Source organism: Caulobacter sp. GW822-FHT07D08, assembly GCF_058798735.1.
In genome coordinates this window covers 166,285-222,612 of sequence record NZ_JBXAKU010000004.1, presented here as the reverse complement: position 1 = coordinate 222,612, position 56,328 = coordinate 166,285, and the positions used below count along the sequence as shown (strand labels likewise).

At 68.0% G+C, this 56,328-nt stretch carries 50 protein-coding genes, 1 pseudogene and 1 riboswitch (2 of these 52 cut by a window edge); of the genes and pseudogenes, 15 read left to right on the top strand and 36 right to left on the bottom strand.

Features of this window, described 5'->3' with window-relative positions; genetic code table 11:
* The 8 genes from cobT to AC1RJ9_RS09850 form a co-directional block, all read right to left on the bottom strand.
* Positions 1-377, bottom strand: partial view of a nicotinate-nucleotide--dimethylbenzimidazole phosphoribosyltransferase gene (cobT, locus tag AC1RJ9_RS09885; protein WP_492838434.1) — the beginning only. Its footprint begins 649 nt before the window's first position; only the first 377 of its 1,026 coding nucleotides appear in the window; it begins with the start codon at positions 375-377; its stop codon lies beyond the left edge, outside the window.
* Positions 374-1,834: a cobyric acid synthase gene (locus AC1RJ9_RS09880; RefSeq protein ID WP_492838435.1), complete on the bottom strand. Its 1,461-nt coding sequence runs from the start codon at positions 1,832-1,834 to the stop codon at positions 374-376. Before AC1RJ9_RS09880 ends, cobT begins: the two co-directional genes overlap by 4 nt.
* Positions 1,822-2,793: an adenosylcobinamide-phosphate synthase CbiB gene (gene cbiB / locus AC1RJ9_RS09875; RefSeq protein ID WP_492838436.1), complete on the bottom strand. Its 972-nt coding sequence runs from the start codon at positions 2,791-2,793 to the stop codon at positions 1,822-1,824. The genes AC1RJ9_RS09880 and cbiB overlap by 13 nt, the downstream gene beginning before the upstream one ends.
* Positions 2,783-3,553 carry an ABC transporter ATP-binding protein gene (locus tag AC1RJ9_RS09870; protein ID WP_492838437.1) on the bottom strand — a complete coding sequence of 257 codons (771 nt, stop codon included), beginning with the start codon at positions 3,551-3,553 and terminating at the stop codon, positions 2,783-2,785. The genes cbiB and AC1RJ9_RS09870 overlap by 11 nt, the downstream gene beginning before the upstream one ends.
* Positions 3,550-4,548, bottom strand: coding sequence for a FecCD family ABC transporter permease (locus tag AC1RJ9_RS09865; RefSeq protein WP_492838439.1), 999 nt, complete (start codon positions 4,546-4,548; stop codon positions 3,550-3,552). The genes AC1RJ9_RS09870 and AC1RJ9_RS09865 overlap by 4 nt, the downstream gene beginning before the upstream one ends.
* Positions 4,545-5,381 (bottom strand): ABC transporter substrate-binding protein, encoded by an 837-nt coding sequence (locus tag AC1RJ9_RS09860; RefSeq protein WP_492838440.1) that lies wholly within the window; start codon positions 5,379-5,381, stop codon positions 4,545-4,547. Before AC1RJ9_RS09860 ends, AC1RJ9_RS09865 begins: the two co-directional genes overlap by 4 nt.
* On the bottom strand, positions 5,378-6,235 hold the full coding sequence (locus tag AC1RJ9_RS09855; protein WP_492838441.1) for an aminotransferase class I/II-fold pyridoxal phosphate-dependent enzyme: 858 nt from the start codon (positions 6,233-6,235) through the stop codon (positions 5,378-5,380). Before AC1RJ9_RS09855 ends, AC1RJ9_RS09860 begins: the two co-directional genes overlap by 4 nt.
* A 160-nt stretch (positions 6,236-6,395) precedes the next feature.
* Positions 6,396-8,348, bottom strand: coding sequence for a TonB-dependent receptor plug domain-containing protein (locus AC1RJ9_RS09850; RefSeq protein ID WP_492838442.1), 1,953 nt, complete (start codon positions 8,346-8,348; stop codon positions 6,396-6,398).
* 148 nt (positions 8,349-8,496) lie between these two features.
* Positions 8,497-8,686: riboswitch (cobalamin riboswitch) on the bottom strand.
* 36 nt (positions 8,687-8,722) lie between these two features.
* Between AC1RJ9_RS09850 and cobU the strand changes: the two genes are divergently transcribed.
* The 3 genes from cobU to mazG all read left to right on the top strand — a co-directional run bounded on the left by cobU (position 8,723) and on the right by mazG (position 12,201).
* Positions 8,723-9,253 (top strand): bifunctional adenosylcobinamide kinase/adenosylcobinamide-phosphate guanylyltransferase, encoded by a 531-nt coding sequence (gene cobU, locus AC1RJ9_RS09845; protein ID WP_492838443.1) that lies wholly within the window; start codon positions 8,723-8,725, stop codon positions 9,251-9,253.
* Between the two features lie 745 nt (positions 9,254-9,998).
* Positions 9,999-11,396: an MFS transporter gene (locus tag AC1RJ9_RS09840; protein WP_492838445.1), complete on the top strand. Its 1,398-nt coding sequence runs from the start codon at positions 9,999-10,001 to the stop codon at positions 11,394-11,396.
* Entirely contained in the window at positions 11,353-12,201 is an 849-nt protein-coding gene (gene mazG, locus AC1RJ9_RS09835) for a nucleoside triphosphate pyrophosphohydrolase (protein ID WP_492838446.1), read from the top strand. Before AC1RJ9_RS09840 ends, mazG begins: the two co-directional genes overlap by 44 nt.
* 21 nt (positions 12,202-12,222) lie before the next feature.
* On the opposite strand, the gene hflX is transcribed toward mazG, so the two are convergent.
* From hflX to dusB, 8 genes are all read right to left on the bottom strand, one after another.
* Entirely contained in the window at positions 12,223-13,560 is a 1,338-nt protein-coding gene (gene hflX, locus AC1RJ9_RS09830; RefSeq protein WP_492838447.1) for a GTPase HflX, read from the bottom strand.
* Positions 13,561-13,572: 12 nt separating this feature from the next.
* Positions 13,573-13,821, bottom strand: coding sequence for an RNA chaperone Hfq (gene hfq, locus AC1RJ9_RS09825; protein WP_013079113.1), 249 nt, complete (start codon positions 13,819-13,821; stop codon positions 13,573-13,575).
* 156 nt (positions 13,822-13,977) lie between these two features.
* The gene (locus AC1RJ9_RS09820; protein WP_492838448.1) at positions 13,978-14,841 is read right to left on the bottom strand and encodes a D-amino-acid transaminase; all 864 of its coding nucleotides are present in this window, start codon (positions 14,839-14,841) and stop codon (positions 13,978-13,980) included.
* The gene (gene ntrX, locus AC1RJ9_RS09815) at positions 14,842-16,230 is read right to left on the bottom strand and encodes a nitrogen assimilation response regulator NtrX (protein ID WP_492838449.1); all 1,389 of its coding nucleotides are present in this window, start codon (positions 16,228-16,230) and stop codon (positions 14,842-14,844) included.
* The gene (locus tag AC1RJ9_RS09810) at positions 16,227-18,485 is read right to left on the bottom strand and encodes a sensor histidine kinase NtrY-like (protein ID WP_492838450.1); all 2,259 of its coding nucleotides are present in this window, start codon (positions 18,483-18,485) and stop codon (positions 16,227-16,229) included. The genes ntrX and AC1RJ9_RS09810 overlap by 4 nt, the downstream gene beginning before the upstream one ends.
* 64 nt (positions 18,486-18,549) lie before the next feature.
* Positions 18,550-19,971 carry a sigma 54-interacting transcriptional regulator gene (locus AC1RJ9_RS09805; RefSeq protein ID WP_492838451.1) on the bottom strand — a complete coding sequence of 474 codons (1,422 nt, stop codon included), beginning with the start codon at positions 19,969-19,971 and terminating at the stop codon, positions 18,550-18,552.
* Positions 19,972-19,973: 2 nt separating this feature from the next.
* Positions 19,974-21,104 (bottom strand): two-component system sensor histidine kinase NtrB, encoded by a 1,131-nt coding sequence (locus tag AC1RJ9_RS09800; RefSeq protein WP_492838452.1) that lies wholly within the window; start codon positions 21,102-21,104, stop codon positions 19,974-19,976.
* Entirely contained in the window at positions 21,101-22,108 is a 1,008-nt protein-coding gene (dusB, locus tag AC1RJ9_RS09795; protein WP_492838453.1) for a tRNA dihydrouridine synthase DusB, read from the bottom strand. The genes AC1RJ9_RS09800 and dusB overlap by 4 nt, the downstream gene beginning before the upstream one ends.
* A gap of 99 nt (positions 22,109-22,207) precedes the next feature.
* Here dusB and AC1RJ9_RS09790 point away from each other — a divergent pair, with 99 nt between their 5' ends.
* From AC1RJ9_RS09790 to AC1RJ9_RS09780, 3 genes are read left to right on the top strand one after another with little or no spacing between them, the layout of a single operon-like run.
* Positions 22,208-23,356, top strand: coding sequence for a bifunctional 2-C-methyl-D-erythritol 4-phosphate cytidylyltransferase/2-C-methyl-D-erythritol 2,4-cyclodiphosphate synthase (locus AC1RJ9_RS09790; protein WP_492838454.1), 1,149 nt, complete (start codon positions 22,208-22,210; stop codon positions 23,354-23,356).
* Positions 23,357-23,393: 37 nt separating this feature from the next.
* Positions 23,394-23,885 (top strand): CinA family protein, encoded by a 492-nt coding sequence (locus AC1RJ9_RS09785; RefSeq protein WP_492838455.1) that lies wholly within the window; start codon positions 23,394-23,396, stop codon positions 23,883-23,885.
* A complete protein-coding gene (locus tag AC1RJ9_RS09780; protein WP_492838456.1) occupies positions 23,885-25,000 on the top strand; it encodes an FUSC family protein in 1,116 nt (371 codons plus the stop codon). The genes AC1RJ9_RS09785 and AC1RJ9_RS09780 overlap by 1 nt, the downstream gene beginning before the upstream one ends.
* A 1-nt stretch (position 25,001) precedes the next feature.
* On the opposite strand, the gene AC1RJ9_RS09775 is transcribed toward AC1RJ9_RS09780, so the two are convergent.
* The gene (locus AC1RJ9_RS09775; RefSeq protein WP_492838457.1) at positions 25,002-25,463 is read right to left on the bottom strand and encodes a type II toxin-antitoxin system RatA family toxin; all 462 of its coding nucleotides are present in this window, start codon (positions 25,461-25,463) and stop codon (positions 25,002-25,004) included.
* 5 nt (positions 25,464-25,468) lie between these two features.
* Positions 25,469-26,446, bottom strand: a complete 978-nt coding sequence (gene lipA / locus AC1RJ9_RS09770) for a lipoyl synthase (RefSeq protein WP_492838458.1) — start codon at positions 26,444-26,446, stop codon at positions 25,469-25,471.
* A 116-nt stretch (positions 26,447-26,562) separates the two neighbouring features.
* Between lipA and AC1RJ9_RS09765 the strand changes: the two genes are divergently transcribed.
* A complete protein-coding gene (locus AC1RJ9_RS09765) occupies positions 26,563-27,570 on the top strand; it encodes an alpha/beta fold hydrolase (RefSeq protein ID WP_492838459.1) in 1,008 nt (335 codons plus the stop codon).
* A 104-nt stretch (positions 27,571-27,674) separates the two neighbouring features.
* Positions 27,675-29,228, top strand: a complete 1,554-nt coding sequence (locus AC1RJ9_RS09760) for an AMP-binding protein (protein ID WP_492838460.1) — start codon at positions 27,675-27,677, stop codon at positions 29,226-29,228.
* Between the two features lie 67 nt (positions 29,229-29,295).
* Here AC1RJ9_RS09760 and AC1RJ9_RS09755 read toward each other — a convergent pair whose 3' ends face one another.
* From AC1RJ9_RS09755 to secG, 12 genes are all read right to left on the bottom strand, one after another.
* Entirely contained in the window at positions 29,296-30,750 is a 1,455-nt protein-coding gene (locus tag AC1RJ9_RS09755; protein ID WP_492838461.1) for a DUF6880 family protein, read from the bottom strand.
* A 20-nt stretch (positions 30,751-30,770) separates the two neighbouring features.
* Complete coding sequence (gene lpdA, locus AC1RJ9_RS09750; RefSeq protein ID WP_492838462.1) at positions 30,771-32,171, bottom strand: dihydrolipoyl dehydrogenase; 1,401 nt, start codon at positions 32,169-32,171, stop codon at positions 30,771-30,773.
* An 83-nt stretch (positions 32,172-32,254) separates the two neighbouring features.
* Positions 32,255-32,731 (bottom strand): glutathione peroxidase, encoded by a 477-nt coding sequence (locus AC1RJ9_RS09745; protein WP_492838463.1) that lies wholly within the window; start codon positions 32,729-32,731, stop codon positions 32,255-32,257.
* Between the two features lie 24 nt (positions 32,732-32,755).
* Positions 32,756-34,036 (bottom strand): pyruvate dehydrogenase complex dihydrolipoamide acetyltransferase, encoded by a 1,281-nt coding sequence (locus AC1RJ9_RS09740; protein WP_492838464.1) that lies wholly within the window; start codon positions 34,034-34,036, stop codon positions 32,756-32,758.
* Between the two features lie 143 nt (positions 34,037-34,179).
* Complete coding sequence (locus tag AC1RJ9_RS09735) at positions 34,180-35,550, bottom strand: pyruvate dehydrogenase complex E1 component subunit beta (protein WP_492838465.1); 1,371 nt, start codon at positions 35,548-35,550, stop codon at positions 34,180-34,182.
* Positions 35,547-36,578 (bottom strand): pyruvate dehydrogenase (acetyl-transferring) E1 component subunit alpha, encoded by a 1,032-nt coding sequence (gene pdhA, locus AC1RJ9_RS09730; RefSeq protein WP_492838467.1) that lies wholly within the window; start codon positions 36,576-36,578, stop codon positions 35,547-35,549. Before pdhA ends, AC1RJ9_RS09735 begins: the two co-directional genes overlap by 4 nt.
* A 166-nt stretch (positions 36,579-36,744) precedes the next feature.
* On the bottom strand, positions 36,745-37,047 hold the full coding sequence (locus AC1RJ9_RS09725; RefSeq protein ID WP_047405705.1) for an FtsB family cell division protein: 303 nt from the start codon (positions 37,045-37,047) through the stop codon (positions 36,745-36,747).
* A gap of 360 nt (positions 37,048-37,407) precedes the next feature.
* Positions 37,408-38,688 carry a phosphopyruvate hydratase gene (eno, locus tag AC1RJ9_RS09720; protein WP_492838469.1) on the bottom strand — a complete coding sequence of 427 codons (1,281 nt, stop codon included), beginning with the start codon at positions 38,686-38,688 and terminating at the stop codon, positions 37,408-37,410.
* A gap of 114 nt (positions 38,689-38,802) precedes the next feature.
* The gene (locus tag AC1RJ9_RS09715) at positions 38,803-39,810 is read right to left on the bottom strand and encodes an aspartyl protease family protein (RefSeq protein ID WP_492853362.1); all 1,008 of its coding nucleotides are present in this window, start codon (positions 39,808-39,810) and stop codon (positions 38,803-38,805) included.
* A 121-nt stretch (positions 39,811-39,931) separates the two neighbouring features.
* Positions 39,932-40,114 carry a 50S ribosomal protein L32 gene (gene rpmF / locus AC1RJ9_RS09710; RefSeq protein ID WP_010919589.1) on the bottom strand — a complete coding sequence of 61 codons (183 nt, stop codon included), beginning with the start codon at positions 40,112-40,114 and terminating at the stop codon, positions 39,932-39,934.
* A 115-nt stretch (positions 40,115-40,229) separates the two neighbouring features.
* A complete protein-coding gene (gene pyrG, locus AC1RJ9_RS09705) occupies positions 40,230-41,882 on the bottom strand; it encodes a CTP synthase (RefSeq protein WP_492838472.1) in 1,653 nt (550 codons plus the stop codon).
* Positions 41,883-41,995: 113 nt separating this feature from the next.
* Positions 41,996-42,535, bottom strand: a complete 540-nt coding sequence (gene secG / locus AC1RJ9_RS09700; RefSeq protein ID WP_492838473.1) for a preprotein translocase subunit SecG — start codon at positions 42,533-42,535, stop codon at positions 41,996-41,998.
* Between the two features lie 141 nt (positions 42,536-42,676).
* Here secG and AC1RJ9_RS09695 point away from each other — a divergent pair, with 141 nt between their 5' ends.
* Positions 42,677-43,192: a GNAT family N-acetyltransferase gene (locus tag AC1RJ9_RS09695; RefSeq protein WP_492838474.1), complete on the top strand. Its 516-nt coding sequence runs from the start codon at positions 42,677-42,679 to the stop codon at positions 43,190-43,192.
* 234 nt (positions 43,193-43,426) lie between these two features.
* Here the strand turns inward: AC1RJ9_RS09695 and AC1RJ9_RS09690 are convergent.
* The 3 genes and pseudogenes from AC1RJ9_RS09690 to AC1RJ9_RS09680 form a co-directional block, all read right to left on the bottom strand.
* Positions 43,427-43,504 (bottom strand): annotated as a pseudogene (locus AC1RJ9_RS09690) (hypothetical protein); the annotation flags it as partial.
* Positions 43,505-43,877: 373 nt separating this feature from the next.
* The gene (gene mfd / locus AC1RJ9_RS09685; RefSeq protein ID WP_492838475.1) at positions 43,878-47,345 is read right to left on the bottom strand and encodes a transcription-repair coupling factor; all 3,468 of its coding nucleotides are present in this window, start codon (positions 47,343-47,345) and stop codon (positions 43,878-43,880) included.
* A 4-nt stretch (positions 47,346-47,349) separates the two neighbouring features.
* Positions 47,350-47,643 carry an FAD assembly factor SdhE gene (locus AC1RJ9_RS09680; RefSeq protein ID WP_492838709.1) on the bottom strand — a complete coding sequence of 98 codons (294 nt, stop codon included), beginning with the start codon at positions 47,641-47,643 and terminating at the stop codon, positions 47,350-47,352.
* Between the two features lie 203 nt (positions 47,644-47,846).
* Here AC1RJ9_RS09680 and AC1RJ9_RS09675 point away from each other — a divergent pair, with 203 nt between their 5' ends.
* On the top strand, positions 47,847-49,481 hold the full coding sequence (locus AC1RJ9_RS09675) for a DEAD/DEAH box helicase (protein ID WP_492838476.1): 1,635 nt from the start codon (positions 47,847-47,849) through the stop codon (positions 49,479-49,481).
* A 182-nt stretch (positions 49,482-49,663) separates the two neighbouring features.
* Positions 49,664-49,945 (top strand): hypothetical protein, encoded by a 282-nt coding sequence (locus tag AC1RJ9_RS09670; protein ID WP_492838477.1) that lies wholly within the window; start codon positions 49,664-49,666, stop codon positions 49,943-49,945.
* A gap of 13 nt (positions 49,946-49,958) precedes the next feature.
* Here the strand turns inward: AC1RJ9_RS09670 and AC1RJ9_RS09665 are convergent, their stop codons facing one another.
* Both AC1RJ9_RS09665 and AC1RJ9_RS09660 read right to left on the bottom strand, forming a co-directional pair.
* Positions 49,959-51,110, bottom strand: a complete 1,152-nt coding sequence (locus AC1RJ9_RS09665) for a glycosyltransferase family 61 protein (protein ID WP_492838478.1) — start codon at positions 51,108-51,110, stop codon at positions 49,959-49,961.
* Positions 51,111-51,157: 47 nt separating this feature from the next.
* On the bottom strand, positions 51,158-52,615 hold the full coding sequence (locus AC1RJ9_RS09660) for a coniferyl aldehyde dehydrogenase (RefSeq protein WP_492838479.1): 1,458 nt from the start codon (positions 52,613-52,615) through the stop codon (positions 51,158-51,160).
* Between the two features lie 193 nt (positions 52,616-52,808).
* Here AC1RJ9_RS09660 and AC1RJ9_RS09655 point away from each other — a divergent pair, with 193 nt between their 5' ends.
* From AC1RJ9_RS09655 to AC1RJ9_RS09640, 4 genes are all read left to right on the top strand, one after another.
* On the top strand, positions 52,809-53,870 hold the full coding sequence (locus tag AC1RJ9_RS09655; protein WP_492838480.1) for a GGDEF domain-containing protein: 1,062 nt from the start codon (positions 52,809-52,811) through the stop codon (positions 53,868-53,870).
* A 134-nt stretch (positions 53,871-54,004) separates the two neighbouring features.
* Positions 54,005-54,808, top strand: a complete 804-nt coding sequence (locus tag AC1RJ9_RS09650) for an enoyl-CoA hydratase/isomerase (RefSeq protein WP_492838481.1) — start codon at positions 54,005-54,007, stop codon at positions 54,806-54,808.
* Between the two features lie 69 nt (positions 54,809-54,877).
* Complete coding sequence (locus tag AC1RJ9_RS09645) at positions 54,878-55,402, top strand: RNA polymerase sigma factor (RefSeq protein WP_492838482.1); 525 nt, start codon at positions 54,878-54,880, stop codon at positions 55,400-55,402.
* Complete coding sequence (locus AC1RJ9_RS09640; RefSeq protein ID WP_492838484.1) at positions 55,395-55,955, top strand: hypothetical protein; 561 nt, start codon at positions 55,395-55,397, stop codon at positions 55,953-55,955. Before AC1RJ9_RS09645 ends, AC1RJ9_RS09640 begins: the two co-directional genes overlap by 8 nt.
* Here AC1RJ9_RS09640 and AC1RJ9_RS09635 read toward each other — a convergent pair.
* Positions 55,938-56,328, bottom strand: partial view of an ACT domain-containing protein gene (locus AC1RJ9_RS09635; protein WP_492838485.1) — the 3' portion only. The gene runs 8 nt beyond the window's last position; 391 of the gene's 399 nt are visible here — the last part of the coding sequence; its start codon lies off the right edge, out of view; the stop codon is at positions 55,938-55,940. The genes AC1RJ9_RS09640 and AC1RJ9_RS09635 overlap by 18 nt on opposite strands.

Genomic DNA, 56,328 nt, shown 5'->3' with positions numbered 1-56,328 from the left:
CGCCGCACCTTCTCGGCCAACAGGCTTGCATGGGTTGGAAGTTCGGCGTCGACCCCGGCGTCCACGACGCGCAGCTCGGCGCCGACCGCGCGGGCGAAGGCGTTGGCGCTGGCCTTGCCGGCCAGGAAGGTCGCGACCATGGCCTGGGTGACGCTGGACGGATAGGCCGACACCCCTTCGGCGGTCAGCCCGTGATCGCCGGCGAAGACCAGCAGGAGCGCCTTGTCCAAGGCGCGCTCGCCGGCGATCAAGGCCAGCCGAACGGCCAGGTCCTCGATCCGCCCCAGCGCGCCCGGCGGCTTGGCCTTGCCGTCGATCAGGGCGCGTAGCCGCCCCATCTGGGCATGGTCGACGGCGGTGACGAGCGGCAAAATCATCGGAAATTCTCCAGGCCGGCGATGGCGGCGAGGGCGGAAATGTCGAAGGCTTGCTCCAGCGCGGCGGCGATCTCGTCCAGCGCCTGGTCGACGCGGACGGCCTGGTCGATCGCATCGGACACCGCGCCCAGCTCGGCCAGCAGGGCCGCCCGCGCCTCGCCTTGGTCGAACAGGCCGTGGACATAGGCGCCGCGCACCTGACCGCTGGTCGAAACCGCGCCGTCCGTGACGCCGTCGTCGAAGGTCAGCATCGGCGAGAGCGCGCCCGTGGTGCGGCCGACATGCATCTCGTAGCCCTCGAAGCGCGCGCCGCCGGTCAGTCGGCCCGCGACCGGCCGCAGGGTCTTGTCGCCGGTCATCACCGTCTCGACGTCGAGCAGGCCCAGACCCTCGACCGAGTCCGGCGGGCCCTCGACGCCGTCCGGATCCGACACCCGCCGGCCCAGCATCTGGTAGCCGCCGCAGACGCCCAGCACCCGGCCGCCGCGCCGGACGTGGGCGGCCAGATCGACGTCCCAGCCCTGGGCGCGCAGGAAAGCCAGATCGGCCAGGGTCGCCTTGGTCCCCGGCAGGATCACCAGGTCGGCGTCGCCCGGAAGCGGCGCACCTGGCGGGATGAAGGCGAACTCGACTTCGGGCTCGGTGCGCAGGGCGTCGAACTCGTCGAAATTGGCGATCCGCGACAGCATCGGCACAACGATCCGCACCTTGCGGCCGTCAGCGGTCGCGGCGCGGTCGAGCACCACGGCGTCCTCGGCCGGCAGGCGCCGCGCCGCCGCCAGCCAGGGCGCCATGCCGAGGTCGGTCCAGCCCGTGCGGCGGACGATCTCGGTTCGGCCGTCCTGGAACAGGCTGGGATCGCCCCGGAACTTGTTGATCAGAAAGCCGCGGATCATGGCGCGGTCGGCGTCGTCCAGCACCACGTGGGCCCCGACCAGGGCGGCGATGACGTGGCCGCGATCGATGTCGCCGACCAACACGACGGGCACGTCGGCCGCGATCGCGAAGCCCATATTGGCGATGTCGCCGGCTCGCAGGTTGATCTCGGCGGGACTGCCGGCGCCTTCGACGATGACGAGGTCGCTCCGCGCCTGCAGCGTGCGGAAACTCTCCAGCACCGTGTCCAGCAGCGCGCCCTTGCGCTCCTGATAGCCGCGCGCCTTCCAGGTCCCGGCCATCTTGCCGCGCACGATCAGCTGGGCGCCGACGTCGCTCTGGGGCTTCAGCAACACCGGGTTCATATCGACCGTCGGGGCGACGCGGCAGGCGATGGCCTGCAGGGCCTGGGCGCGGCCGATCTCGCCGCCGTCGGCGGTCACGGCGGCGTTGTTGGACATGTTCTGCGGCTTGAACGGCCGCACCCTCAGGCCGCGATTGGCGAACAGGCGGCACAGGCCGGCGACCAGCACCGACTTGCCGACATCCGAGCCGCAGCCCTGGATCATCAAAGCGGCCATGCGAATCCTCCCCAGACGAACCCGGCGACCGCCAGCATCAACCAGAGCAGCCCGCAGGCGAGAAGATAGATCCGCAGGGCGCGGGTCAGATCCGCGGGTGTCGCCGCCCTGCCCTCGCCCAGAACCGGACGCTGGGACAGCGCGCCGTCGTACCAGGCCGGACCGCCCAGGCGTAAGCCTAGGGCTCCGGCCATCGCCGCCTCGGGCCAGCCGGCGTTGGGCGAGGCGTGCTTGCCGGCGTCGCGCAGCATGATCCGCCAGCCGCCCCCCTTCAAAGCAAACATGCCGGCGAGGGCGATCACCCCGCCCGCCAGGCGCGCCGGGATCAGGTTCATCAGATCGTCGAAGCGCGCCGAGGCCCAGCCGAACGCGCGCCAGCGCGGCTCGCGGTGGCCGATCAGGCTGTCGGCCGTGTTGACGGCCTTGTAGACGAACAGGCCCGGCAGGCCGGCGACCACGAACCAGAACAGCGGCGCGACGATGCCGTCGCAGAAGCTCTCGGCCAGGCTCTCGATGGCGGCGGTGGCGATGTCGCTCTCACTCAGTCGGGCGACGTCGCGGCCGACGATGTGGCCGACCATGATCCGGGCGCTATCCAGGTCGCCCGCCGCCAAGGGCTTGGCGACGGCGCGGACATGGTCGAACAGGCTGCGCTGGGCCAGGCCCACGGTCCCGACCAGCACGATCGCCACCGGTCCGCCGAGGTCCGCGACTATCCAGCCGGCCAAGGCGCTGGCTCCGACGATGAGCGCCAGGGTCACCATGCCCAGCAGGCGGCGCGTGATCTCGCCGAACCCCGACAGGTTGAGGCCCGCCTCCAGCGCGGAGATCAGCCCGCCGATCCAGACGACCGGATGCGGCGCGCGCCGGTGCAGAGCGTCTGGATAGCCGACCGCGGCCTCCACGACCGCCGCCGCCAGCACGATCCAGGGACCGTTGGACGAGAGTCTAGCCGGCACGGCCCAGCACCTCGATCAGCGGCCCGCCCTCGCCCCCGTGAAGGCGGACGACGACGCCATAGACGGCTGACAGGGTTTCCTGCGTCAGGGCCGTGTCGGGCGCGCCGTCGACGACCAGGCGGCCTTCGCTCAGCACGAGCACCCGGTCGGCGAAACGCGCGGCCAGATTCAGGTCGTGCAGGGTGATGATCACGCCCTTGCCCTGGTCGTGCGCCAGGCGGCGGAACAGGGCCAGGGCGTCCAGGGCGTGGCCGGGGTCGAGGCCCGTCAGCGGCTCGTCGGCCAGCAGCCAGTCGGTCTGGCCGGCCAGACCGCGTGCGATCAAGGCGCGGGCCCGCTCGCCGCCCGACAGCCGGGTGACGGCGCGGTCGACGAAGGTTTCCAGGCTGGCGGCGGCGATGGCGGCGTCGACCGCCGCGCGGTCCTCGGCGCTGGGACCGAAGGCCCCGAGATGCGGCGTGCGCCCCAGGCCCACGAAGGCGCGGACGTCGACGTCCCAGGCGATCTCGGGCGTCTGGGCCAGGAAGGCGATGCGGCCCGCGCGCTGGCGGCCGGGCATGGCCGCGATCGCCGCGCCGTCCAGGGTGACCGAGCCGCCGTCTGGGCGCAGCAGGCCGGCCAGGCACGCCAGCAAGGTCGACTTGCCCGCCCCGTTGGGACCGACAATGGCGATCAGTCCGCCCTTGGCGAAGTCGGCCGAGACGCCGTCCAGCACCACATGTCCGCCCAGGGCCAGGGTCACGTTCCGGGCGGAGATCATGCCAGCCTCCGGCGCATCGAGATCAACATGGCCAGGAAGAACGGCCCGCCCAGCATGGCCATGGCGACGCTCAGCTTGACCTCGCTGGCGGCCGGGGTCATGCGCACCAGGATGTCGGCGGCCAGGGTCAAGGCCGCGCCGCCCAGGAACGATGGCAAAAGCACCGCGCTCGGCCTGGAGCCCAGCAACGGCCGCAGCAGGTGCGGGGTGATCAGGCCCACGAAGCTGATGACGCCGGTCACCGCCACGCTGGACCCGACCGCCAGGGCGACGCCGATGGCCACCAGCAGGCGCGTGCGCGACAGGTCGACGCCCAGCGAGCGCGCGCCCTGCTCGCCCAGGGTCAAGGCGTCCAGGGAGCGGCCCAGGGTCAGCAGTAAGGCGCCGCCGGCGACGATGCCCGGCGCGGCGATCCGCACCTCGTCGACGCTGCGGTCGGCCAGCGAGCCCAGCGTCCAGTTGATGATCTCGTTCACCGCCCACGGATTCGGCGCGAGGTTCATCGCCAGGGCGATGCCGGCCCCGCAGACCGTCTGGATCACGAAGCCCGCCAGGATAAAGGTGACGATGCTGGAGGTGACGCCCGCCAGGCCCAGCAGGGCCGCGACGCCCAGGCCCGCCCCGACCATGGCGGCGGCAGGCAGGATCCAGATCGCCTCGCCCGCCGCGCCCAGATAGAGGGTCAGCACCGCCCCCAGCGCCGCCGACGCCGAGACGCCCAGGGCGCCGGGATCGGCCAGCGGGTTGCGGGTATAGCCCTGCAGCGCGGCGCCGGAGAGGCCCAGCGCTCCGCCGACCAGGATGGCCAGGATGGTGCGCGGCAGGCGCAGGCCGAAGACGATGGCCCAGCGCGGGTCGGCGCCGCCCGAGGTCCAGGCGCTCCACGGCGCCCAGACGCGTCCGGCGCACAGGCTGACGCCGAACAGCACGACCAGCAGCGCCAGCAGGACGCCGCAGATCGCCCATGGCGCCATAGGGGGAGATCGGGGCCTCATGCGCCCTCCTTCAAAGCTTGGGCTCGCGCCCGGGCCATGGCCGCGGCGGTCTCGATCAGGGCCGGGCCGCCGCAATAGAGAAGCTTCTCGGGTAATCGCACTTGGCGCATTCGCCCGGACACGGCCCTCAGGGCTGGATGGGTCATGATGCGATCGGCCCAGCTGCGCGCGCCGGGGGCGGAGACGCCGACCAGCAGCACTTCGGGCGGATCGGCCAGCAGGCGCTCCAGCCCGACATTACCCCAGGTCGTCAGGCCGAAGCGGCGGGCGACATTATCGAAGCCGGCGTGGTCCATCATCTCGTCGACCAGGGTGCCCGGACCGGCCGCGAAGCCGTTGGGCTGATAGATCAAGGCCGTCAGCCGTCGCGCGCCGGGCGCGGGCTTGGCGGCCGCGATCGCCGCCTCGACGCGGGCGACCAGGGCCTCGCCGCGGTCCGGACGGCCGATCAGCCTGGCCACCTCGCGAACCTGGCCCAGGCTCTCGTCGATCGACCTGGGGACCTTGAAGCGCTGGACCGGCACGTGCAGGCGCTTGAGCGCGTTGCGCGTCGCCAGGGCCGAGTGCTGGCTGGCCAGGACCAGATCGGGCATCAGGTCGATGACCTCCTCGGCGCTCTCCCAGGTGTAGGGCAGCGTCCGGGCCTGGGCCGCGACGGTAGAGGCCTGCGCGTCGCGGGCATAGTGGCTGAGCGCGGCGATCTGGCTCCGGTCGGCCAGGTGGACCAGCATGGCGTCCAGACAGCTGTTCAGCGACACGATGCGCCTTGGGAGCGGCGGCGGACCGCCCGCCGTCATCGCCAGGGCGCCGGCCACGACCTCGCGGCGGTTCATGACGTCACCGCGCGAAGTGCGTGCTCAAAGCGTTTGAATTCATTGCGAGAAGGCAGGCCAATCCGAAGTCGATCCGGCCGATCGGCGAAGGGCCGCGTCAGCACGCCCTCAGCGCAGAGCCGTTTGAACAGGCCACACGCGTCCGGCGCTTCGACCCAACGGAAGAGATCGCAGCCGCCGAGAGGCTTGAGGCCCGCCCTGGCCAAAACCGCGTCGACCGCGCCGGCCTGGGTCGCCAGCCAAACCCGAGTCCGTGCCCGCCAGGCGTCGTCGGCATAGGCCTCCAGCCCCATGGCCAGGGCGTCCGCCCCGACCGGCCAGTCGCCCAGGAGCACGCGAAATTCCCGCGCGAAGATCTTGTTTCCAATCAGAAAACCCAATCGAACCCCAGGCAACCCATAGAACTTGCCGAACGAGCGCAGGGTCACCAGCCGGTCGATCTCCAGGTCGGCGATGCTGAGCTCCGGCGCGACCTCACCGAAGGATTCGTCGACGACCGTCCAACGGCCGGCGTCCGACCGTTCCACCGCCAGGGCGGCCAGGGCGCCGCGCTCAATCCGCCGGCCATCGGGATTGTTCGGATTGACCAGCGCCAGCACGTCGGCGCTCAAGGCGCGGAGATCGTCCAGCGAGGCGATGAGGTTCGGCGTCGACCCCGCCCAGCTTTCGGCATGGCCGCCATAGATCGGCGCCAGCAGCGCGACCTCGCCGCCGCCGATCAGACCGGGCAGCAGCCGCAGCGCCGCCTCCGCTCCGGAGGTGGCGACCACGCGGCCAGGGTCAGCGACGCCGAACGCGCGCGCGGCGACCGCCTCCAGTTCGGCCAGCTCAAGCGGATCCGGCAGCCGGCGCAAGGCGTCGGCCGGCGCCCGCTGGCCGGACCACGGCTCGGGATTGATCCCGGTCGACAGGTCCAGCCAGGGACGCGGCGCGTCCGGAAAAGCGGCCATCGCCTCGCGGAGACGGCCGCCGTGCCGGAAGGCGCCGATGGTGGAAATCGACGCCGACATCAGCCTAGAACCGCGCGCGCAGGCCCACGAAGGCCCCACGTCCCGGCGTCCCGTAGTTCAGGATGGTCTGGTAGTCCTTGTCGAACGCGTTCTCGACCCGGCCGAAGACCTCGAGGGTCTCGTTGATCGGATAGGCCGCGCGCAGGTCGACCAGGGTGTAGTCCTTCACCACCTGGGTGTTGGCGTCGTTATTGTAGGTCTTGCCCACATAGCGCACCGCCACCGTCGTGGTCAGACCCACCGGCCAGCTATAGGCCGCCGACAGGTTGCCCATGTTCTTCGGGCGACGAGTCAGTTGCTTGCCCTTGTTGGCGCCCGAGCCGGACTCGGCTTCGGTATAGGTATAGTTAGCGGTGATGGTCAGGGCCGAGACCGGCTTGACCTCGCCGATCAGTTCCACCCCTTGCGCCTTGGTCTTCTGGACGTTGTCGTAGTAGCCGAAGCGGAACGCGCCGTTCGGATTGCACAGCGCCGTGGTCGAGCCCGAGGCGCACGAGAAGAAGCGGATCTCGTTGTCGGCCTCGCGATGGAACCAGGTGGCCGAGGCGCGGGCCTTGCCGCCGAAGAAGCGCTGCTCGATCCCGGCGTCCCAGCTGTCGAACTTCTCCGGCGACAGGGTCGAATTGCCGTACTCGCTGTAGAGCTCGTAGAGGCCCGGGGCGCGGAAGCCCTGGCCGAAGCTGGCGCGGACGACGGTGTCGCCCTCGTTCAGCGCCCAGGCGGCCGCGACCTGGCCCAGGGTGTGCGAACCATAGGTGTCGTGGTCCTCGTAGCGCAGGCCGCCGGTCAGGGTCAGGCCCTTCACCGGCTCGACCTGCAGCTGGCCGTAGAGGCTGTCGACGCCGACGCGGCCGGTGCTGAATGCGGGGTTCGGCTTGAGGACCGTCGGCGAGCGTGTGCGCATACGGGCCTTCTCGGTCTCGGCGCCGAAGGTGGCCGTCCAGATGTCCGAGATCGCGAACACACCCTGGTATTCGAAGCGCTTGTTCTTGCCGGCGGCGTCGAAGGTTAGTGGCGCGGCCGGGCGGGCCGGGTTGATGTTCTCGCGGTCGGTGTCGGTATAGGCGTAGCCGAGGCGGTTGTTCCAGCGACCGTCCAGCAGGGCGAAGTTCAGGCCCGTATAGACGACCAGTTCCTCGGTGCGGCCGAACTCGGCGCTGTCGACGTTGAAGCCGTCGAAGTCGTTCTTGCCCTTCGAATAGACCGACCGGACCTCGGCCGAGACGTTTTCGGCCAGCGCCACACGGACACGGCCCGACAGGCCGGTGTTCTGATAGCCGTCCTTCTCCTTGCCGAGCTTGTAGGTCGAGAAGCCGTCGGTGGTGTAGTAGCCGCCAGCCAGACGCCAGGTGATCTTGTCCGAAGCGCCGCCGACGCCGGCCCGCAGGTAGCCGGTCTTGCGTGCGCCGCCTTCGGCCTCGATCGAGCTGGTGAACGGAACGGTAGGATCGGCGGTGACGATATTGACCACGCCGCCGACGGCCTGGCTGCCCCACAGGGTCGACTGGGCGCCGCGCAGCACCTCGATACGCGCGATGTCGCCGATCAGCAGGTTGCCGCTGTTGAAGCCGCCCTGGGTCGAGGACGGGTCATTCAGCTTGACGCCGTCGATCAGCACCACGGTGTGCTGGGTCTCGGCGCCGCGGATGTTGAGGCTGGTGGCCGTGCCCGGCCCGCCGTTGCGGGTGAAGCTGACGCCCGGCGTCTGGGCCAGCAGCTCCGTCACCGAAATGGCCTGGCTGGCCTCGATAGCGGCCTGCGTCAGGACGGTGACCGACGCGCCGACCTTCTCGATCGGCTGGGCGGTGCGGGTGGCGGTGACGATCAGCTCGGCGACGCCGTTGGCGCCGACAGCGCCTGCGACATCGGCCTCGGGGGCCTTCTGCTCTTCCGCCATGGCCGAACCGGCGACAAGGAGGGTTGCGAGCGCGGTGGAGCTCAAAAACGTTCGGATCATGTTTCAATCTTCCCAGTTGAACGACCCGCACGGCTGACCGCGACGCACCCGCAAGCTGGAAAGCCACACGTACGCCCCGGACCGTCGCGCGGCCCTTTGACTGTCGTTTCGCGGGAGATCCCGTTCGTTCGGCGCACCCCGGCCGAGCGATGAACGACTGCGCCGGGCAGGTCTCCTGGCTCACGGGTCATCGCTCTTGGCGTCGCCTTCCCAGGGTCCGGAGACCCCAGTGGCATGTGACGCTAGAACTCGCCGCTTACAGTTGCGGGGGCAGCCGAGGTCTTGAACCTCGTTCCCTTTTAATCCTCTTTCGAGGAGCCTAGTGCGGGGGCAGCCCTATAGACTGCGCCGCTTACGGTCAATGTGGAGCTTCCATGACGTCGATCCTGGTGCTGGGCGGGGCCCGTTCCGGCAAGAGCGCCTTCGCCCAAAAAGCGGCGGAGCAAGCGGCGGAAATCGCCGCTGGAGCGGTGCGTCCGGTGCTGATCGCCACCGGCCAGGCCTTCGACGACGAGATGACCGAGCGCATCGCCCGCCACCAGGCCGACCGGGGCGAATCATGGACCACGGTGGAGGCGCCGCTGGCCCTGGCCGAGGCGATCACCGCCCTCCCCGCCGACGCCGTGGCGGTCGTCGACTGCCTGACCCTGTGGCTGTCGAACCTGATGCTGGACGAGCGCGACATCGCGACGGAGGCGACCGCTCTGGTCGAAGCCGTCGCCGCCTGCCCCGCCCGCCTCTGGCTGGTCAGCAACGAGGTCGGCCTGGGACTGGTGCCCGAGACACCGCTAGGCCGGCGGTTTCGAGACGAGGCCGGACGGCTGCACCAGCGGCTCGCGCAGGCGGTCGACGAGGTCTATTTCGTGGCGGCCGGGTTGCCGTTGAAGCTGAAGCCGCGGGGGTGAAATCCCGTCGGAGCGCGAGCGTTTTTCCTTCTCCCCTTGCGGGAGAAGGTGGCGCGCAGCGCCGGATGAGGGGGTGATAAGCCTGTCGGATTAGCTTTACGGCGCGAGCGGTTAGCCCTGCGTGCCCCTCATCCGACCGCCTTCGGCGGCTACCTTCTCCCTCAAGGGGAGAAGGGTGACTCACGAGCGTTCGCCGCTCTCCATCCCCGGCCTCAAAACCTGCCGTACTCTCTCTTCACCTCGTCGCGAGGAAAGGGCGCATGGCCAGCGACCGTTGCGGCGACGGGGGGTGATCGAGCGGGGGCAGGTCCGAGGGGGATACTCGGACGGTCCGGGGATCTGGTTCGCTGACCAGACCCGCCCGCCGTCGGCGTGGTCGAAGGCAAAGGGGCGTGTCAGGCTGTAAGCCCGTCCTCTTCGATCATCGGAGCTTGCTGGAAACAGCGAGGTCCGGGTTCCGTTAAGGCCTGAACAGGGCCACCTGACGGGACGCTGGCGGATAACGATCGCGCGGGGCGTCAGACTTCGTCGAAACGGTACACACAACACACACACTCCGGACGCTGTCCGGCGCTCCGCGTCCCTTTCCACACCTTCAGCGGCCAGCCGCGTGAGGCGGCGGAGCCGTGCATTGTCAAAGGAAGAGGCTGGCGCTCGGCGAACAATGCTCGCACACTCATTCAAACGGTCGTTCAGCGACCTTGAGTGTCCGAGCGCGATCAACAGCGCGGGGAGGAGTACAGAAATGTCCGAGCGCCAATCTTCTTGGACCCTGGCCCGATTTGCGGCCCCCGCCATCCCGATCTCGGCGATGGGCCTGCCGCTCGTCGTGTACCTGCCCGAATATTACATCAACTCCCTGGGCCTCTCCCTGGGAACCGTGGGGGCCGCCTTCCTGATCGTGAAGCTGGTCGACATGCTGCTCGACCCGATCCTGGGCGGCGTCATGGACGGGACCCGGTCGCGTTTCGGACGTTTCCGGCCCTGGTTGGTTATCGGCACCCCCATCGTCGCGCTGGGCACCTTCGCCCTGTTCATGGCCCAGCCGGGCGTGGGACCGATCTATCTGTGGTTCTGGCTGGCCGTGCTCTATGTCGGCTATTCGATGGTGGTCCTGTCCCAGACGGCCTGGGGCGCGGTCCTGTCCAGCGACTACCAGCAGCGCTCGCGGGTCTATGGCTGGTGGCAGGGCGCCAATGTCGTGGGCATGATCCTGGTCCTGTGCCTGCCGCCGATCGTGACCGGCGTGTTCAAGGGCGATCACCTCGACAGCGTCCGCGCGATGGGCTGGTTCATCGTCCTGCTGGCGCCGCTCACCGTCCTGCTGGCCGTGACCACCGTCGGCGAACCGCCGGCGGCGCCCAAACGTGGCAAGACCGGCCTCAAGCAGTACGCCAAGTTGCTGACCCGCCCCTCGGTCCAACGTCTGCTGCTCGCCGACCTGCTGATGGGCCTAGCGCCCGGCATCGCCGGCACGCTGTTCCTGTTCTTCTTCGAGCGCATGAAGCACTTCGACAAGACCCAGGCCGGGGTGTTGCTCCTGATCTACTTCATCGCCGCCCTGGCGGGCGCGCCGATCTGGCCCATGCTCGCCAAGCGGGTCGGCAAGCACCGCGCCCTGGTCGTGGCCTCGGTTGTCTACGCGGTCGTGCAATTGACCGCCGTCATCACGCCGCCCGGAAACCTCGTGCTCGGCATGATCGTGCTGGTCCTGGCCGGCCTGCCCTACTCCGCCGCGCCGCTGCTGGTGCGGGCCATGATGGCCGACATCGGCGACGAGGAGCGCCTGGAGAGCGGCGTCGACAAGACTGGCCTGCTCTATGCGATCGTGACCGGCACGGTGAAGCTGGGCTACGCCCTGGCCGTGGGTGTGTTCATCATCCTGGGTGCGCTGGGCTTCGACCCGAAGACGCCCACCGCCGCCGGCGACGCGGCGCTGGTCGCGTTGTACGCTTTCGCGCCGGCCGCGCTCGGACTGGTGGTCGCCGCCGTCATGTTGCGCTATCCGCTGGATGCGACCCGGGTCGCCGAGATTCAGCGCCAGCTCGGGGCGCGGGATGCGGCGGAGCGGGACGCCCCCACAGCGGAGCCGCCACCGAATGTCCTCCCTCAGCAAATCCCCGCCCCTGGCCCCGCCGAATGAAGGCTCTCAAGGTGAAGATGGGCACCCCATCTTCCGCCTGATCGAGATCATGGCCAAGCTGCGCGATCCGGACGGCGGCTGCCCCTGGGATCTGGAGCAGACCTTCGCGACGATCGCGCCCTACACGGTCGAGGAGGCCTACGAGGTCGCCGACGCCATCGAGCGCAATGACCTGCCGGAGCTGCGCGACGAACTGGGCGACCTGCTGCTGCAGGTGGTGTTCCATTCGCGGATGGCCGAGGAACAGGGCGCGTTCGACCTGAAGGACGTGGCGGCCGCCATCTCCGACAAGATGATCCGCCGGCATCCGCACGTGTTCGGCGACCACGCCTATGAAGACCTCTCGGCCCAGGTCGCTGGCTGGGAAGAGCTGAAGGCCCAGGAGCGCAAGGCCAAGGCCAAGACCGGGGTGCTGGACGACGTGCCGGCTGGGCTCCCCGCTCTCACCCGCGCCGTCAAGCTGACTAAGCGCGCCGCTCGGGTCGGCTTCGACTGGCCCTCGGCCCGCGAGGTGCTGGACAAGCTGCGCGAGGAGACCGCCGAGATCGAGGTCGAGATCGAGGCCGGCGACATGGCCAAGGCCCGCGAGGAACTGGGCGACATCCTGTTCGTCTGCGCCAACCTGGCCCGCAAGCTGGACGTCGACCCCGAGGACGCCCTGCGCGCCACCAACGCCAAGTTCGCCCGCCGCTTCGCCTTCGTCGAGACGGGGCTGGCCGAGCGTGGCAAGACGCCCGACCAGTCCGATCTGGCGGAAATGGACGCCCTGTGGAACGACGCCAAGGCGGCGGAGAAGAAGGGTTAGGCGACCTTCTAGTCGCGCTTTCTAGTCGACCGTACCCACGAGGGCGCCGGGGTACTGTCGCTCGAACCGCCCCAGCGCCTGGCTGTCGAGCCGGGTGACGATGGTGACGTCGCCGTCCGGACCGTCGTAGCGGTTCAGCACCCGGCCGTTGCGGTAGATCCAGGCGATGGCCTGACCATCCTGGGCCTTCAGCTGGATCTCGACCGGCGGCGAGTCGTCGATCAGGCCGCTGATCCGGCGCAGCAGAGCCTCGCAGCCCTCGCCGGTAACGGCCGAGACCGCCGAGGCCTCCTTGCGACGGGCATGGCCCTCGACGACCTCGCGATCCTCCTCGGACAGCAGGTCGATCTTGTTCCAGACCTCGACGACGGTCTTGCCCTCGTCGAACGTCACGCCCAGTTCGGCCAGCACGCTCTGGACGTCGCGGGCCTGGGCCTCGCTGTCGGGATTGGCCACGTCGCGGACGTGCAGAACCACGTCAGCCTCCTGCACCTCCTCGAGGGTGGCGCGGAAGGCCTCGACCAACTCGTGCGGCAGGTCGGAGATGAAGCCGACGGTGTCGGACATGATCGCCGGCCGCCCGTCGGGCAGCTTCACGGTGCGCAGGGTCGGGTCCAGCGTCGCGAACAGCATGTCCTTGGCCAGGACTTCCGCTTCGGTCAGGCGGTTGAACAGCGTGGACTTGCCGGCGTTGGTGTAACCGACCAGGGCGACGGTCGGGTACGAGACTTTCTTGCGGGCGCTGCGGTGCAGGGTCCGCGTCCGGCGCACCTCCTCCAGCTCCTTCTTGAGCTTGAGGATGTTGTCGCGGATCAGGCGGCGGTCCAGTTCGATCTGGGTTTCGCCAGGACCGCCGGTATTGCCGGTGCCGCCGCGCTGGCGCTCAAGGTGGGTCCAGGTGCGGACGAGGCGCGAGCGTTCGTATTCGAGCCTGGCCAGCTCGACCTGCAGGCGGCCTTCCCGGGTCCGGGCCCGGCGGGCGAAGATCTCTAGGATCAGCCCGGTGCGGTCCACGACCTTCACCCCCAGCGCCTTCTCGAGATTGCGCTGTTGGATGGGCGTGAGCTGATCGTCGAAGACGGCGACGTCGATGTGCTCGACCTCGCAGATCGCCGCGAACTCCTCGACCTTGCCCTTGCCGAACAAGGTGGCGGGCGTGACGGCGCGCAGTGGCGCGATCATCGTCTCGACGACTTCGAGATCGAGCGCGGTGGCGAGACCGACGGCTTCCTCGAGCCGGGCATTGGGATCCCGGGCCTCGAGGGCCGCCTGGCCGCGAAGTTGCCGCGCCGGATGGATGACGAGCGCCTTCAGGATCGGCGCGGCGTGGTCAATCGACCTGGATGTGGATTTGGACAAGCGTCTCTAAATTCAGTCGTCGGAGTCGGCGCTGGGCTCGTAGAGCTGAACAGGCTGAGCCGGCATGATGGTGGAAATGGCGTGCTTGTAGACCAGTTGCGACTGACCGTCGCGACGCAACAGGACGCAGAAATTGTCGAACCAGCTGACCACGCCCTGCAGCTTCACGCCGTTGACGAGGAAAATGGTGAGCGGCGTCTTCGACTTGCGCACGCTGTTCAGGAAGGTGTCCTGAAGGTTTTGCTTCTTCTCGGCAGACATCGGGGGTTCCCCTCTCGTTGTTATCGGAGGGCAACACGCCCCCCACACAAACAAGGCCATGCTAGAGGATTTTTCGCTGAAAGCGACAAGCGCGCAGGGAAAATTTCCGCAAGGCCGTACGCCATCAAAACGTTTGGATCGAATATTGCTCCGATCTCAGACGGATTTCCGGCGTGCTCGCTCCATATAGGAACGCCGCAGGCCGATCGCCACAGGACCCGGTTGTCCATCGCCCAGCTTGACGCCGTCGATCTGGGTGATCGGGGTGACCAGCGAGCCGGCGCCGGTGATGAACGCTTCCTTGGCGGCTTGGGCCTCGGCGATGGTGAACGGCTTCTCGCTGAAGGGAAGGCCGGTTTCGCGGATCACTTCCAGCAGGGTCGAACGGGTTACGCCGCGCAGGATGTTGGCGTTGGTGTCGCGGGTCCGCAGGGCGCCCTCGGCGTCGATGATCCAGGCGTTGGACGATGCGCCCTCGGTCACCAGGCCCATGTCGTCGACGAACCAGGCCTCCAGCGCGCCGCGCTCACGCGCCGCCTGCTTGGCCAGGACGTTGGGCAGCAGACCGATCGACTTGATGTCGCAGCGGGCCCAGCGGTTCTCGGGGACGGAGATCACCGAAGCGCCCTTGGCGGCCTTGGCCTCGGTAGCCGCGCGATCCAGCGACTTGGCGGTGACGACGATCGCCGGCGGCACGGCCGGGTTCGGGAAGGCATGGTCGCGCTTGGCGACGCCGCGGGTGATCTGCAGATAGCAGAGCCCCTCCTTGACCTTGTTGCGACGCACGGCCTCGCGCAGGACCATGGTCAGCGCCGCCTGGCTCATGGGATGGGCGATGCGCAGCGCGTCGAGGCTGCGCCACAGGCGGGCGAAGTGCCCCTCGGCGTCGGCCAGCTTGCCGTTGAACACGGCCCAGACCTCGTACACGCCGTCGGCCAGCTGATAGCCGCGATCCTCGATATGCACGGCGGCCTCGCCGTGACGCACGAAGCGGCCGTTCACATAGGCGAAACGCGACATCTACTCTTCCTCTTCCGCCCGGGCGCCGGCCACGCCCAGGGACTTGAGCTTCCTGTGCAGCGCCGAGCGCTCCATGCCGATGAAATTGGCGGTGCGCGAGATGTTGCCGCCAAACCGCAGGATCTGAGCGTTCAGGTACTCGCGCTCGAACAGCTCGCGGGCCTCGCGCAGCGGCAGGGCGATGATCCGCTCGGCGCCGATCGCTCCGGCGTTGCCAGCGCTGGGCTGATCGGCCCCCGCCAGCATCTCGGCGGTGATCACCTCGCCGGGCTCGCCCGAGGCCAGGATCAGCATGCGCTCCACGTTGTTGCGCAACTGGCGGACATTGCCGGGCCAGGTCTGCACTTGCAGCGTGGCCAGGGCGTCCTCGCCCAACTTGCGGCGCGCCAGGCCGGTGGCCTCGCTGATCTTGTCGACGAAATAGGCGATCAGTTCGGGGATGTCCTCGCGGCGCTCGGCCAGGCCCGGCACGCGCACCGGCACCACGTTCAGGCGGTGGAACAGATCCTCGCGGAAACGACCGCTGGTGATCTCGTCGCGCAGGTCCCGCGAGCTGGACGAGATCACCCGCACGTCGACCTGGACGTCGTTGTCGCCACCGACCCGGCGGAAGCGCTGCTCGACCAGCACGCGCAGGATGCGACCTTGCGTCTCGCGCGGCATGTCGGCGACTTCGTCGAGATAGAGCGTGCCGTTATGAGCGCGTTCGAACACGCCGATCTTGCGCGGGCGACCGCCCTCGCCTTCCTCGCCGAACAGCTCGACATCGAGCCGCTCGGGGGCCATGCCCGCGGCGCTGACGGCGACGAACTCCTGCTTGGCGCGGGCGCTGGCGCCGTGGATCAGGCGCGCCACCAGTTCCTTGCCCGAACCTGGCGGGCCGGAGACCAGGATGCGGCTATTGGCCGGCGCGACCTTGAGGATCAGTTGGCGCAGGGCCTGGGCCGGCGCCGACTTGCCGATCAGGCCGTCCGGCGTCAGGGTCTGGGTCCGCAGCCGGCGGTTCTCGCGGCGCAGGCCCGCCGCCTCCAGCGCCCGCTCGACGATCATCAGCAGCCGGTCGGACTTGAACGGCTTTTCCAGAAACTCGTAGGCGCCGCGCTTGATGGCGCTGACCGCGGTCTCGATATTGCCGTGCCCCGAGATCATGATCACCGGAAGGTCGGCGTCCAACCCCTTGACCATGTCCAGCAGCTCCAGGCCGTCCATGCCGCCGCCCTGCATCCAGATATCCAGCACCAACAGCGCGGGCTTGCGGGCCCGGATCGCGGCCAGGGCCTGGTCGGAATCAGCGGCCGTACGCACGGCATAGCCTTCATCCTCGAGGATGCCGGCCACCAACTCGCGGATATCGGCTTCGTCATCGACCACAAGAACGTCGGCGCTCATATCATCTCCTCGGCGCCACTCCGGTCCGCATAATTGGGGGCCGTGGCGTGCAGTCGTACGGTCGTCGGGAATTTCAGGATCACGCGGGCTCCGGGAAGCTCGCGGGCGTCGGTCAGGGCCAGGCCGCCGCCGTGGTCCTCCATGATCCGCTTGACGATGGCCAGGCCCAGGCCCGTCCCCTTCTCGCGGGTGGTCACATAGGGTTCGGTGAGGCGATCGCGGTCCTTGGCGGGCAGGCCGACGCCGTTGTCCTCGATCGTCACGCACAGCTCGTCGGCGTCCGAGCTGAGGATCGCGGTGATCCGGCCCTTCAGGTCGGGATCGGCCAGCCGGCGCGCGCCGACCGCCTCGCCGGCGTTCTTCAGGATATTGGTCAGAACCTGGCCGATCATCCGTTCGTCGCAGGTGATCCAGACATCCTCGCCGCCCGGCTCCTGCAGCTTGACCTCGATCTCGGCGTCCTGGAACCGCTGCGCGAAGACGGCCTGACGCAGCAACTCGGTCAGGTTGGCCGGCTCGAAGCGCGGCGCCGGCATCCGGGCGAAGGCCGAGAACTCGTCAACCATCCGGCCGATATCGCCGACCTGGCGGATGATCGTCTCGGTGCAACGGTCGAAGGTCTCCAGGTCGCTGGCGATCTCCTTGCGATACTTGCGCCTCAGGCGCTCGGCCGACAGCTGGATCGGGGTCAGCGGGTTCTTGATCTCGTGGGCGATGCGGCGCGCCACATCCTTCCAGGCGGCGTTGCGCTGGGCGGCCATCAGGCGCGTGATGTCGTCGAAGGTCAGAACGAGCCCCTCGGCCACGTGGCCGGCGGCGCGCACTCGCAGGCGGCGGGTCTCGCCCTCGCGCTGAATATCGACCTCGACGTCGGTGTCGGGGCGGCTTTCCTGCAGCGCCTGCATCACCGTCTCGAACTCGGGCGCCAGTTGAATGAGGTCGGTACCAAGGGCACCCTCCGGCAAGCCGAGCAAGGTCACGGCGCGACGGTTCACCGCTGAGACCTTGCCGTGCTCGTCCAGGCTGACGACGCCGGCGCTGACGCCCGACAGCACCGTTTCGATGAACAGGCGGCGGCTCTCGGCGTCGAGGCTGGCGGCCTTCAGCGCGGCCTGTTGCAACTGCAGCTCGCTGGTCATCATGTTGAAGGCGTTGGACAGCGCCCGGATCTCCTCGGGGCCGGTGTCGGCCTCAACCCGGGCGTCGAGGTCGCCGCCCGAGACGCGGCCCGCCGCCTCGACCAGGCCCGCCACCGGGCCGGCGATCGAGTTGGCGGCGGCGATCCCCACCCAGATGGCGGCCACCAGGACCAGCAGCGCCGTCTCCAGATAACTGAGGCCGAAGATCGCCTGGATCCGGCCGCGGCTGCGTTCGGCGTCGCGGTACGAGACCAGGGCGTCCTGGGTCTCGATCAGGTGGGTCAGGATGCCCTTTTCGATCGGCCGGACGACATAGAGATAGGCGTCCGGGAAGCCGTTCAGCTTGTAGAGCGCTCGGAAAAGATCGGTCGAGACGAAGCGCTGGGCGGTAACCTCGCCGCTGTCGGTGGCCTGGTAGCTGGACGGTGGCGGCGCCAGGAATGGCGGCGCGTCGCGCAGTTCGGCCCGAGCCAGGACGCGGCCGTCACGGTCGAGGATGTAGGCGGCCGCGAAGCCGTTGTTCCTGGTCTCGTCCGACAGGAAGTGCCCGAACGCCACCGGCGAATGGGCCAAGGCCGGCGCGGCCTCGTTCAGGTTGGCCGCCATCGGGCCGATGTGCTCGGAGATATAGTTCTTCTGCTGCTCGACATACGAGATGGCGACCTTGGCCGAGTTGCCGACCACGGTTTGGACTCGCTGGCTGAACCAGCCATCCACACCGCGGTTGACCAGCACCCCGAAGAACAGCGCCACGATCACCGCCGGGGCCACCGCCGCCAACGAGAACAGGCCGACGAAGCGCAGGTGCAGACGGGCGCCGGCGTCGCTGGCCCGGGCGTCGATCAGGTCGTAGAGGCGCAGACCCACCACGGTGGCCACGCCCAGGATCAGCACCAGGTTGAAGCCCAGCACCACCAGGATGACCGTCGAGGCCGTGCTGATCGAATCGGTCTTGGGCGGCGACGAGGCCAGGGCGACGCTGGCGACGGTCAGGATCACCGCCAAGGCGTAGGCCCCGCCGGTCAGGTAGCGCGACCGCAGAAGCTCTCGCCACCAGGCCCGGCTGAACCGGGTCGGCGGGGCTTCCGATCCCGTCGCGTAAGCCACTGAAGACATCGGCGGGGAGTTTAGGAGCGTGTGTCCTAAATTCAACAGCTATGTGCCGAGAAAGCTTCAGCGCCTATCTGCGACCGCGCGTCATCTCCACGCCCAGGTCCTGAATCTTCTTGCGCAGGGTGTTGCGGTTCAGGCCTAGGATCTCGGCGGCCCGCACCTGGTTGCCACGCGTGGCCGACAGGGTCAGCTGGATCAGAGGACGCTCCACCTCCTCCAGGATCCGGTCGTACAGGCCGGGCGGCGGCACGCCGTCGGGCTGGTCGGCGAAGTGCGAGGCCAGATGGCGCTCGACCAGCATGGACAGGGTGAGCGGCCCCTCCTCCGAGCGGACGGCCGGGGTGTGATCCTGCAGCTCGCGGTCGACGATGCGGGCGGTGATCAGTTCCTCGGCATAGAGGGCGCACATCCGGCGCATCAGGTTCTCAAGTTCACGGACGTTGCCCGGCCACGGATGGGTCTTCAGGCGATCCAGCGCGCTCTGGTCGATGGTCTTGGACGGCAGGCCCTCGCGGGCGGCGCGAAGCAGGAAGGTGCGGGCCAGGTCCGGGATGTCTTCCACGCGATCGCGCAGCGGCGGCAGGCGCACCGGCGCGACATTCAGGCGGAAGAACAGATCCTCGCGGAACAGGCCCTGCTGGATCAGGCCGCGCAGGTCCCGGTTGGTGGCGGCGATGATCCGCACGTTGGGACGACGACCGGTCTTGGGATTGATCACCGGCTCCGTGCCGTCGATCACGCGCAGCAGGCGGGTCTGGGCGTCCAACGGCATGTCGCCGATCTCGTCCAGGAACAGGGTGCCGCCATCAGCCTCTATCAGGCGCCCGTTGTCGCCCTCCCCCCGTCCGAACAGCTCGGTTTCGACCCGCTCCCGCGGCACGGCGGCCAGGTTGATGACCACGAACTTGCCGTCGCGGCGGCGACCCAGCTCGTGCAGAGCGCGGGCGACCAGCTCCTTGCCGGTGCCGCTTTCGCCCAGGATCAGGACCGTCAGGTCGGCTCCGACCAGCCGGGCGATGGTGCGATAGACCTCCTGCATCGGCGCCGAGCGGCCGATCAGCGGCAGGCGCTCATCGCGCATGGCGCGGGCCTGGGCCTTGGAAGCCTCGGCGTCGGCCGGCCGCGACAGGGCCCGGCGCGCCGCGGCGGTGATGTCGTCGAGGTCGAAGGGTTTGGAGACATATTCGAACGCCCCGGCGTCGGCGGCGTTGACCGCCGTCAGCAGGGTGTTCTGCGCGCTCATCACGATGATCGGCAGCTTGGGCCGCTCCTTGCGGATGCGCGGCAGCACATCGAACACGTTCTCGTCCGGCATCATCACGTCGGTGACGACCAGGTCGCCCTCCCCGTCCGTGACCCACTTGAGCAGGGTGGTGGCGTTGCCCGTGGCGCGGACCTGATAGCCGAGGCGGGTGAAGGCCTGGCTGAGCACCAGACGCACCGAGCTGTCGTCGTCGGCGATCAGAATCTTCTTGCTCGCGGCGTTCATGCTCAGGCGTCTCCGAAGGCAGTTTCAGTGTTCGAGATTTCTGGGGCGACCGGCAGCAGCACGCGGAAGACGGTGCGGCCAGGCTCGGACTCGAAATCGATCAGACCGCCGTGGGCGGTGACGAGCTTGGTGACCAGGGCCAGGCCCAGGCCCGTGCCATTGGCCTTGGTGGTCACGAAGGGCTGGAACAGGTGGTCGCGCAGGCTGGCCGGCACGCCCGGTCCGTTGTCGATCACCTTCACCTCGATCGGCGCGCCGCTGGCGGTCTTGCCGTCGGCGCCGCGTACGCGGACGCCGGGGCGCCAGGCGGTGTGGATCGAGATCTGGCCGCGATCGTCACCCCGCATGTGGGCGGCCTCGGCCGCGTTCTTGGTCAGGTTCAGAAAGACCTGGATCAGGTGATCCTCATCGCCCCACACAGGCGGCAGCGACGGGTCATAGCTTTCCTTCAGCGTCAGGCCGTCGGCCACGCCGTTGGCGACCAGCGCCCGGACACGGTCCAGCACCTGGTGGATGTTGACCGGCTCGCGCGGCGTCGGCGCGGCTTCGGAGAAAGCCTCCATGCGGTCGACCAGACGGCGGATGCGATCTGTCTCATCGACGATCAACTGGGCCAGCGGCTGGTCGACGGCGCTGGCGCCGGTCTTCAGCAACTGGGCGGCGCCGCGAATACCGGCCAGCGGGTTCTTGATCTCGTGAGCCAGCATCTTGCCCAGGCCCACGACCGAGCGCAGGCCGGCCGCATCGGCGGCCTTGTCGACACCCAGGACGCCCTTGACGTGCAGGGTCAGCAGCACCGAACCATCGCCCAGCGGGACGGCGGCGCCGTCGGCCTCGAACGGCGGCTGGCCGAACAGGTTGACCTCGACGCCGTGCTCGCGGACCAGCGCGCCTTCGAAGATCGCACGGTCCAACAGCGAGACCAGCACCGAACCCGGCGGCAGGGCGGCGCGGAAGCGGCCGCGCGCCAACAGCGACAGGCCGTGTCCGAACAGAGCCTCGGCGGCCTCGTTGACCGCCACCAGCCCGCCGTCGCGGTCCACCACCAGGGCGGGCTCGGGGCTGAGATCGAAGGCGGCGGCCTTAAGGGCCTCGGGCGTGAGGCCACCCAATACGCGGGCGTGGTCGGTCATGCGGCTAATCTCCCGCCCGCCAGCCAGAGGTCGCGCAAGGCGACCTCAACGGCGGCGGGGTCTTCCAAGCGGCACAGGGTCGCGCGAGCGGCCCGGCGCGCCTCGGCCGTTTCCGGCCAGGGCGCGGCCTCGATGTACGAGGCCAGGTGCTTGCGAAACATCTTCAAGCCCAGTTTCTCGCCGTAGAACTCGAGGCTGCGGCGGAAATGAGTGAGGGCGATGGCCAGGCGCTCTTCGGCTTCCGGCTCGGCGAAGCCCCTGCCTTCGAGCGCGGCCTCGATCGCGCAGGCTATCCAGGGGCGGCCATAGACACCCCGGCCGATCATCACGCCATCGGCGCCGGATTGTTCAAGCGCCATGCGGGCGCTGTCGCCGTCGATGATGTCGCCATTGACCAGCACCGGCACCGAGACGGCCTTCTTGACCGCCGCGACGGCGGTCCAGTCGGCGACGCCCTTGTAGAATTGGTTGCGGGTGCGGCCGTGAACCGTGATCGCCTTGGCCCCGGCGGCTTCGGCCCGGCGGGCGATATCGGGTGCGTTCAGGCAATCGACGTCCCAACCCAGGCGCATCTTCACCGTCACGGGAACGTCGACGGCGTTGACGGCGGCGGCGACCAGAGCTTCGGCAAGGTCAGGCTCGCGCATCAGGGCCGAGCCGCAGGCGACGCCCTTGGTGACTTCCTTGGCCGGACAACCGAAGTTCAGATCGATGATCTCGGCCCCGGCCTCCTGCGCCATGCGGGCGCCCTGGGCCATGAAGGCGATGTCGCGGCCGACCAATTGGATCACGGTCAGCGGCAGGCCGTCGCCGACCGCCGCGCGGCGCACGACATCCGGCCGCCCCCGCGCGAGCTCCGCGCTGGCCACCATCTCCGTCGCCACGTAAGGCGCGCCGAGCGCCGTGGCCGTTTCTCTAAAAGGCAGATCCGAAACCCCGGTCATGGGCGCGATCCACACCCGACCGGGAACTTCGACCCCGCCGACCTCGAGCGTGTTGCTCATTTTATGATCATCCCCGCAGCATTCTTTTTAGGCACATTGTGCAGCGCAGTAAAGCCCAGATCGACTAGACTTCGGCGGCCACCGGACTAAACAGCCGCCATGACCTTTTCCGCCGTGATCGTCGCCGCTGGTTCGGGAAGCCGAGCCGGTCCGGGCCAGGCCAAGCAGTGGCGTCCCGTGGCGGGTAAAGCCGTTCTGCGCTGGTCGGTCGAGGCCTTCCTGGCGGCCGGGGCTGCCGAAATCGTCATCGTAACGACCGAAGACGGCGAAAACGCGCTCCCCGAGGTGCTGGATGGTCTCCCTGGCTGGCGTGTGGCCCGTGGCGGCGCGACGCGGGCGCTGTCGGTGCGGTCGGGCCTCGCGGCGCTCTCCGATCGTCCCGACGACGAGGCGGTCCTGATCCACGACGCCGCCCGTCCCTTCCTGACCGGCGCGATCATCGACGGCGTGCTGAAGGCGCTCGAGAGCGCCGACGCCGTCCTGCCCGCCCTGCCCGTCGCCGACACGCTCAAGCGCGGCGAGCCCGGCCAGAACCTGATGACGATCTCGCGCGAGCACCTCTGGCGCGCCCAGACGCCGCAGGCCGCGCGCCGCGACACTCTGCTCGCCGCCTATGCCGCCTGGGCCGGGGACGAGCCGACCGACGACGCCCAGGTGGTGGAAGCCGCGGGGGGCCGCGTGGCTATCGCGCCGGGCGGCCCGCTTCTGATGAAACTCACCTATCTCGAGGACTTCGCCATGGCTGAACGGCTCGCCGGCGCGGCGCGCATCACTCGAGTCGGCCAGGGCTTCGACGCCCACCGCTGGGGTCCGGGCGAAGAGGTCTGGCTGTGCGGCGTGGCCATCAAGCACGACGAGACGCTGATCGGACATTCGGACGCCGACGCCGGCCTGCACGCCCTGACAGACGCGATCCTGGGCGCGATCGGCGAAGGCGACATCGGCGACCACTTCCCACCGACCGACCCGAAGTGGAAGGGCGCGGCCTCGGATCAGTTCCTCAGGCGCGCCGCCGAGCTGGTCGCGGCCAAGGGCGGGGTGGTCATCAATGTCGACGTGACCCTGATCTGCGAGCGCCCCAAGATCAAACCGCATCGGTTGGCCATGCGTGAGAAGCTGGCCGAGATCCTCGACCTCCCGCTCGACCGGGTCAGCGTGAAGGCGACCACGACCGAGAAGATGGGCTTCACGGGTCGTGGCGAGGGTCTGGCCGCGTCCGCCGTCGTGGCGGTCGAGACGCCGGCCTGAACGGTCTAAACTAAGGCCCACGAATCCGGAGACGCCGATGTTCCCGCTGGAAATCGAGACCCTGGCCCGGCTGCTGATCGACGAGGCGCGCGCCAAGTCGCTTCGCCTCGTGGCGGCCGAGAGTTGCACCGGCGGGCTGGTGGCCGGGGCGATCTGCTCGATCTCCGGCGCGTCCGACGTTTTCGAGCGAGGGTTCGTGACGTACACCAACCGCGCCAAGTCGGAGATGCTGGGCGTCCCCGGAGACCTGATCGCCGACCACGGCGCGGTGTCCGAACCGGTGGCGCGTATGATGGCCGAGGGCGCGCTGCGCGAGAGCAATGGCCATGTCGCTGTATCGATCACCGGCATCGCCGGTCCTGGCGGCGGCACGCCGATGAAGCCGGTTGGCACGGTCCACTTCGCCGTGGCTCGCGCCAATCGCTCGGTGGTCCATAGGCGCGAGCACTTCGCCGGCGAGACCCGCGAGGCCGTGCAACTGGCGGCGGTGCGGACCGCGCTGGAAATGCTCCGCGAGGCGGTGGCCTAGTGCCCGAGACCGCGCCCAGCGACTGGCGGCGCTTCGCGGGCGCTGGCTTCTCGCAGAAGGCGTTGAAGGCCGCGGCGGCCCGCAAGACCGAGATCCGCCACGCGATCCGAGTGTCGGCCGCGGTCGGCGCGGCCTTCGCCCTGGCCACCCTGCTGCGCCTGCCGCAAGGGTATTGGGCGGTGTTCACCGCCGTGATCGTGGTGCAGTCAAGCCTGGGCGCGACCATCACCGCCTCGATGGAGCGCTTCATGGGCACGGTCGTCGGCGCCCTGGCCGGCGCCGTGGCCGCCTATTTCCATGCCAAGTGGCCGGAGTTCGGCGGCGTGATCCTTTGCGTGACGGTGGCGCTGCTGTCGTTCGTGGTCTCGGCGCGGCCGGCGCTGAAGGTCGCGCCGGTCACCGCCGTGATCATGCTGATCGGCCAGACGACTCATATGGACCCGCTGATCGCCGCCAGCCTGCGGGTCGCCGAGATCACGGTAGGCAGCCTGATGGGCGTCGCCGCCACCCTGCTGATCTTCCCGGCCCGCGCCCACGCCTCGGTGGTGACCAGCGTCCAGAAGATCGCCGGCCTGCAGGCGCACATCCTCGACAGCTATATTCTCATGCTGCGCGGCGCGCCGGGACCAACTGATTATCTCAAGGCCCAGGACGACCTGCGCGCGGCGCTGGCCAAGCTGCAGACGTCGATGACCGAGGCCGATCGCGAGAACGCCAGCAAGCTCAGCGAGCGATCGGTGTCAGACGCCCTTCCACGCACGCTCTGGCGGCTGCGCAACGACACGGTGATGGTCGGCCGCACCTTGCGCGAGCCCTTGCCGGCCGAGGGGCTGGCGCCGGCCGCCGCCGACATGCTGGAGGCCAGCGCCAAGTTCCTGCGCGGCGCGGCCGACCTGCTGGCCGGCGGTCCGCGTCCGGACCGCGTGGCCTTCGCCGAAGTCCACCAGACCTTCCAGGCCTGCGTCGAGGGTTTGCGCCAGAAGGGTCTCACCCGCGGGCTCGAGTTCGACGACGCCGCGCGGGTGTTCGGCCTGGTCTTCGCGATCGAGAACCTGTTCGGCAACCTCGGTGACTTCGAGGAGCGGATCGAGGAAGCCGTGGCCAAGAAGGACTAGGCTAGGAACGATCGGGCTTTGCGCCGTATATCTGCCTCGCCCGATCCTCGAAGCAGGCGATCAGCTTGTTGGCGGCCTTGTCGATATTGGCGGCCAGCATGGCGTCCAGCAGCGCCGCCTTGAAGGCGAAGTCGATCACGAACTCGACGCGGGTCGCGTCGCCCTCGGGCGCGAAGCGCCAGCCATTGATCAGGCGCTTGAAGGGGCCGTAGAGCAGGCTGACGTCGATGCTCAGCGCGTCGCGATCGCGGCGGACGCGGGTGGCGAACTTCTCGCGCAGGAACGAGAAGCCGACCTGGGCCTCGGCGTCGACCGTGCTGACGGGGCCGTCGACGCGGCCGTTCCAGGTGCGCATGCCGGTGATCCACGGCACGAACTTCGGATAGGCCTCGACGTCGCCAACCAGTTCGAACAGCTGCTCGGGCGCGTACGGAAGCACCCGCGTGACCACGTGACGATGCACGGCTTTTACGCGGTGCGGGCGTCGAGCGCGCGACGAGCGGCCTGTAGCTTGGCGAAGTCGTCGCCCGCGTGGTGCGACGAGCGGGTCAACGGGCTGGACGACACCATCAGGAAGCCCTTGGCCCGGGCGATCGCCTCATAGGCCTTGAACTCTTCCGGCGTCACGAACCGGTCGATGGCCGCGTGCTTGCGGGTGGGCTGCAGGTACTGGCCGATGGTGATGAAGTCGACGCCGGCCGAGCGCATGTCGTCCATGACCTGCATGACCTCCTCCTTGGTTTCGCCCAGACCGACCATCAGGCCGGACTTGGTGAACTGGGAGGGATCGCGCTGCTTCACGCGGTCCAGCAGGCGCAGCGAGTTGTAGTAGCGAGCGCCGGGGCGGATCTTCAGGTAAAGCCGCGGCACGGTCTCGAGGTTGTGGTTGAAGACGTCCGGCCTGGAGTCGATCACCACGTTCTCGGCGTTGTCCTTGCGCAGGAAGTCCGGCGTCAGGATCTCGATGGTGGTGCTCGGCGCGGCCGCGCGAATGGCGGTGACCACTTCCGCGAAGTGGCGAGCGCCGCCGTCCAGCAGGTCATCGCGGTCCACCGAGGTGATGACCACGTGCTTGAGGCCCATCTTGGCGACGGCCTCGGCCACGCGGCGCGGCTCGTCGGGATCCAGCTGGGTCGGCAAGCCGGTGGTGACGTTGCAGAAGGCGCAGGCGCGCGTGCAGATCTCGCCCATGATCATCATGGTCGCGTGCTTCTGGCTCCAGCACTCGCCGATGTTCGGACAGGCCGCTTCCTCGCAGACCGTGGTCAGCTTGTGCTCGCGCACGATGCCCTTGGTCTCGTTGTATTGACCCGTGCCGGGCGCTCGGACTCGCAGCCACTCGGGCTTGCGAAGCACCGGCGTGTCCGGGCGGTTCTGCTTTTCGGGGTGGCGCGCCGCCCGGTCATCCGAGCCGCGAGCCTTGAGGGTGTCGATCACCGTGGCCATGGCGCCTAAATCGGTCTTCTTGGCTCGCGGATCAAGCGCTTGATCTTGCTTAAGTCAGCAACGCGCGAAATGACTGTGCCGGTATGCGTCGCCGCCTCCTCGCTATCGCCCTAGCCTTGACCGTTTCCGCCTGCGGCGACGGCGGCTCGCGCGCGCCGTTCGCCGAGAGCCGGACGCCGCCGTCACTGAGCGCGCAGTTCTACCCGCCCCAGGGCTGGGCCTGGGGCTACGTCCGCAGCGGCGAGGGCCTGGTGCAGCGCTACGGCGTCACCGCGCCGCCGGTCGCCCCCAAGGCGACGATCCTGATTCTGACCGGCTATGGCGAGAGCGCCGAGAAGTGGTTCGAGACCGTCACGGACCTGACGGCGCAAGGCTTTTCGGTGTGGGTGCTGGAGCGTCAGGGCCAGGGCGGATCCGAGCGCGAGACACCCTGGCGCGACCTCGGCCATGTCGACAGCTTCGATCCCGACGTCGACGCCGTACGCGCCCTGGTGAAAGGCGTGATCCGGCCTGGACCCGACATGCCGCTTGTGGTGCTGGGCCATTCCGAGGGCGGGCTCGTGGCCCTGCGCGCCGCTCAGCAAGGCCTGGCCATGGACGGCCTCGTCCTCTCTTCCCCCGCCTTCGGCCTGACCGCCCTGCCCCGGTCGCGCTCGGACTTCGCCAGGTTCACGCCCGCGATGCGGTTCCTGCGTCTCGGCTGGATCAAGACCCCGGACCAGCCCGGCTGGCGGCGGGACGCGCCAGATGACGGCCTTACCCACGACCCGGTTCGCGGCAAGGTGCAGGCGGCCTGGATGCTGGCCAATCCCGATCTTCGCATGGGCGGTCGCAGCCTGGGTTGGTTCGCGGCGTTCTTCGACGCCTCCGAAGCCGCCGCCCACGACATCCGTAGAACGAACGTTCCAACGCTGATGCTGACCGCCGACCACGACAAGGCCGTTTCCGCCACGCCCCAGACCCGGCTTTGCGCGGCGATGGCCACCTGTCAGGAGACCCGTTACCCGATGTCGGGACATGACCTGCACATGGAATCGGACGCGGTTCGCCAAGCCTGGCTGGCCGCGATCGTAGATTTTGCCCGAACCCGGACAGCCGCCAAGGCCCTGCCTCGCAAGGGGTGACCCTCACGGTTTGTGACTCTTTCTTGCAAAGCTGGACCTTCCCCGGCAGACTCGACGTTTAAGAACGAGAGCGCGCTTTCGCTCTTCGGGGAGGTTTCGCCGGGATGCCGGTAGCTTACGATGCGCAAGCTGGCCACAAGGCCATCTTCGACGCCCTCATTGACGCCCGCGACAAGTATGGCGCCAAGAAGCCGATCCTGGAGGACCAGGACCGCAATCCTCTGTCCTACACGGATCTGATCCGCGCCAGCTTCGCACTGGGCCGCAAGATCGCCGCCATGACGAAGCCGGGGGAGAACGTCGGCATTCTATTGCCGTCGGGCTCGGGTTCGGTTGTGACCTTCTTCGCCCTGCACGCCTTCGGCCGCGTGCCGACCATGCTGAACTTCACGGCGGGTCTGCGGAACATCAAGGCCGCCTGCAAGCTGGCCAAGACCAAGCGCGTGCTGACCGCCCACAAGTTCATCGAACTGGGTAAGCTGCACGACATCGTCGACGCGATCGGCGAGCACGCCGAGGTCACCTATCTGGAAGACGTGCGCGGGACGATCGGCTTCGGCGACAAGCTGTTCGCCGCCGCCGCGGGCCTCTTCCCACGGCGGTTCCGCGCCCCGGCCAAGCCGTCGGACAAGGGCGTCGTGCTGTTCACCTCGGGCAGCTTTGGCGCGCCGCGCGGCGTGGTGCTGACCCAGGCCAACCTGGTGTCGAACGCCCAGCAGATCGCCGCCCACATCGCGCTGGATCCGGCCTGGGTGTTCTTCAATCCGCTGCCGGTCTTCCATTGCTTCGGTCTGACCGCTGGAGTGATCCTGCCGCTGATGACCGGCATGAAGGCGTTCCAGTACCCCTCGCCGCTGCACACCAAGCAGATCCCGCCGCTGATGAAGGACGTCGGAGCCTCGGTGCTTCTGGCGACGGACACCTTCGTCAACCAGTACGCCCGCTCCGCCGAACCCGACGAGATGTCGGGCCTGAAATTCATCGTCTGTGGCGCCGAGAAGGTTCGCGACGAGACGCATAACCTCATCGCCGAAAAGTTCGGCGGCGTGCCGGTGCTGGAAGGCTATGGCGCGACCGAGGCGTCGCCGGTGATCGCGGTCAACAAGCCCGACGATAATCGCCGGGGCACCGTCGGCGGCCTGCTGCCCGGCCAGGAGTGGAAGATCGAGCCCGTCGAAGGCATCCCTGAGGGCGGCAAACTGCTGGTGCGCGGCCCGAACATCATGGCGGGCTATCTTCGCGAGGATGGCGGCGTCGACGCGCCCCAAGGCGGCTGGCATGACACGGGCGACGTGGTCACCATGACCGACGACCTGTGGATCACGATCAAGGGCCGCGTGAAACGCTTCGCCAAGATCGGCGGCGAGATGGTCTCGCTGACAGCCGCCGAGGACCTGGCCTCGGCCGTGTGGCCCGACGGCCGTCACGCCGTGATCTCGATGCCCGACAAGAAGAAGGGCGAGAAACTGATCCTGGTCACCGACCGTCCCGACGCCGCCGTGGCCTCGCTGGTCGCCCACGCCCAGACGATCGGCGCGCCCGAACTGGCCGTGCCGCGCAAGATTCTCAAGGTGCAGGAAGTGCCGGTGCTGGGCAGCGGCAAGACCGACTATGTCGCCATCCAGCGGATGGCGGAAACCGACGCGCGCGCCGCCTAGGCCGAAATCCGGCGAAGCTGATCAAGCTTCGCCGTAATGTTCCTGTCCTAAGGTCTTTCGGCGCTGCCTAGAACACGCTTCCAAGGGCTTCGAGCTCCGCCCGAAAGCCCTGCTTGCGGCCATGCATGGCGCGCAGGTCGGCTACGAAGGCCTGGTGGTCGGGATATTCGCCGTAGTCGCCGATCATGACCGACAGCGACTCCGCTTCCAGCAGCTGACGGGCCGCCTCTGCGTAGCGCGCCGCGACGCCGTAGGTCAGCACGTACTGGATCGAGGCGCGCAGCAGCAGCGTCGCGGCCATCGGATAGGCTCCCTCCAGGCGGCGCGCGGCTTCGGCCATCAGGGTGTCGTCGGCGCCGCTGATCTCGCCGGCGCGGGCCAGCACCAGGCGTGAGGCGGCCATCAGGTCCGGCCAGGAGACCAGGAACGCCAGCGCCCTGTCGAACTGCGGGAAACGCTTGGCGACAGCCTTGGCCTGGTCCTCGGCCTCGACGTCGTCGAAGTCCGGTAGGCCCTTCAGGTAGGTCCGCAGGCGCGGGATCGACAGCGTGCGCTCGAACTCCGACCATCGGCGTTTCTGGGCCTCCTCGTGGTGACCGGTGGCCTCCAGGGCGTCGAGCATCGCCTCTTCCCAGGCGTCGCGCTCCTCCAGAGAGCTCTGGTGACGGCCGCGCTGGTCACTGGGCGCGCCGGCATGCAGGGTCGCCAAGGCGTCCTCGGCGCGCCCGGCCTCCAGCAAGCGGCGCGCGATCTCGGCCGAGACCAGGGGGGTACGGCGCAGCTCGGGCGCGAAGGTGGCCTCGAAAGCGTCGACGTCACCGCTGGCGTCGGCCAAGCGGCGCAGGGCGTCCCTGTAGATCCCGCTGCGAGCGTCGCGGATGGTGCGCGCGGCCAGCAGCTTTTCCAATGTCTCGCGGAGGCGGGCCTGTCCCTTCTCGCCAAGCAAGGGTCCCAACGCGTTCACCACGGGTCCGAACTGGGCGTAGTCGTCGCGACGCAGCAGGTTGGCGATCCGGTCGGCGAGGACAATCGGATCCGGCATGGCCCCGGCGGCGATCGCGCCGACCCCGTCGCGAGCGGCCAGGAACACGTCGCCGATGGGGCCCTCGGCCTGGCTGAGGCGATCCAGGGTCGGCGTCGCCAGGTCCAGCAGGTCCAGCATCAGATCGAGCGCGGCGGTGGCGTCGTCCTGCGCCAACCGCTCGATCATCCCGCGATGTAGGTCGAGGTCCCTGGCGAAGGCCGCGCGCTTGCGCCAGTGGATGCGCGCCTGGGACTTACCCACCGTGACCAGACGCTTGGAGATCTCCAGCGCCAGCCCTTCGCTGCTCGCTTCCGCGAACAGCTCCAGCCGCAGCACGCGCTTGACGTGGCTGTCGCTGGACAGGTCGAGCAGGATGGCGGCCAGGCGCTCGGGACCGAGGTCGACCAGATTGGCCTCGGAAAGGGTCGTCTTCGATCCCTTCCGAGCCTTGGCCGGCTTCACCTTGTCATCCGTCGTCGTCGCGGCCTTGCGCGCCATCCAGTGTCCTCAAGCGAGGCCTAGATGTGCAGGACTCGGCCGTAGGCGTCCAGAGCGGCTTCGTGCATGGCTTCCGACATGGTCGGGTGAGCGTAGACGATGCCGTGCAGGTCTTCTTCGGTGGCTTCCAGGGTGATGGCGGTGACGAAGCCCTGGATCATTTCCGTGACTTCGTGGCCGATCATGTGGGCGCCGATCAGCGCGCCGGTCTTGGCGTCGAACACGGTCTTCACGAAGCCTTCGGTCTCGCCCGCGGCCACGGCCTTGCCATTGACCTTGAACGGGAAGCGACCGGCCTTGACCTCGATGCCCGCCGCCTTGGCGCCGGCCTCGGTGTAGCCGACCGAAGCGACCTGCGGGTTGGCGTAGGTGCAGCCGGGGATCGGCGAGTGGACGTTCGGGGTCTTGTAGCCGGCGATCGCCTCCGCGGCGTGGATGCCTTCGTGACTGGCCTTGTGGGCCAGCCAGGGCGCGCCGGCGATGTCACCGATGGCGTAGAGGCCCGGCACGTTGGTCTTGCCGTGCTTGTCGGTCACGGCGTGACCACGATCCAGGTTCAGGCCGACGACGTCCAGGCCTTCGCTGTTCGGCGCGATGCCGACGGCGACGATGCACTTCTCGGCGGTCAGTTGCTCGATCTTGCCGCCAACGTCAACGGTGACCGAGACGCCGTCCTTGGTCTTCTCGACCTTGCTGACCTTAGCGCCGATGCGGAACTTGATGCCGCGCTTCTCGAACGCCTTCTGGGCGGCCTTGGAGACCTCGGCGTCCTCGACCGGCATGATGCGGTCCAGGGCCTCGACGACGGTCACCTCGGCGCCGAGGGCGCGGTAGAAGCTGGCGAACTCGATGCCGATGGCGCCCGAGCCGATCACGACCAGCGACTTGGGCATGGTCTTGGGCGCCAGGGCGTCGCGATAGGTCCAGATCTTGTCGCCGTCCGAGACCGCGCCGATCGCCGGGATCTCGCGGGCGCGCGCGCCGCTGGCCAGGATGACGTTCTTGGCCTGGACCGTACGGCTGCCGCCGGCCTTCAGGGCGATGACGAGCTTGGGTGCGGGATCACCCTTCTCCAGCTTGGCCTCGCCCTCGATGACCTCGATCTTGTGCTTCTTCATCAGGAAGGCGATGCCGCCCGACATGGTCTTGGCCACGCCGCGCGAACGCTCGATGATCTTGGTGAAGTCGAAGGCCGGCTTCTCGACCGACAGGCCGTAGCTGTCCAGGTGCGACAGCTGTTCGAAGATCTCACCCGACTTCAGCAGGGCCTTGGTGGGGATGCAGCCCCAGTTCAGGCAGATGCCGCCCAGGTTCTCACGCTCGACGATGGCCGTCTTCAGACCCAATTGGCTGGCGCGGATCGCGGCCACATAGCCGCCAGGACCGGCGCCGATGACGACGACATCGAATTCCGTGGACATGTTCATCTAACCCTAGCTTGGACGTCGTCCGTGGGAAGCCGGACGGCCTAGATCGATCGGCCCGCGAGCCGATCCGGGAGAAACTAAAGCAGCGCCTCGACCGCGGCCTTGAGGTCTTCGGGCTTCACGGTCGGCGCGAAACGTTCGACGACCTCGCCGTCCTTGCCGATCAGGAACTTGGTGAAGTTCCACTTGATCGCCTCGGTGCCGAGCAGGCCTTTCTGCTCCTTCTTGAGGAAGCGGTAGAGGGGGTGGGCGTCGGCGCCGTTGACCTCGATCTTGCTCATCACCGGGAAGGTCACGTCGTAGGTCAGCGAGCAGAAGTTCGCGATTTCCTCGGCGTTCCCCGGCTCCTGAGCGCCGAACTGGTTGCAGGGGAAGGCAAGGACTGTGAAGCCGCGATCCTTGTAGGCCTTGTAGAGCGTCTCGAGGCCCTCGTACTGAGGCGTGAACCCGCACTTGCTGGCGGTGTTCACGATCAGCAGCACCTGGCCGCGATAGTCGGCCAGGCTCACATCCTGGCCGTCCAGCGTCTTGGCCGAATAGTCGTAGACCGACATGCTCGCCTCCAGCCCTGAACCAGATCAAACGATCAGGGTCAGCGGCTCTTCGATCAGCGGCTTGAAGGCCGCCAGGAACTTGGCGCCGATGGCCCCGTCGACCACGCGGTGATCGCAGGTGAGGGTCACGGTCATCACGGTGGCCACGGCCAGTTGGCCGTCCTTGACCACCGGACGCTGCTCGCCGGCCCCGACGCTCATGATCGCGCCCTGCGGCTCGTTGATGATCGAGGCGAACGCCTTGATGCCGAACATGCCGAGGTTGCTGACCGAGAAGGTGCCGCCCTGGAATTCCTCGGGCTTCAGCTTCTTGGACTTGGCGCGAGCGGCCAGATCCTTCACCTCGGCCGAGATCTGGGCCAGGCCTTTGGTCTCGGCGGCGCGGACGATCGGGGTGATCAGGCCGCCGTCGATGGCCACGGCCACGGCGATGTCGGCATGCTTGTGCATGGCGATGCCTTCTGGCGTGTAGGAGGCGTTGGCCTCCGGCACGCGCTTCAGGGCCACGGCCACGGCCTTGATGATGATGTCGTTGACCGACACCTTCACGCCCTGGTCGCTCAGCAGGCTGTTGATCTTGGCGCGCGCGGCCAGCAGGGCGTCGATCTCCAGATCGATCGTCAGCGGGAAGTGCGGCACGTCGCGGAAGCTGTCCGTCAGGCGGCGCGCGATCGTCTTGCGCATGCCGTCCAGCGGAATGAGGTCGTAGGAGCCGGCGGGGATGCCCATCTGCTCCAGCGACTGGACCTTGCGCGGCTCGGCGGCCGGAGCGGCGGCGGGCGCCGAAGCTGGCGCGGCCTTGGCGGCCGGAGCGCCCGACTTGGCGGCTTCCACGTCGGTCTTGACCACGCGGCCGTGCGGGCCGGTGCCCTTGATGCCCTTCAGGTCCAGGCCGGCGGCCGAAGCCAGGCGGCGGGCCAGCGGCGAGGCGAAGACACGCGAACCGTCGGCGGCGACGGGCGCCGGCGCGGCGGGAGCCGGGGCCGCTGCGGGCGCGGCGGCAGGCGTCGGAGCGGCGGCCGCCTTGGGCGCTTCAGCCTTCGGAGCCGGCGCGGGGCTTTCGCCCTCGCCCGCCAGCTTGGCGATCAGGGCGTTGACCTTGACGTTCTCGGTCCCGGCGTCGACCAGGATGGCTTCGACGACGCCTTCATCGACGGCTTCGACTTCCATCGTCGCCTTGTCGGTCTCGATCTCGGCGATCACGTCGCCGGCCTTGACGGTGTCGCCGACCTTGACGTGCCACTTGGCGAGGGTTCCCTCCTCCATGGTGGGCGACAGGGCGGGCATCAGGATGTCGATCGACATTGAGCTTTTTCCTCAATCGTTCGGGACTGTGTCGGCCCATGGTGTGCTGGGTCGCCGTCCGCGATACCCCGCTTGAAACGGGATGAATTCATTGGCCGAGACGATGCGGCCCCTGCCCGTCTGGAGCAAGGGCCGCGCCGGTCTTAGCGGTAGCTGACCGCCTTGGCCGCCTTGACGATCTTGTCGACCGAAGGCAGCGACAGGGCTTCCAGGTTGGCCGCGTACGGGAGCGGTACGTCTTCCTGGTGAACCCGCAGCGGCGGGGCGTCCAGGTAGTCGAAGCCGAACTCCGTGATGCGGGCGACGATCTCGGCGCCGACGCCCATCGGGCCCCAGCCTTCCTCGACCGTGACCAGACGGTTGGTCTTCTTGACGCTTTCCAGGACGGTGGCGTGGTCCATCGGACGGATCGTGCGCAGGTCGACGACCTCAGCCGAGATGCCTTCCTTCTCCAGCTCCTCGGCCGCCTTCAAGGCAAAGCCCACCATGCGGCTGTAGGCGACCAGGGTGACGTCCGAGCCTTCACGGCGGACCTTGGCCTTGCCGATCGGCACGACCCAGTCCTCGACGTCCGGGATGTCGAACTCATGGCCGTACATCATCTCGTGTTCGAGGAAGACGACCGGGTTCGGATCGCGGATCGCGGCCTTGAGCAGGCCCTTGGCGTCGGCCGCGTCATAGGGCGCGATGACCTTCAGGCCCGGGACGTTGCCGTACCAGGCGGCGTAGTCTTGGCTGTGCTGGGCGCCGACGCGCGAGGCCGCGCCGTTGGGGCCGCGGAACACGATCGACGACTTGATCTGGCCGCCCGACATGTAGAGCGTCTTGGCGGCCGAGTTGATGATATGGTCGATCGCCTGCATGGCGAAGTTCCAGGTCATGAACTCGACGATCGGCTTCAGCCCGGCCATCGCCGCGCCGACGCCCATGCCGGCGAAGCCGTGCTCAGTGATCGGGGTGTCGATGACGCGCTTGTCGCCGAACTCCTGCAGCAGCTCGCGGCTGACCTTGTAGGCGCCCTGGTACTGGGCGACTTCCTCGCCCATCAGGAAGACGCGGTCGTCCTTGCGCATTTCCTCGGCCATGGCGTCGCGCAGGGCGTCGCGGACCGTGATCTTCTTCATCGGCGTACCCGCCGGAATTTCCGGGTCGGCGAAGGTCGAGGCGGCCGAGATCGGGCCTGCGGCGGCGGGAGCAGCGGCGACCGGAGCTGGGGCGGCTTCAGCGACGGGGGCGGCGGCCGGAGCGGCCGGAGCGGCCGGAGCCGCGGCTTCGCCCTCGCCCTTCAGGCGCGCGATCAGGGTGTTGACCTTGACGTTCTCGCTGCCGGCCGGAACCAGGATGGCTTCGACGACGCCTTCATCGACGGCTTCGACTTCCATCGTCGCCTTGTCGGTCTCGATCTCGGCGATCACGTCGCCGGCCTTGATGGTGTCGCCTTCCTTGACGAGCCACTTGGCCAGGGTGCCTTCCTCCATCGTGGGGGAAAGCGCGGGCATCAGGATGTCCGTCACTCGGCGGCCTCCAGGTAGACGTCGGTATACAGTTCCGAGGGATCAGGCTCGGGGCTCGTGCGAGCGAACTCGGCGGCCTCGGCGACAGTGCGCTTCACGTCCGCGTCGACGCCCTTCAGGTCGTCCTCAGTCACGCCGGCCGCGGCCAGGCGTTCCTTGATGTGGTCGATCGGGTCGCGGGTCGTCTTGACCTCGTCGACCTCCTCCTTGGTGCGGTACTTGGCCGGGTCCGACATCGAGTGGCCGCGATAGCGATAGGTCTTCATCTCGAGGATGTACGGACCTTGGCCGCTGCGGGCGTGCTCCGTGGCGCGGGCGCCGGCTTCACGGACGGCGACGACGTCCATGCCATCGACTTCCTCGCCCGGAATGCGGAATGACGTGCCGCGCTTGTGGAACGCGGTTTCCGAGGCGGCGCGCTCGACGCTGGTGCCCATGGCGTACTGGTTGTTCTCGATCACGTACACGACCGGCAGCTTCCACAGTTGGGCCATGTTGAAGCTCTCGTAGACCTGACCCTGGTTGGCCGCGCCGTCGCCCATATAGGCGTACGAGACCTTGCCATTGCCCTTGTAGTGGTTGGCCAGCGCAAGGCCGGTGCCGAGCGCGACCTGGGCGCCGACGATGCCGTGGCCGCCGTAGAAGCCCGCGGCGATGTCGAACATGTGCATCGACCCGCCCTTGCCCTTGGACGAACCGCCGGCGCGGCCGGTCAGTTCGGCCATGACCTCGCGGGGATCCATGCCCGCGGCCAGCATGTGACCGTGATCACGGTAGCCCGTGATGATCTGGTCGCCCTCCTGCGAAATCGACTGCATGCCGACCGCGATGGCTTCCTGACCGATGTAGAGGTGGCAGAAGCCGCCGATCAGGCCCATGCCGTACAGCTGGCCGGCGCGCTCCTCGAAGCGGCGGATCAGCAGCATGTCCTGATAGAATTTCAGGAGTTCGTCTTTCCCGACGAAAGCGTTGACACCGGTGTCTACCGCCTTCCCCGCCGAGGCCTCAGCCTTGCGCGTACGCGCCATTCAAATCTCCCTGGCCAATCTTCATCGCGGCCTTCGTCCTGAGAGCGCCACCCGCCGAAAAAACGTCGGTTCCGCGTGGGAGGCGCCCTGGTGTCTCGCCAAGATCAATCCGGGATCGGGTGATCCACGTACTGACCGACAGCCGATTCCAGGAATAGGCGACCCGTCAGCTCGGACGCTTGACCCGGATCACATAGTCCCTCGGGTCGGCATATCCTAGAAGCGAGCGCGCGCGCTCTTCCAGGAGATCAGCCGACAGACTGCCGCTGCGTAATAGACGAGCACGGGCCTCAAGGTCCATCCTCTCCGCGCGTATCTTCCTGAGTTCCTTTGTTTTTGCTGCGAGGTCCGCATTGCGCTGCGAAATGGACAGCAGGCCCCGATCACCTGTCAGAGCGTGAAAGGCGAAGTAGAAAATCAGGAAAAAGATCGCCGCAGTCGGCAGGAAGGGTTGCAGTCGGGCGAACATCTCAGGGTCCCAGAGAGGGATTCGTAGGATCGCCGACCGTGCTTAACGCCTTCTAAATCCAGGCGTTGAGCGGGGTCTTTAACAGTTCGCCACTCAGGCGAACGGTGCTTTCACGTGAGATCGTTTCACGCGCATCTAGATACTGCGCCGCCGAAGCCATTTCGCGACCGCGAAGGGCGCGGAAATGGTCTCGTTTGAAACCACTGCCGAGCTTTTAGAAAATTTGTGGGTTAACGGTGTCGGGGATCGCACGAACGTCTTCGACATTCGGCCTGGCGGACCAGAATCGCACCCGAAATGCAAAAGGCGCGGCCCTTTTCGGAAGCCGCGCCTTCGCGAGATCTAGCGATCTGGAGGGTCTTAGCGGCCCTTCAGCGCCGCGCGGCCAGCATAGACGCCTTGATCGTCCAGCATTTCTTCGATGCGCAGCAGCTGGTTGTACTTGGCGGTGCGGTCCGAACGGGCCAGCGAACCGGTCTTGATCTGACCGCAGTTCAGGGCGACGGCCAGGTCGGCGATCGTGCTGTCCTCGGTTTCACCCGAGCGGTGGCTCATGACGCTGGTGTAGCCGTGGCGGTGAGCCAGATCGACGGCGTCGATGGTTTCCGACAGCGTGCCGATCTGGTTGACCTTCACCAGGATCGAGTTGGCCAGGCCCTTGTCCAGGCCCATCTGCAGGCGCTTGGGGTTGGTCACGAACAGGTCGTCGCCGACAAGCTGGACCTTCTTGCCCAGGGTGTCGGTCAGCAGTTTCCAGCCGTCGAAGTCGTCCTCGGCCATGCCGTCCTCGATCGACAGGATCGGGAACTTCGAGGCCAGGCCGGCCAGATAGTCGACCATCTGGGCCGGGTCGAGAGACCTGCCCTCGCCTTCCAGCTCGTACTTGCCGTTCTTGAAGAACTCGGTCGAGGCGACGTCCAGGCCCAGGACGAAGTCCTCGCCAGCCTTGTAGCCGGCCTTCTCGCCAGCCTTGACGATGAAGTCGAGCGCGGCTTCGGCCGAGGCCAGGTTCGGGGCGAAGCCGCCCTCGTCCCCGACGTTGGTGTTGTGGCCGGCGTCTTTCAGGGCCTTCTTCAGGCTGTGGAAGATCTCGGCGCCCATGCGCAGGGCTTCGCGGAATTCCTTGGCGCCGGTCGGCAGGATCATGAATTCCTGGATGTCGATCGGATTGTCGGCGTGTGCGCCGCCGTTGATGATGTTCATCATCGGGGTCGGCAGCACGCGGGCGTTCACGCCGCCGACGTACTTGTAGAGCGGTTGGCCGGCCGACTCGGCGGCGGCCTTGGCCGTGGCCAGCGAGACGCCGAGAATGGCGTTGGCGCCCAGGCGGGCCTTGTTCGGCGTGCCGTCCAGCTCGATCAGCAGGGTGTCGACGCGGCGCTGGTCCTCGGCGTCCACGCCGGCCAGGGCGTCGAAGATCTCGCCGTTGACCGCGTCCACGGCCTGCAGGACGCCCTTGCCCAGATAGCGGGCCTTGTCGCCGTCACGCTTCTCGTTGGCCTCATGGGCGCCCGTCGAGGCGCCCGATGGCACCGCGGCGCGGCCGAAGGCGCCGTCGTCCAGGATCACGTCGACTTCGACGGTCGGGTTGCCCCGGCTGTCGAGAATTTCGCGGGCGATGATGTCGACGATCTCGGTCATGGGCTGCTCCTAGAGGCCAAAAGGCGCGCCCGCCTTTAGCCGCCAAGCGCCGCGGGCGCAACTTGACTTCCCCCGGACAGGCGCTGATCACCGGTCACAAAGACGGAAACTCACCTAGACATTGTAGATCGGCGTCAGCCCGTTCCTCTGGCCCAGCTTGAACAGGACGCGGTCAGAGCCGAAGTCCAGCTCGACCTTGGCGAACAGCCTCAACACATCCACGCCCAGCAGCGCCGCCGGCCGGTCGTTCAGCGACCAGACGTCGAAGATGTGCACATCGGCGAAAGCCATGGGGACGTTGGTCAGCTGCAGATTTCCCATGGTGATCGACGGGACGACGCGGAACTCGCCCAGATAAACCTCACCGCCGGCCGTCAGGAGGCGCGCCGGCTTGACGATGTCCGAGACGCGACGCCGCTTGGCGGCGATCGCCCGCTGCAGGGCCAGATTGCCGATCGAGACGCCGCCGCCCGAGTCGATGAAGGCCACCGAGCGTGTCCCGCCGATACGGGCGTCGGTCAGGGTCAGGCGTCCGAAGCGGGCGTCGGCCGGCACCGAGATCTCGTCGGCCTTGCGGGTCATCTCCGAGAAGAACTGGCTGCGGCGGATCAGGATCTGCCGCTTTCGGAAATCCAAGACGACGTTGCGCCGGTCCAGGATGTCGACGCCCAGCAGGCCGTCGGCCCCCACGCGTTCATAGGGCAGCACGGGCAGGACCGCCGCGCCCATGCGGGCTTCGCCAGCCTTCATGCTGTCGATCCGCGCCGTCGGACTGGTTATGGCGCTGGAGATGCCGTGGATGAGGATCTGCGGGCCTGCCGGCAGGTTCAGCTTCTCGGCGACCGCCGGCGTCAGCACACTGCGCCCGGCTCCGGTGTCCACTACGAAGTTGAAGGGGCCCTGCCCGTTGATCTCGACCTCGACCGTGAGGCGATCGTCAGCGTCCAGCGAGGCGTCGAGGATCAGCACCGGATCGTCCGGCGGCGTCGGCGCGGTCGCTGACGGCAGAGTCTGATTGACGGAAACGGGGGTGATGACCTCGGCCATGGCCGACGACGCGGCCCCAGAAAGCCCTAGTCCTGAAATTCCCAGTCCCGCCGTGATGTTTCGGCGTGTGAGCATGGGCGTACCTCCCAGCTCGGAGGCTAACACCTTTTTTGTGCGTACGACGAAAATATGACGAAAAACGCCGCCCGGGCGAACCAGGCGGCGTTTTCGAAATCGTCAGTGACGAAAGGAGACCTTAGTCTTCCTTCGGCGTCAGGATCTGCTTGCCGTTGTACATGCCGGTCTTCAGATCGACATGGTGCGGACGGCGCAGTTCGCCGGTGTCCTTGTCCTCGATGAACGAGTTGGCGCCCAGGGCGTGGTGCGACCGGCGCATGTTCCGGCGAGAAGGCGAAGTTTTTCTTTTAGGAACGGCCATCGAAGTGACTCTGCTCGTTGAGCGTGAAAATCGAGAGCGGCGACTCGGGGGTGCCCAGGTCGCCGCGTGAGGGCGCGCTTATGCCCGAATCTCTTCGGAGATGCAACAGCGTGCTTCAGACCAGTCGACCGTGCTCCTTGGCCGCGGCGATGAAGCTGGCGAAAAGCGGGTGCGGAGCGAACGGACGGCTCTTCAGTTCCGGGTGATACTGCACCCCGATGAACCACGGATGGTCATCCCGCTCGACGATCTCGGGCAGCACGCCATTGGGCGAGCGGCCGGTCAATTTCAGGCCGGCGTCCTCCATCAGGTGGGCGTAGCCGATATTGACCTCATAGCGGTGCCTGTGGCGCTCGCTGATCTCGGTCGCGCCGTAGATCTCGGCGACCTTCGATCCCGACGTCAGGACGGCGTCATAGGCCCCCAGGCGCATGGTGCCGCCCAGATCGTCGTTGGCGCGGCGCTGGACCGTCTCGTTGCCCTTGATCCACTCGGTCATGATGCCGACCACGGGACGCTCGGTGGGGCCGAACTCGGACGAGCTGGCGTCCTTGATGCCGGCGACGTTCCGCAGGGTCTCGATGACCGCCATCTGCATGCCGAAGCAGATGCCGAAGTAAGGCACCTTCCGCTCCCGGGCGAACTGGGCAGCGCGGATCTTGCCTTCCGCGCCCCGCTCGCCAAAGCCGCCCGGCACCATGATGGCGTGGGCGTTCTCCAGGCGGGCCGCGGCCGCGCCCTCGTCGCCCTCGAAGGTCTCGCTCTCGACCCAGTCCAGATTGACCTTGACCCTGTTGGCCAAGCCGCCGTGGTGCAGGGCCTCGATCAGCGACTTGTAGGCGTCCTTGAGCACCGTGTACTTGCCCACGACGGCGATGGTCACCTCGCCGTCGGGGTGCTGGACGGTGTCGTCGATGGTCTTCCAGCGCGCCAGGTCCGGGGCCGGCGCATCGCTCATGCCGAAGACGTCGAGGACTTCGGCGTCCAGGCCCTGTTCGTGATAGTCGATCGGCACGGCGTAGATGGACGAGGAGTCCATCGCCTGGATGACCGCGCTGGGGCGGACATTGCAGAACTGGGCGATCTTGCGCTTTTCCTCGGCCGGGATCTCCTGCTCGCAACGGCACAGCAGGATGTCCGGCTGGATGCCGATCGAGCGCAGCTCTTTGACCGAGTGCTGGGTCGGCTTGGTCTTCATCTCGCCGGCCGTCTTGATGAACGGCAGCAGGGTCAGGTGCAGGTAGCAGCTCTGGCCGCGCGGCAGGTCCTGGCGCAGCTGGCGGATGGCTTCGAAGAACGGCAGGCCCTCGATGTCGCCGACCGTGCCGCCGATCTCGACCAGCACGAAGTCGACGGGCTTCTTGCCCGTCTCGTCCATGGCCGGCGACAGGACGAAGTCCTTGATCTCGTTGGTGACGTGCGGAATCACCTGGACGGTCGCGCCGAGATAGTCGCCGCGGCGCTCCTTCTCGATGATCGTCTTGTAGATCTGGCCCGTCGTGATGTTGTCGGCCTTCTTGGCCGACACGCCGGTGAAGCGCTCGTAGTGGCCCAGGTCGAGGTCGGTCTCGGCCCCGTCATCGGTCACGAAGACCTCGCCGTGCTGATACGGGCTCATCGTGCCCGGATCGACGTTGAGATAGGGGTCGAGCTTCCGAAGGCGGACCGTGTAGCCGCGCGCTTGCAGCAGCGCGCCAAGCGCCGCCGAGGCCAAACCCTTGCCAAGCGAGGAAACCACGCCGCCGGTGATGAAAATGTACCGCGTCATGGGCGATCAGTTTACCCGTGATTCGACGACGCCGGAAAAAGACCTGCGTTCATCAACAAGATTAAACCCCCGAGGTCGCCCTCGGGGGTCAGTGGAAGCGCCGTCTGGGACGGTTATTGTTGTTTGGGCTGTTCCGCCGGCGGGGCCGCGACCGTCGGGGTTGCGGCCGGGGCCTTGGCCGCCGGAGCCGGCTTCTTGGCTTCGGCCTTGGGGGCCGAGGGCGTCGGCGCCAGCAGCGCCGGTTGCGCGGCGGCCGGGGCCGGCGTGTTGATCTGCGGGGTCGGGGCCTGGATGGCGCCCGGCTGGTTGTCCGGCGAGGCCGGCAGCGAATTCAGCGAACCAGGCGTCGGCGCCACGGGGGGCGGGGCCGCGTTCAGGGTCTTGGCGTCCAGGCCCTTGACCTGGTCGGCCACCGATCCGCCGGTATTGGCGCGCCCCGTCAGGATGGTCAGGGTCAGGCTGATCAGCAGGAAGACCGAGAACAGGATCCAGGTGATGCGGGTCAGCAGGTCACCGGCGCCGCGGGCGGTCATGAAGCCGGAGTTGCCGCCGCCCATGCCCAGCGCGCCGCCTTCGGAGCGCTGCATGAGCACTACCCCGATCAGGCAAAGGCAGACGACGATATTGATGGCCAGCAGGACGCCGATAAGCATGTGGAATGTATTCTCGATCCGGGCGCGGGCGAAATGCCGCGTTAAAAACGAAGCGGCCCCTCTACCACTAGCGAGCGCTCCGCGCCATAGCTGGGAAGCGCGCCGCCAAACGCAACCCCGAAAGCCAGACCGCCCCATCGCATGATCATCGAGACCGAACGCCTGACCCTCACGCCGCTGACGGTCGACGACGCGCCCCTGATCTATCCGTTCCTCAGCGACGCCGAGGTGATGTCCAACCTCGACCAGGAGCCGATCGAGGATCCCGACGAGGTGGCCAGCCGCGTCGCCGCCCAGGTCGACGAGATGAGCGCCGGTGACGCCGCCTACTGGAGCATCCGCCACACCCAGAGCGGCGACTACCTGGGCTATTGCGAATTCGTCGACATCGACCGGCGTCACGATCGGGCCGAGATTCGCTTCGTCATCGACCGCAAGGGCTGGGGCCAGGGCTTCGGCGCCGAGGCGGTCAGCGCCCTCCTCGCCCACGCCGCCGGCAGCGGCCTCAAGAGCCTGGTGGCCAGCATCCATGTCGGCGACAACCGCGCCGAACGCCTGCTGGACAAGCTGGGCTTCAAGGCCGAGGGCTACCTGAAGGGCGCGGTGCACCGCGACGGCGAGCGACGGGATCGGCGGCTGTACGGGCTGCGGCTGTAGACGCACGGCTCCGCCGCTTCACGCGACCGCTCGCTGAAGGGGTGGAAAGGGACGCGGAGCGCCGGACAGCGTCCGGAGTTTGGAAGTAGAAATACCGTTTCGACGAAGCCCGACGCTCCGCGCGACCGTTATTCGACAGCGTCCCGGCAGGTGGCCCTGTTCAGGCCTTACCGGGACCCGGACCCTTCCGTTTCCGGAAGACCCCAGCGGTCGAAGAGGACGGGCTTACAGCCTGACACGCCCCTTTGCCTTCGACCACGCCGACGGCGGGCGGGTGAGCCCAGCAAGCTCATCCCCGGACCGTCCGAGTATCCCCCTCGGACCTGACCCCGCTCGATCACCCCCCGCCGCCGCAACGGTCGCTGGCCATGCGCCCTTTCCTCGCGACGAGGTGAAGAGAGAATATGGCAGGTTTTGAAGCCGGGGATGGAGAGCGGCGAACGCTCGTCGAATCCTCATCAAACCCTCTCTCTTTGAGAGAGGGAGGGGCCCATGCACAGCATGGGAGGGTGAGAGGTTACACACTATCCGGACAGGGCAATGACCAGGCAAGCGGCTGAACAATCTCGGTTTTCGCGGCCACCGGTGAAACCTCTCACCCTCCCACGCCTGCGGCGCGGGCCCCTCCCTCTCTCTATGAGAGAGGGATTCAATCCCCGCATGCAAACGGGATTAGCGGCCCGCCCTACTCCTTTGCCAGCCTGGCCAGGATGGTGAGAATCTTCTCCGCCGCGTCGAGGCGCTGAGCCGGGGTGTCCCACTCGCCCTTGACCACGACCTTCTGGTCCGGGCGGACCTTCCAGATCAGGCTGTTCTTGCCGACGTACTGCATCAGCCCCAGCGGATTGGCGTAACTATCATTCCTGAAGCTAGCGACCGCGCCCTTGGGGCCGACGTCGATCTTGGCGACATTGGCCTCGCGGCACAGGCCCTTGATGGCGACGACCTTGAGCAAGCTGTCGGTCTCGGGCGGCAGCGGGCCGAAGCGGTCGATCATCTCGGCGGCCAGGGCTTCACGGTCGGCGGCCTTCTCGGCGTCGGACAGGCGGCGATAGAGCGACAGGCGCACGTTCAGGTCCGGGACGTACTCGTCCGGGATCATCACGGCCGCGCCGGTGTTGATCTGCGGCGACCAGCCCCGGTCTTCCAGCAGGGCCTCTTGCCCCTGCCGCTGGCGCAGCTCGGCGACGGCGTCCTCCAGCATCTGCTGGTAGAGCTCGACGCCGATCTCCTTGATGTGCCCGCTCTGCTCGTCGCCCAGCAGGTTGCCGCCGCCGCGCTGGTCCAGGTCGTGGCTAGCCAGCTGGAAGCCGGCCCCCAGGCTGTCCAGCGACTGCAGCACCTGCAGGCGCTTCTCGGCCGACAGGGTCAGCGACTTCTCGACCGGCGTGGTCAGATAGGCGTAGGCGCGGGCCTTGGAGCGGCCGACGCGGCCCCGGATCTGATAGAGCTGGGCCAGGCCGAACATGTCGGCGCGGTGGACGATCAGGGTGTTGGCCGACGGGATATCGAGCCCGCTCTCGACGATCGTCGTCGCGAGCAGAACGTCGTACTGGCCCTCGTAGAAGGCCGTCATCACGTCTTCCAGCTGGGTGGCCGCCATCTGGCCGTGGCCGACGACGTACTTCACCTCGGGCACCTGGGTGCGGAGGAATTTCTCGATATCCTCCAGGTCCTTGATGCGCGGCACGACGTAGTAGGACTGGCCGCCGCGATACTTCTCGCGCAGCAGGGCCTCGCGCAGGGTCACCGGGTCGAACGGGCTGATATAGGTGCGCACCGCCAGGCGATCGACCGGCGGGGTGGCGATGATCGACATCTCGCGGATGCCCGACAGCGCCATCTGCAAGGTGCGCGGGATCGGCGTCGCGGTCAGGGTCAGCATGTGCACGTCGGCGCGAAGCTCTTTCAGCTTCTCCTTGTGCTTGACCCCGAAGTGCTGCTCCTCGTCGACGATGACGAGGCCCAGGTCCTTGAACGAGACCTGCTTGGACAGGATGGCGTGGGTGCCGACCACGATCTCCATCTGACCATTGGCCAGGCCCTCGCGGGTTTCGGCGGCTTCCTTGCCGGTGACCAGGCGCGACAGGCGCGTGACCTTGACCGGCCAGCCCTGGAAGCGGTCCTTGAAGGTCTTGTAGTGCTGCCGGGCCAGCAGGGTCGTCGGGCAGACGACCGCCACCTGCTTGCCGCTCATCGCCACCACGAAGGCCGCGCGCAGGGCCACTTCGGTCTTGCCGAAGCCGACGTCGCCGCAGATCAGGCGGTCCATCGGCTTGCCGGACGCCAGGTCCTCCAGCACGTCGTGGATGGCGCTGAGCTGGTCGTCCGTCTCCTCGTAGGGGAAGCGGGCGCAGAACTCGTCGAACACGCCCTGCGGCGCGTCGGTCTCCTCGACGGACTTCAGCTGGCGGGCGGCGGCGATCTGGATCAGGCCCTCGGCCATGACCCGCAGGCGTTCCTTGGCCTTGGCCTTGCGCCCCTGCCAGGCGGCGCCGCCCAGCTTGTCCAGCTGCACGGTCTCGGGATCCGAGGCGCCGTAGCGGGTCAAGAGGTCGATGTTCTCGACCGGCAGGTAGAGCTTGGCCTCGCCGCCATAGAGCAGGTCCAGGCAATCGTGCGGCGCGCCCTGGACGTCGAGGGTCTTGAGGCCCTCGTAGCGGCCGATGCCGTGATCAATGTGGACGACCAGGTCGCCCGGCGTCAGGGCGCTGGCCTCGGCCAGGAAGTTGGCGGCGCGGCGCTTCTTGCGCGGGCGGGCCAGGCGGTCGCCCAGGATGTCGGTCTCGGAAATGACCGCCAGGCTGTCGGTCTCGAAGCCGTGGTCCAGCGGCAGCACGACCCGCTGCGGCGTCTTCGGGTCGTTGGCCTTGGCCGCCTGCCAGTAGGCGGCATAGGGGATCTTCTTCAGGCCGTGGTCGGCCAGCATGGTCCCCAGGCGCTCGGACGAGCCCTCGGACCACGAGCCGAACAGCACCCGCTTGCCGGCGGCGGCCAGGGCCTTGGCGTGGTCGGCGGTGGCCTCGAACAGGTTGACGCTGTCCTGGGCCCGCTCGGCGGCGAAGACCCGGCCCAGCTTGGCGCCCATGTCGACGACGTCCAGGCCCTGGGGCTGGAACGGCGTGAACAGGCGATGCGTGCGGTCGGTGAGCTCGCGGTCCCACTCGGCGGCGGTCAGGTACAGGGCCTGCGGCGCCAGCGGGCGATAGGCCGACTTGCGATCGGCGCTGGCGCGGGCCTCGTAGGCGTCCAGGATCATCGACAGGCGCTCGTCGCGCGCCTCCGTGGTCTGGTGGTCGACCCCGATCAGCGATCCGGGGGGCAGATAGTCGAACAGGCTCGACATCCGCTCGTAGAACAGCGGCAGCCAGTGCTCCAGGCCGGCGCGGCGGCCGCCCTCGCTGACGGTGGCGTACAGCGGATCATCGCCCGGCGCGCCGAACTCCGCGACATAGCCCTTGCGGAACCGCGAGATGCCCTCGGCGTCCAGCAGGGCCTCGCTGACCGGCAGAAGGTCGATCGCCTTCAGCTGCTTGGTCGAGCGCTGGGTCTCGGGGTCGAAGGCGCGGATGCTCTCCAGCGTGTCGCCGAACAGATCCAGACGGACCGGCTCCTCGGCGGCCGGCGGATAGACGTCGATGACGCCGCCCCGGATCGCGAACTCGCCGCGCTCGGAGACGGTGGAGGCGCGGGCGTAGCCGTTGACCGCGAAATAGCGCTCCAGGTCCTTGATATCGACGACATTGCCGACCCTGGCGCTGTAGCTGGCGCGCAGCAGCACATCCTTGGTCGGCACGCGCTGCAGCAGGGCCGGCGCGGGCATGACTAGGATGGCGGGCTTCGTCTCGCCCAGACCCCGGGCCAGCCGCGACAGCGTCGCCATCCGGGTGGCCGAGACACCCGAGGACGGGCCGATGCGGTCGTAAGGCAGGCAGTCCCACGAGGGCAGCAGCACCGCCTCGATCTCGGGGGCGAAGAACTTCAGGGCGTCGACGAAGGCGTTGGCGCGAGCGGTATCGCGGGCCACGAACGCGGTCAGGCCGCCGCGCGCCCGGGCGATGTCGGCCATCACCAGCGCGTCGAAGCCTTCCGGCGCGCCGGCCAGGGTCAGGCCGCCAGCGGCCTTGGCGATCTGTTTGGCGTCGTAACTCATGTTTCTAGGCGCCGTCCCCGACCGGGCGCGAGGCGTGCGCCTGGAACCTGAACGCGCGGATCATCGCCAGGACGTCCGTCTCGAACTTTTCCGGGGTCGGCTCCTGGCCGACGATCCAGGCGTAGATCTCGCGGTCCGACTCCTCGAGCAGCGTCTCGAGCGTGTCGATCTGCGCCGGGGTCAGGTTCGGGCCATGGACGTCCGCGAACGGGCCCAGAATGAGGTCCGCTTCCCGGAAGCCGCGATGCCAGGCGCGGAAACGAAGGCGCCTTAGGCGGGAGTCGTGGTCGATGGTCATGTGTCGGCCGATATAGAGCGGCGTCAGGGCTTGCGCCACTCCATGATGACCCAACATGACGCTCCCAGTGCGCCTATCACCTTGCCTAGATTGACTTTGGCGACTTTCGGCTTATTTATCCCCAACTTCGGAGCAGGTCTGGCGAATTCGCGCTGCCCGCTCGCCCAAGCACGGGCGGCTCCGGGTTTCAGACCAGCGTGTAAATGACCGAATTTTCCGACCTCGGGCTTTCGCCCACGACCCTGCAGGCGGTCGCCGATACCGGCTATACCACTGCGACCCCCATTCAAGCCCAGGCCATCCCGGTCGCCCTCGCGGGCCAGGACGTCCTCGGCATCGCCCAGACGGGTACCGGCAAGACCGCCGCCTTCACCTTGCCGCTGATCGACAAGCTGATGAACGGCCGCGCCAAGGCTCGCATGCCGCGCGCCCTGGTCATCGCCCCGACCCGCGAGCTGGCCGACCAGGTCGCCTCCAGCTTCGAGAAGTACGCCAAGGGCACCAAGCTTTCGTGGGCGCTGCTGATCGGCGGCGTGTCGTTCGGCGACCAGGAAAAGAAGCTGGACCGCGGCGTCGACGTCCTGATCGCCACCCCCGGCCGCCTGCTCGACCACTTCGAGCGCGGCAAGCTGCTGATGACCGGCGTGCAGTTCCTGGTCGTCGACGAAGCCGACCGCATGCTGGACATGGGCTTCATCCCCGACATCGAGCGCATCTTCAAGATGACGCCGCCCAAGAAGCAGACGCTGTTCTTCTCGGCCACCATGCCGCCGGAAATCACGCGCCTGACCAAGCAGTTCCTCAAGGATCCGGTGCGGATCGAGGTGGCCAAGCCCGCCACGACCAACGCCAACATCACCCAATTGCTGGTCAAGGTCCCCTCCTCCGACCCGAAGGCCAAGCGCCTGGCGCTGCGGGCCCTGATCGAGAAGGCCCAGATCGAGACCGGCATCGTGTTCTGCAACCGCAAGACCGAGGTCGACATCGTCGCCAAGTCGCTGCGGTCGCATGGCTTCGACGCCGCCGCGATCCATGGCGACCTGGACCAGTCCCAGCGCACGAAGACCCTGGCGGACTTCCGCTCGGGCGCGCTGAAGATCCTGGTGGCCTCGGATGTCGCCGCGCGCGGCCTGGACATCCCGGCCGTCAGCCACGTCTTCAACTATGACGTCCCGCACCATGCCGACGACTACGTCCACCGCATCGGCCGCACCGGCCGGGCCGGACGCACCGGCATCACCTACATGCTGGTCACCCCGGGCGACGACAAGGGCTTCGACAAGGTCGTCAAGCTGATCGGTTCGACCCCCGAAGAAGAAAAGCTCGACCTCGACTACTCGAACGCCGTGACGGTGAAGCGCGAAGGCGATCGTGATCGCAAGCGCGGCCCCCGTGATCGTGGAGACCGCCCCGACCGCGGTGAACGACCGGCGCCGCGCGCCCGTGGCCGTCGCACCGAGGAAGCCGCCGCCGAGCCAGTCGAGGCCGCCGTTGTCGCCGCCGAGGCGCCGGAAGCCGCCGTCGCCGAGGAACGTCCCGCCCGCGAGCGTCGCCCGCGCCGCGAACGCGAACCCCGCGCCGCCGCCGCCGCCGCCGAGACCGAGCGTCCCGAACGCGCGGAACGCCCCGCCCGCGCCGAACGTCCGGAGCGTGCTGAACGCGCCGACCGTCCGGAACGCGGCGAACGCGCCAGCGAACGTCCCGAGCGTAGCGAACGTCCCGAGCGCCCGGTGCGCGGCGTCCAGCCGATCCGCGATCGCGACGACGACGACCGTCGCGTGGTCGGCTTCGGCAACGACGTCCCCGCCTTCCTGGTGCGTCCGCCGCGCGGCAAGTAAGCCCAGGCCGATCCTCCGAAAAGCAGAAGCGCCGGGCTCTCGTCCGGCGCTTTTCTTTTTGCGCCTCCCCGCCGCGTGGGAAGGATGGCTCCATTCGCGGAACACTGTTATCCTGATGCTCGTTTTCGGCTCGATCGCGCCGAACAGGCCGGTCGCGCCCCACAAGAAAATGGGAGACGCACATGGCCGCCATCGAACCCGACACCTTGCTCGCCGATAAGGAAGCCGTCCTGATCGCGCACGAGAAGACCTATCACGGCTTCTCGGTGCTGCTGCGCTGGTGCATGCTGGGCTTGGCGTCAACAATCAGTGCGCTGACGGTCATGTTCGCGACGCCGGGCGGCTTTGGGGGCGGCCTCGTCACCTTCCTTGTGATCTGGGTCGCCGGCTACTACGGCATGGTCCACCGCGAGGAGCAGCAGTCGCTCGACCCTTGGGCGCCCGGCCGCAAGGGCATCCTCTAGAGCGCCCTGATTTCTAGAGAGCGGCGTCCACGACGCCCAGCAGGTCGTCGAGCGGCGGCCTGAAGGCGAACTTGAAGCCGCGACGCAGTCGGGCCAGAACCGGCGCCTGCCGCGCCGGGGCCGGTGACGCGCAGACATAGCCGCGCCAGTCGACGCCGACCTGGCGACAGGCCGCCCGCACCCACTGGCTGGTGAAGTTCAGCGGCTGGATTTCCACGACCCGCGCGCCCTTGGGCAAGAAGACCGCGTTGGCCAGGGCCGCGCCGCTGGCGCCGACCACCACCTCGGCGTCACGCATCAGGGCGACCTGCTCGGCCGCGCCCAGGGTCTCGGGCCGGACGATCGTGAAGCCGCGCGCGGCCAACGCCGTCTCGAAGGCCGCCTCGCCGATCATCACCCGCATCGACTGGCCGCGGCGCGAGAGATAGACGCGGCGCGCGCCCCGCCCGGTCGGCGCCCGGGCCAGCACGCGGGCGGCGACATCCGCGACCAGACCGTTCGGGTGATGCAGGAAGTGGTCCATGCTGGTGGCGAATACCGCCCGCTTCACCCGCGCGACCGGCGCGGCGACCTCGCGAATCTCAAGATCCGGAAAGGCCATGCCGATCAGGTCGCGTTGCCAGGCGGTCAGCTTGGGCGCCAGGGCCGGAACGCCGTCCAGCAGACCCGCCTGCTCCAACGTCAGCAGCGACGGCAGGGCGTCGATGACGAAGTGACCGTAGTTGAAGGTCGCGCCCCAGGGCAGGAACACGGCGCCGGCCTCGATCTCGGGCGCCGACGCCGGCGGGACGAAGCGCGCGGCGTTGTCCAGCACGCCCGGAAGGGCCGACAGATCCCCCGACCCATGTCGGGCCTCGCCGATCGTGGCGTTGTAGAGCGCGCCGTCCGCGCCGATCAGCCCGCCGAACCGCGGAAACCACCAGCTGTCGCCGACCGCGCAGAACGCCGGAACATTGACCGGCGGGCGCGCGGCGATGTCGTAAGGCCAGGCGGCGGCCTCCGGTCCAGCCAGCGTTCCCGGCGGCGCGCCGATGGAGGCGTCATACTCCGGCGCGAACGCCACCCCGGTCTCGCCCCGCCTGAACCGCTCGCGCAGCGCCGCCGTCAGCATGGGCGGCAGGTCGCGGGCTTCGACGATGGGGCGCAGGGGCAGCGGCGCGGTCATGCGCCGCTTGGAGCATGACCCGCCGCGCTTGGCTACGTCTTGGAACCCTACTTCTTGATTTCGCCCGCCAGGTACTTGCGGATCCCCTCCCCGTAGGGCGGGCGCAGGCCCAGCATCGGCGCGATGTCCTTCTTCAACTGCTGGAACACCGCCTTGCGGTGGCTGAACTCTCTGAAACCGTCGTGGCCGTGGTAGGCGCCCATGCCCGCCGGACCGACGCCGCCGAACGGCAGATCTTCCTGGGCGACGTGGAAGATCACGTCGTTGACCGTCACGCCGCCGCTGGTGGTGCCCGCCAGCACGCGGTCCTTCTCGGCTTCGTCGGTCCCGAACCAGTAGAGGGCCAGCGGCCGGTCGTGGGCGTTCACATAGGCCATGGCCTCATCGACGGTCTTGTAGCCCTTCACCGGCAGGACGGGGCCGAAGATCTCCTCCTGCATCACCGTCATGTCGTCGGTGGGATCCAGGATCAGGGTCGGGGCGATCTTGCGGTGCTCCTGCTGGGACAGGTCCTCGCCGCCCGGATTGATCTCGACGATCCGCGCGCCCTTGGCCCGGGCGTCGTCGACATAGCCCTTGATCCGGTCGTAGTGACGCTGGGCGACCACGGCCGTGTAGTCGGGATTATCCTTGATGGTTGGGAAGTAGCGGCCGACGGCGGCCTGGGCTTCCTTGACGAAGTTCTCGACCTCTTCCTGCGGCGCCAGGACATAGTCCGGCGCCAGGCAGATCTGGCCGGCGTTCAGGGTCTTGCCGTTCATGATCCGCGCCGCGGCCGTGGCCATGTCGGCCCCGCGCGACAGGATCACCGGGCTCTTGCCGCCCAGCTCCAGGGTCACCGGCACCAGATTCTCGGCCGCCGCCCGCATCACGTGGCGCGCCACCGAGGTCGCGCCGGTGAAGACCAGGTGGTCGAAGGCCAGTCCCGAGAAGGCCTGCCCGACCTCGGGGCCGCCGACGAACACCGCGACCTCCTCCTCCGAGAACGCCTTGGCGAACATCGCCTTCAGCAGGTCGGAGGTCGCCGGCGTGAACTCCGAGGGCTTGATCATCGCCCGGTTGCCGGCCGCGAACACCCCAGCCAGCGGCGCGAAGGTCAGGTTGACCGGGAAGTTCCATGGACTGATCACCCCGACCACGCCCTTGGGCTGCCACTGCACCGTGGCCTTGGCGCCGAACAGGCCCAGGATCGCCGGCGTGGTCTTGCGCTTCTCCGGCCTCATCCATTTGGCCAGGTTCTCGCGGGCGAACTTCAGCGGGCCGATCGAGCCAGCGACGTCGGTCAGGGCCGTGGCCTCGGGCGAGCGCGAGCCGAAATCTTCGTTAACCGCCTTGGCGATCTGCGCCTGGTGGCCGACCAGCAGGTCGATCGAACGGTTCAGCCAGTCGATCCGCTTCTCGGCGCTGGGCGCGCCATCGCGCAGATGCGCGGCCTTTTGACGCCGCAGGACGTCGCTCATGGCCGCCTTGTGGGCGTCGAACGACAGATTGACCGGTGCGTTCATGATGTTCGCCTCCCTACCTCACCCGGCGCCATGGCGGCGCGGTGCTCATCTTATCGATGATAACCATGAAGGTTGGTCGTTTCTTACGCAAGAGAACGTCGTTCTTAACGCCTCGTAAGAACTCTCCGCCTTAAAGTCGCGCTCCAAGCGTCGGCGTTTCCGCGAGGGGAACCGCTGAACGGGGGAAGAAGAGATGTCGGACGTCGAAACCACGTTGCGCGGTCCCGAGGCCTACAAGATTGCTTCGCGCGCTCTGGAGCTCATGGAGCGTCACCAGGTGTGGCCGACCGCGCTGAACTTCGAGCTGTGGACCCACTATGTGGCCGATCCCGACGGCGCCCTGGCCCGTGAACTGACGCGTCTGATTTCTCTCGGCGAGCCGATGACCGAACTGGTCAGCGAAGAGCTGGCCGCGACCTACCTGCCCAAGGCGCGCCTGAACGAACAGATCCGTGACGCCGGCGACCTTCTGTCGAAGGAACTGGAAGCGGTCTCCAAGGCCATCCACAACGCCCAGAAATCCAACGCCGCCTTCGGCAAGGAACTGGCCGGGGCGACCAAGAGCCTGGACAAGACGACCGACGTCGACGCCATCAAGACCCTGGTCGGCGGCCTGGCCGAAGCCACCCGCCGCGTGCACAAGGAAAACCAGTCGCTGGAAACGCGCCTGGCCGACTCCACCGCCGAGGTCGAGCGCCTGCGCGAGCACCTGGAACAGGTCCGCCGCGACGCCACCACCGACGGCCTGACCAACCTCGCCAATCGCAAGGCTTTCGACGAAGAGCTCGAGCGCGCCTGCGCCGAGGCCGACGAGCAGAGCGCCAGCATCTGCCTGGCCGTGCTCGACATCGACCACTTCAAGGGTTTCAACGACACCTGGGGCCACCAGACCGGCGACCAGGTCATTCGCTATGTCGCCTCGGTGATCGGCCGCGTCGCCGCCCCGCCCCGGTTCGCCGCCCGCTACGGCGGCGAGGAATTCGCCATGATCTTCCCGCGCGAGTCGGCCGCGGCCGTCGGCGCCACCCTGGAAGAAATCCGCGTCGAGGTCTCCTCGCGCATGCTCAAGCGCCGCTCGACCAACGAGGACCTGGGCGCCATCACCATTTCGTCGGGCTTCGCCGAGCGCAAGCCGGGCGAGAGCGGACACTCGATCATGGAACGCGCCGACGTGGCGCTCTACGCCTCCAAGCGTGGCGGCCGCAACCGGGTCACGGCGGCGGAATCCATGCCGGCTTCGGCCAACGCGGCCTAAACCTCTTCAGCAGAAGACCTACCTTGGACGCCGCCGGTCTCACGATCGGCGGCGTTTCCTTTTGAAGATTCCACTAGCCTTCCCAAGGGGCAAAGGCGCTTAGACTCCGACCCAAAGATCAAGGGAGGCCTGCCGTGGACTATCAGAAGATCCGTGTCTCGACCGAGGGCGGCGTCGCCACCGTGACCCTCGCCGATCCGTCCACGCTGAACGCCGCCAGCCTGGAGATCGCCCGCGAACTGATCCACGCCTTCTCATCGATCGCCGCTGGCAAGATCGAGGCGCGCGCGGTGATCCTGACCGGCGAAGGCCGTGGCTTCTGCTCGGGCGCCAACCTGTCGGGCGGCGGCGCGGCCGGGCGCGAACTGGACGTCGACGGCAAACCCGACGCCGGGTCGGCGCTGGAAAGCACCTACAACCCGCTGATGACCCTGCTGAAGGACTTCCCGCTGCCGATCGTGACGGCGGTGAACGGCCCGGCGGCCGGTGTCGGCTGCTCGATCGCCCTGATGGGCGACATCATCGTGACGGCGCAGAGCGCCTACTTCCTGCAGGCCTTCCGACGCATCGGCCTGGCGCCCGACGGCGGCTCGACCTACCTGCTGCCGCGCCTGATCGGCAAGGCGCGGGCCATGGAGATGATGCTGCTGGGCGACAAGATCCCGGCGGCCACGGCCCTGCAATGGGGTTTGGTCAACCGCTGCGTCCCGGACGACGAGCTGATCGGCGCCGCCACGGCGATCGCCCTGGAGCTGGCGCGGGGCCCAGCGGCGCTGGGGCTGATCCGCAAGCTGGTGTGGGACAGCCTCGACGCCGACTGGACGGGCCAACTTCACGCCGAGCGCAAGGCCCAGAAGCTCGCCGGCAAGACCGAGGACTTCCTCGAAGGCGTCAGCGCCTTCCTGCAAAAGCGCGCGGCGGCGTTCAAGGGGCGGTAGCGTATCGCCAGGCTGTGAGAAATCGGCCGGCGAACCGACTACCTCTGTATCTGGGGGAAGTCGGAGCCCATGGCCGAGCGTTCACAACAGCACGAACAGTATGTCCTCGCCTCGAAGGCGTTCGGGGCGGGACTAGCTCGCCTGTCCAGGGCCTACGAGGCCGATCCCGACCTATGTCGCGATCTCCTTCAGGAGATTCATGTCGCATTGTGGCGCAGCCTCGCCCGCTTCGACGGGCGTTGCAGCCTGCGGACCTGGGCCTATCGCGTGGCGCACAATGTCGGCGCATCGCACATCGTCAAGCAGCGCGCGCACCTGTCGGGTCTGGTGACCCTGGACGACATCGACCCGCCAGCGTCCGATCCCACGCCCGAGGAGGCCGTCGGCGACCGGCAGGCGCACCGGCGATTGATGACGATCGTTCAGCGGCTGAAGCCGCCCGATCGCCAGGTGATGCTGCTCTATCTGGAAGACTTTGAAGCCAGCGAGATCGCCGAAGTCACGGGCCTGTCGCCGGGCGCCGTGGCGACGCGCATCTATCGCGCCAAGGCTTTGCTGGCCGCCGCCTTCGCGGAAAGAGATCGCCATGATTGACCCGAAGACCCTCTGGCTTGAACAGTCCTTGGAAGGACAGGACATGCGCCTGGAAGGCCTCCAGGCAAAGGTCCACGCCGAACTTGCCCGCGTTCGACGCGCGCGGGTCCTGTTGGTCTTGGCCGCCCTGGCGGGCATGAGCATAGGTGCGCTTCAGGCCGTCCTGGCGTCGACCCTGCTGGTGCGACTTGGCGAGGGCCTGCTCGCGGCGGGGTTTCTGCTCTTCCTGGTCCTGGGCTGGCGTCGGCTGGCGCGGACACCGCCCGACACCGCGGAGACCTGCGTGGCCTTCCTGCGGCAGAGCCTTGTCCGGCGGCGCGAGGCGGCGTTGGGCGGATGGGTTATTTTCGTGGCGCCGCTGCTGCCAGGGCTGTGGGTGACCTTCATCGGCCTCGCCGTCGCCGCTGGGCGCCATTGGGAGCGGCTCTTGCCCATTGCGGCGCTCCTGGTCGCATGGCTGGTGATCGCGATGGCGTTGCAGGCCAGGGAGGCCTTCAAGGTCGCCGTCGAGATCGCCCGTTTCGATCGCGACGCCCTAGGCCGAAGCCTGTAACGCCAACAGCACGGCCAAGGCCTCCTGAGCCCGTTCGATCGGCACGAAGACATGGTCGTGATTGAGCGCCGCGACCATGTTGCAGGCGATCCCCGCCCGCGCCAGAGCGGTCGCCACGGCGGCGGTCAGGCCGACGCCGTCCAGCGCCGAATAGACATTCAGGGTGATCAGGGCCATCGGCGCTTCGACCGGGAAGCCGGCTGCCCGCGCCGCGCCGCGCTCCAGGATCAGGCTCACGCCCTCGGCTTCGCGGAACATGGCCAGCGGCTCCAGCGCCGCCCAGTCGCGGTCGCCGGCGGCGCAGAAGACGTAGGCGCCGGGCTTCAGGTCCGGCGTCATGCCGGCGACCATTTCCCGAGCGCCGCGAACGACT

Excerpts from the sequence above, each read along its gene's own strand:
- rpmF (WP_010919589.1), bottom strand. The coding sequence starts at position 40,114 with ATGGCCGTTCCTAAAAGAAAAACTTCGCCTTCTCGCCGGAACATGCGC.
- mfd (WP_492838475.1), bottom strand. The coding sequence starts at position 47,345 with ATGAGTTACGACGCCAAACAGATCGCCAAGGCCGCTGGCGGCCTGACC.
- AC1RJ9_RS09785 (WP_492838455.1), top strand. The coding sequence starts at position 23,394 with ATGTTCCCGCTGGAAATCGAGACCCTGGCCCGGCTGCTGATCGACGAG.
- AC1RJ9_RS09860 (WP_492838440.1), bottom strand. The coding sequence starts at position 5,381 with ATGAACCGCCGCGAGGTCGTGGCCGGCGCCCTGGCGATGACGGCGGGC.
- mazG (WP_492838446.1), top strand. The coding sequence starts at position 11,353 with ATGTCCTCCCTCAGCAAATCCCCGCCCCTGGCCCCGCCGAATGAAGGC.
- AC1RJ9_RS09880 (WP_492838435.1), bottom strand. The coding sequence starts at position 1,834 with ATGGCCGCTTTGATGATCCAGGGCTGCGGCTCGGATGTCGGCAAGTCG.
- AC1RJ9_RS09665 (WP_492838478.1), bottom strand. The coding sequence starts at position 51,110 with ATGACCGCGCCGCTGCCCCTGCGCCCCATCGTCGAAGCCCGCGACCTG.
- AC1RJ9_RS09790 (WP_492838454.1), top strand. The coding sequence starts at position 22,208 with ATGACCTTTTCCGCCGTGATCGTCGCCGCTGGTTCGGGAAGCCGAGCC.
- cobU (WP_492838443.1), top strand. The coding sequence starts at position 8,723 with ATGACGTCGATCCTGGTGCTGGGCGGGGCCCGTTCCGGCAAGAGCGCC.
- eno (WP_492838469.1), bottom strand. The coding sequence starts at position 38,688 with ATGACCGAGATCGTCGACATCATCGCCCGCGAAATTCTCGACAGCCGG.
- hfq (WP_013079113.1), bottom strand. The coding sequence starts at position 13,821 with ATGTCTGCCGAGAAGAAGCAAAACCTTCAGGACACCTTCCTGAACAGC.
- AC1RJ9_RS09760 (WP_492838460.1), top strand. The coding sequence starts at position 27,675 with ATGCCGGTAGCTTACGATGCGCAAGCTGGCCACAAGGCCATCTTCGAC.
- AC1RJ9_RS09660 (WP_492838479.1), bottom strand. The coding sequence starts at position 52,615 with ATGAACGCACCGGTCAATCTGTCGTTCGACGCCCACAAGGCGGCCATG.
- AC1RJ9_RS09820 (WP_492838448.1), bottom strand. The coding sequence starts at position 14,841 with ATGTCGCGTTTCGCCTATGTGAACGGCCGCTTCGTGCGTCACGGCGAG.
- AC1RJ9_RS09850 (WP_492838442.1), bottom strand. The coding sequence starts at position 8,348 with ATGATCCGAACGTTTTTGAGCTCCACCGCGCTCGCAACCCTCCTTGTC.
- AC1RJ9_RS09800 (WP_492838452.1), bottom strand. The coding sequence starts at position 21,104 with ATGACCGACCACGCCCGCGTATTGGGTGGCCTCACGCCCGAGGCCCTT.
- AC1RJ9_RS09645 (WP_492838482.1), top strand. The coding sequence starts at position 54,878 with ATGGCCGAGCGTTCACAACAGCACGAACAGTATGTCCTCGCCTCGAAG.
- pdhA (WP_492838467.1), bottom strand. The coding sequence starts at position 36,578 with ATGGCGCGTACGCGCAAGGCTGAGGCCTCGGCGGGGAAGGCGGTAGAC.
- ntrX (WP_492838449.1), bottom strand. The coding sequence starts at position 16,230 with ATGAGCGCCGACGTTCTTGTGGTCGATGACGAAGCCGATATCCGCGAG.
- AC1RJ9_RS09640 (WP_492838484.1), top strand. The coding sequence starts at position 55,395 with ATGATTGACCCGAAGACCCTCTGGCTTGAACAGTCCTTGGAAGGACAG.
- AC1RJ9_RS09865 (WP_492838439.1), bottom strand. The coding sequence starts at position 4,548 with ATGAGGCCCCGATCTCCCCCTATGGCGCCATGGGCGATCTGCGGCGTC.
- AC1RJ9_RS09810 (WP_492838450.1), bottom strand. The coding sequence starts at position 18,485 with ATGTCTTCAGTGGCTTACGCGACGGGATCGGAAGCCCCGCCGACCCGG.
- AC1RJ9_RS09840 (WP_492838445.1), top strand. The coding sequence starts at position 9,999 with ATGTCCGAGCGCCAATCTTCTTGGACCCTGGCCCGATTTGCGGCCCCC.
- dusB (WP_492838453.1), bottom strand. The coding sequence starts at position 22,108 with ATGAGCAACACGCTCGAGGTCGGCGGGGTCGAAGTTCCCGGTCGGGTG.
- secG (WP_492838473.1), bottom strand. The coding sequence starts at position 42,535 with ATGCTTATCGGCGTCCTGCTGGCCATCAATATCGTCGTCTGCCTTTGC.
- AC1RJ9_RS09740 (WP_492838464.1), bottom strand. The coding sequence starts at position 34,036 with ATGTCGATCGACATCCTGATGCCCGCCCTGTCGCCCACCATGGAGGAG.
- AC1RJ9_RS09715 (WP_492853362.1), bottom strand. The coding sequence starts at position 39,810 with ATGCTCACACGCCGAAACATCACGGCGGGACTGGGAATTTCAGGACTA.
- AC1RJ9_RS09695 (WP_492838474.1), top strand. The coding sequence starts at position 42,677 with ATGATCATCGAGACCGAACGCCTGACCCTCACGCCGCTGACGGTCGAC.
- AC1RJ9_RS09655 (WP_492838480.1), top strand. The coding sequence starts at position 52,809 with ATGTCGGACGTCGAAACCACGTTGCGCGGTCCCGAGGCCTACAAGATT.
- lpdA (WP_492838462.1), bottom strand. The coding sequence starts at position 32,171 with ATGTCCACGGAATTCGATGTCGTCGTCATCGGCGCCGGTCCTGGCGGC.
- AC1RJ9_RS09680 (WP_492838709.1), bottom strand. The coding sequence starts at position 47,643 with ATGACCATCGACCACGACTCCCGCCTAAGGCGCCTTCGTTTCCGCGCC.
- AC1RJ9_RS09755 (WP_492838461.1), bottom strand. The coding sequence starts at position 30,750 with ATGGCGCGCAAGGCCGCGACGACGACGGATGACAAGGTGAAGCCGGCC.
- AC1RJ9_RS09675 (WP_492838476.1), top strand. The coding sequence starts at position 47,847 with ATGACCGAATTTTCCGACCTCGGGCTTTCGCCCACGACCCTGCAGGCG.
- lipA (WP_492838458.1), bottom strand. The coding sequence starts at position 26,446 with ATGGCCACGGTGATCGACACCCTCAAGGCTCGCGGCTCGGATGACCGG.
- pyrG (WP_492838472.1), bottom strand. The coding sequence starts at position 41,882 with ATGACGCGGTACATTTTCATCACCGGCGGCGTGGTTTCCTCGCTTGGC.
- AC1RJ9_RS09725 (WP_047405705.1), bottom strand. The coding sequence starts at position 37,047 with ATGTTCGCCCGACTGCAACCCTTCCTGCCGACTGCGGCGATCTTTTTC.
- AC1RJ9_RS09670 (WP_492838477.1), top strand. The coding sequence starts at position 49,664 with ATGGCCGCCATCGAACCCGACACCTTGCTCGCCGATAAGGAAGCCGTC.
- AC1RJ9_RS09870 (WP_492838437.1), bottom strand. The coding sequence starts at position 3,553 with ATGATCTCCGCCCGGAACGTGACCCTGGCCCTGGGCGGACATGTGGTG.
- AC1RJ9_RS09745 (WP_492838463.1), bottom strand. The coding sequence starts at position 32,731 with ATGTCGGTCTACGACTATTCGGCCAAGACGCTGGACGGCCAGGATGTG.
- AC1RJ9_RS09805 (WP_492838451.1), bottom strand. The coding sequence starts at position 19,971 with ATGAACGCCGCGAGCAAGAAGATTCTGATCGCCGACGACGACAGCTCG.